The sequence below is a fragment of the Blastococcus carthaginiensis genome (assembly GCF_030731085.1).
GTDB classification, from domain to species: Bacteria; Actinomycetota; Actinomycetes; order Mycobacteriales; family Geodermatophilaceae; genus Blastococcus; species Blastococcus carthaginiensis.
The window spans coordinates 1-57004 of record NZ_JASNFN010000033.1 but is presented as its reverse complement, the minus strand read 5'-3'; the positions used below and the strand labels follow the sequence as shown (position 1 = coordinate 57004).

The following is a 57004-nucleotide window of genomic DNA, read 5'->3' as shown; positions in this document are numbered from 1 at the left end:
GAGCCCGGCGGTGAGGGCCAACAGCAGCTCGTCCGGCCGGGTGAGGAAGGCGAACATCGCGTCGGAGAGCACCTGGAAGTCCAGCGGGTCGAGCATCCGCTGCATCCACTCCGTGAAGGCCCGGAAGAAGGTGCCGAGCACGATGCCCACCAGCAGCATGAGGTGGATCGAGCGCCGCTTGCCGCCGAAGAGCCAGGTGAACAGCGTGACGCTGAAGGCCACCATGACGACGACCTGCACCAGCCACAGGGTGAGCGCGTCCGCGGCGAGGAACGTGGCGGACCCCGCGACGAACACGATCGCGGTCGAGATCAGCAGGTAGAACGCGTCGAACCCCATGATCGCGGGGGTCAGGATGCGGTTCTGGGTGATCGTGTGGAACACGACCGTCGAGACCCCGACCGACGTCGCGACGACGAGCATCGCGGCCACCGAGAGACTGCGGATCTCCAGCGCGAAGGCCAGCGAGCCGGGGACGTCGGTGAACAGGTAGGTGGCGACCAGCACCAGGACGGCGGCGGCGAGGGCGGCCAGGCGCACCACGGGCCGCCCCCGGGAGGCGGCCCGGTGCGCATCGAGCCGGGCCCGCAGCCCGCGGCCGGACGGCGGAGGCGCCGCGGTGGCCGCGCTCGCCCCGGAGGCCGCGGTGGCGGGATCAGTGAGCACGGCTCCTCCTCCGGAGCAGCAGCCACAGGAACAGCGCGGCGCCGATGACGCCGACGATGAGCGACAGCGGGATCTCGTAGGGGAAGCGCAGGACCCGCGCGAGGATGTCGCAGGCGACCACGAAGACGGCGCCCAGGCCCGCGACCCAGGGGATCGCGCGGCGCACGTTGTCCCCGACGAGGAGGCTGACGACGTTGGGGACGACGAGGCCGAGGAACGGGATCATGCCCGCCGTGACGAGCACCGCCGCCGTGATGACGGCGACGACCACCATCCCGATCGCGACCACGCGCCGGTAGTCCAGCCCCAGGTTGGTGGCGAACTCCTCGCCGAGGCCGATGACGCTGAACCGGTCGGCGGCGACCCAGGCGACGACGACCATGAGCCCCGCGATCCAGACCAGCTCGTAGCGCCCCTGCATGACGCTGGCGAAGCTGCCCTGCGACCACTGCTGGAGCGACTGCAGCAGGTCCAGCCGGTAGGCGAAGAAGGTCGTGACGGAGGCGACGACACCGCCGAGCATGAGCCCGACCAGCGGGACGAGCACCAGCTGGCGCACCGGGACGACGCGGACCACCCGGAGGAAGACCCAGGTGCCGACGAGGCCGAACACCGCGGCCACGCCCATCTTGCCCAGGACGGCCATGCCCGGGAAGAAGATCATGGTCACCAGGGCACCGAGGGCCGCGAACTCGGTGACCCCGGTCGTGCTGGGCTCCACGAACTTGTTGCGCACCAGCATCTGCAGGATGAGCCCCGCGATGCCCAGGGAGGCGCCGACCAGCACCACGGCGACCGTCCGCGGGATGCGGCTCGCCACCAGCAGGAAGGCCGCGTCGCTCTCGGCCCCGCCGGCGAGCAGCGACGCCGGGGTGACGTCGGAGACCCCGACGAACAGGCTCGTCGCCGCGAGGAGCACGAGCAGGACGCCGACGAGCACCCCCACCCACGCGCGGCGGCTGGGCCACACCCGGGCGGGGGTGCTCGTCGGTGCCGGGGCGAGCGCTGTCACGGGTGGCAGGCGCGCTGCGCGGCGTGGTCCCGGTCGGTCACTCGGCGATCTGCAGGACGTCGTCGATCATGATCTGCGTCGTGTCGAGACCGCCGAACACGATGTACCAGGCCATGGGGTCGAGGTAGACGATCTGGTCCTCCTGGGCGGCGGTCGTCTGCCGGACGATCTCGTTGTCGAGCACCGCCGCGGCCGGCTGCGTGCCCGCCTCCCCGGTGGCGGCGTCGCGGTCGACGACCCAGAGGGTGTCGGGGTCGGTCTCCAGCAGGAACTCGAACGAGACCGGCTCGCCGTGGGTCGCGGCCTCGACGTCCTCGACCGCGGGCTCCACCCCGAACACGTCGTAGATCAGGCCGCCGCGGACGGCGGGGCCGACCGCGTCCGCGCCCGCGGGCGCCAGCGCGCTGAGCTCGCCACCCGAGACCATGAGCCCCAGGCCCGTGCCGGCGTCGGCGGTCGCGGCGCGCGCCTCCTCGATGCCGGCGTCGATCTCCTCCAGCGCGGCGGCGGCCTCGTCCTCGGCGCCGAGCACCTCGCCGAGGAACGTGGCGGTGCGCTCCAGGTTCTCGGTGTAGGAGCCGCGCAGGCTCAGGTCGACGGTCGGGGCGATCTCGCTGAGGTCCTCGTACAGCGCTGCGGAGCGGTTGGCGACCACGATCAGGTCGGGCTGCTGCGCCTCGATCTCGACGAGGTCGGCCTCGAACAGGGTGCCGGCGTTGAACGCGTCCTCGGCCAGGTACTCCTGGAGGTAGTCCGGCACGGACTCCAGCGGGGCACCGGCGACCTCGCCGCCCAGCGCGCCGATGGTGTCGAGGCTGGCGATGTCGAAGGTGACGATCTTCTCGGGGTTCTTCGGGACCTCGACCGTGGTCTCCTCGTAGCGCGGGTCCTCGTCCTCGCCGGCGACGTTGCGGTCCCAGGTGAAGGTGACCATCTCGGTCTCGCTGATGGCGGCGGTCTCCGCATCGGCGTCGCCGCCGCACCCGGAGAGCACGAGGACGGCGGTGACGGGAAGGGCGAGGGCCGCGAGCGGCCGGGCGGTGGTGCGCATCGTGCTCCTGTCGGGAACTGAGGATAGGTAGTCCTAACTAAGGCACGCCTAACCTGCCATACCGGTCCTGGCGGGTCTCCACCGGGTCCCGGCGGAGCACCGCCGGAGGTGCGTTCCACGGCCGACCCCCCGGCCGCCCGCGCACCCGGGAGCGGGATCATGGCGGCGTGCTCGTCCCCGTCCCGTCCGCGCGGCGCCCGTGAGCCTCGCCCTCGTCGTCGCGATCACCGCGGTCGCGGCCCTGGTGGTGCTCGCGGGGCTGGCCTCCACGGTCGCGCGCCGCCGGACCGGCCTGGTGCACCTCGCCGGCGCCGGCCTGCTGGAGGCGCTGCTGGTGGTCCAGGCGGTGCTGGCGTTCGCGCGGATGGGCGACGGCACGCCCGCCGACACCCCTACGTTCCTGGGCTACCTGTTCGGCGTGCTGCTGATCCCGGTCGCGGGGGTGCTGTGGGCGCAGGCGGAGCGGACCCGCTGGGCGGGCACCGTCCTGGCGGTCGCGGCGGCCGCCGTCGGCGTCATGGTCTGGCGGCTGCTGCAGCTGTGGGAGGCGACCGGTGCGTGACCGCGGGCTGGGCCGCCCCGCCGAGGCGGCGGCGCCGGGCTCCGCCGGACCGGCGCGCGTGCTGGTGCTCCTCTACGGCATCTTCGCCCTCGCGGCGGGCGCCCGCGCCGGCGTCCAGCTGGCCACCCGGTTCCAGGAGGCCCCGCTGGCCTACCTGCTGTCGGCCTTCGCGGCGGCCGTGTACGTGGTGGCGACGGTCGCGCTGGCCCGTGGTGGCCGCGGGGGACGGCGCACCGCGCTGGCCGCCATCCTGGTCGAGCTGGCCGGCGTGCTGGTCGTCGGCACGCTGTCGCTGGCCGACCCGGCGGCGTTCCCGGACGAGACCGTCTGGTCGGGCTACGGCCGGGGCTACGGGTACGTGCCGCTCGTGCTGCCCGTGCTCGGCCTGCTGCTGCTCACGCGCCGGCGCGGCGCCTAGAAGTCCCCGCCGCCGAAGCCGCCGCCGAAGTCCCCGCCCCCGAAGTCCCCGCCGCCGAAGCCGCCGCCGGGATCGCCGCCGGCACCGTCTTCGTAGCCCGCCGCGGAGGCCTCCTCGTCGCCCCCGCCGAACATGCCGCCGTCGCCGGGGCCGGTGTCGAACAGCGCATCGGCGACCGCCGTGCCGACGACCAGGCCACCGATGGTGCCCAGCATGCTGCCGCCGATCACGCTGCCCATCCCGGGACCGCCGCGGCCGGCGCCCCCGAAGGTGCGCTCCATGAAGCCCGGCTGCCGCAGCTCGGCGCGGGTGGCGGCGCGGGCCAGCGCCCGCGGGTCGTCGCCGGCCGGCCGCTCGGCTGCGGGCACCGACTCGCTCAGCCGGCCCAGCACCTGGGTGCGCTGCTCGGGGGTGAGCTGGGCGAACGCCTCGGCGTGCGCCTGCTCGACCTGGTCGGGCGGGGCCGTGCGGAGCAGGTAGCGGTAGCGCTCGATCGCCTGCTCGTCGGCCGCCTGCGGAGGCGGCTGGCCGTAGCCCGGGCCGGGCACCTGGCCGTGACCCTGCTGGTACCCCGCGTAGCGCTGGTCGTCGTGGTGGCGCTTGCGGCCGAACAGCCGGTCGAGCAGTCCCATGGGAGTCCCTCCTCGCGTCGGGGCGCGCAGCCCGGTCTCGGGGGTGCCCGGATACGGCAGGAGGAACCCCGCCGGACGGGCTCACGCTCGGATTGTGTGCGCTGCCGCCCAGTTCCAGCGACGAAAACCGGGCCTCAGCGCACTTCGTCGGCGGCCCGGAGACCCGCAGACCCGGCGGCCCGCAGACCCGGCGGCCCGGAGACCCGCAGACCCGGCGGCCCGCAGACCCGGCGGCCCGGAGACCCGGAGACCCGGCGACCCGGAGACCCGGCGGCCCGGTGGCCCGGAGACCCGGCGGCCCGGCGGCCCGGTGGCCCGGTGGCAGCGCACGTCATCGGCGGGCGACAGGCCTGCGGGGACCGCGCTCAGTCCTCGCCGTCGCGCAGGAGGCCGTAGGCGCCCCGGTGGAAGAGGAGCGGCCGCCGGTCGGGGACGGCCCCCAGGTCGAGCACTCGGGCGACGACGATCGTGTGGTCACCGCCGTCGTACTCGGCCCACAGCTCGCCGTCGATCCAGGCGACGACGTCGTCGAGCACGGGGGAGCCGTGCGGGCTGGGGCGCCAGGGGACCCCGGCGAACTTGTCGGTGCCGGACCGCGCGAAGTTCTGCGAGACGGCGTCCTGGCCCTCGGCGAGGACGTTCACGCAGAACCGGCCGATCTCGCGCAGCCGGGCCCACGTGCGCGACGACCGGGCGGGGGCCAGTGCGACCAGCGGGGGGTCCAGCGACAGCGAGCTGAAGGACTGGCAGGTGAAGCCGATCGGGCCCTCGGGGGTGCCGGCGGTGACCACGGTGACCCCGGAGGCGAAGTGCCCGAGGACGTCGCGCATCAACCGGGGGTCGACCAGCCGGGGCGGCTCGGAGACGGCGTCGGCGCCCATCAGCGCCCGCCCGCGGAGCGGGGCACCGACCGGCCACCGGCGCGGTACAGCGAGCTCGGCAGCTCGTGGCCGACGGCCTGCTCGGTCACCCGGGCCGCCGCCAGCAGCGCGTCGAGGTCCAGCCCGGTGCGCACCCCGGACTCCTCGAGCATGTAGACCAGCTCCTCGGTGGCGATGTTGCCGCTCGCGCCGGGGGCGAACGGGCAGCCGCCCAGCCCGCCGACCGACGCGTCGAGCTGGGTGACCCCGGCCTGCACGGCGGCGAGGGCGTTGGCCTGCCCGGTGCCGCGGGTGTCGTGGAAGTGCACCCCCACCGCGATGCCCGGGCAGGCGCGGCGGACCGCGTCGACGAGGGTCACCACGCGCAGCGGCGTCGTCGTCCCGATGGTGTCGCCGAGGCAGAGCTGGTCGGCGCCGGCCGTGACCGCCGCCCGCGCCACGTCGACGGTGCGGGCCACCGGGGTGCGGCCGTCGAAGGGGCAGTCCCACGCGGTCGCGATGATCACCTCCAGGGAGCCACCGGCACCGTGGGCCAGCGCGGCGATCTCCCCGACCGCGGCGACGGCCTCGGCGGTGCTGCGGCCGGCGTTGGCGCGGCTGTGCCCGTCGGAGGCGGAGACGACGTACTCCAGGTCGGCCATCCCGCAGTCCACGGCGCGGACGGCGCCCCGCGGGTTGGCGACCAGTGCGGACCAGTGCACCTCCGGCCACCGCTGCAGCTCGGCGGCGAGCTGGTCGGCGTCGGCGAGGGCGGGCACGGCCCTGGGCGAGACGAACGACGTCGCCTCGATCCGGCGCACGCCGGTGGCCACCAGCGCCTCGAGCATCTCCAGCTTGGCCTCCAGCGGTACCGGCGCCTCCAGCTGCAGGCCGTCGCGCATGCCCACCTCGCGGACGTCGACCGAGCTGGGCAGCACCAGGTCGAACTCGTTCATCTGCGTCTCCTCGGCGCCGGCGTCGGTTGCTCCCCGCATCCTCCCCCTCCCGCGCCGGGTTCCCCCGATCAGGTGTCACGGAACCGCGGTGGGCCGCCCAGCCAGCGGTTCGTCGTCCACGTCCGACAAGATGGACCCGGCACAGGAGGTGGAGGGTGATCGAGGTGGCGGGCGCGCTGCCCCCGGCGGATCGGCGGAGCGTCTTCGCCAACGCGCCGATGGGGATCGCGTTGACGACGCCCGCGGGCCTGCTCGTCGACGTCAACCCCGCGCTCGCGGCGATGGTCGGCCGCTCCGCCGAGGAGCTCCACGGGCGCTCGGTGATCGACCTGGTGCACCCGGAGGGGGTCCTCGCCGCGCAGGAGGCGCACGCCACCCTGACCGCCCAGCCCGACCGCCCGATGCGGCACGAGACCCGCCTGCGGCGCGCGGACGGCGTCGACCTCCCCGTCCAGATCACCGCCTCGTGGGTGGCCCAGAGCGACGAGGGGCAGGCCGCCCACCTCGTCCTCATCATCGAGGACATCACCGAGCGCAAGGCGCTCGAGGGCCAGCTGGTGCACCGCTCGCTGCACGACCCGCTCACCGGGCTGCCCAACCGGCTGCTGTTCCACGACCGGCTCCGGCACGCGCTCGACCGGGGCCGGCGCGAGGACACGCCCACCTGCGTGCTGATCATCGACCTGGACGGGTTCAAGGCGATCAACGACGAGCTCGGGCACCCGATGGGCGACCTGGCTCTGGTGTCCTTCGCCGAGCGGCTGCGCTCCGTGCTCCGGGCCAGCGACACCGCGGCCCGCCTGGGCGGCGACGAGTTCAGCATCGTCTGCGAGAACACCGAGCGGGCCGACGCCCAGGCGCTCGCCGACCGGCTGCGCACGGCGGTCACCGAGCCGCTCGAGCTCGGCGGCACCCGGGTGCCGGTGGGGATCAGCATCGGCATCGGCACGGCACGGGGCGGCGAGCAGCCCGAGGAGGTCTACGAGCGGGTCGTGCGGGCGGCCGACGACGACATGTACGCCGACAAGGCGCGCCGCCGCACGGCACCGCGCCGCTGACCCGGCGGGCACGGCACGGCACGGCACGGCACGTGCGGCGGTCACCCGGTGGCGCCGGCACCGCCCGGGACCAGGACCACGGCCTCCCCGGGGCCGAGGGAACCGGTCCAGGCGCCGCCCTCCCCGCGTGCGGACGACGAGATGCCGACGGTCGCGGGCTCGCCCAGCGGGAGACCGACCGGCGCCTCGGTGAAGTTGACCGCGACGATCCGCCGGTCGTCCCCCGCCTGCCGGGTGTAGGCGAGGACGCCGTCGGGAGCCGGCGCGGCGGCCCAGGTGCCGGTGGCCAGGGCGGGCGAGCCGCGCCGGGCGGCGAGGCGCCGGCGGCCGAGGTGCCGGCCGGGGGGGGGGGCCTCGCGCGGGGCGGCCGCGCGGCGCGGGGCGGCGTCCGGGGGGAACGGCAGCCACGGCTCGGGCGGCCACCCGTGGCCCGCGTCCGCCGTCCACGGCAGCGGCGCCCGGCAGCCGTCGCGGCCGCCCGGGTCGACCTGCCGGTCCGGCGGGACGACGGCGTCCTCGAGCCCCAGCTCCTCGCCCGCGTACAGGAACGGCGTGCCGGGAAGAGTCAGCAGCAGCACCGCGGCCGCACGGGCCCGGGCCTCCGACCCCCCGTAGCGGGTGCGGTGGCGGGGGTTGTCGTGGTTGGAGAGCACCCAGGTCGGCCAGGCCCCGCCGGGCCCCAGCGCTGCCAGCGTCTCCTCGACCACCGAGCGCCAGAAGCCCGCGTCCCACGGACCGGACAGGGGCACGAAGTTGAAGGCGAGGTGCAGTTCGTCGCCCGCGCCGTAGTACGGGGCGATGAGGGCGGGGGAGCGCAGGTTGACCTCGCCGACCATGGCCCGGTCGCCCGGGAACTCGTCGAGCACCGCGCGGATGCCGCGCAGCAGCTCGTGGGTCACCGGGAGGTCGTGGGTGTGCACGACGTTCGTACCGACCAGCTCCGGCGGGTGGTCGGGCAGGTCCGGGTCCTTGCCGATCAGGTGGACGACGTCGGCGCGGAAGCCGTCCACCCCGCGACGCAGCCAGAACCGGAGGACCTCGTGCATCGCCTCCCGCACCGCGGGCTCGGCCCAGTCGAGGTCGGGCTGCTCGGGAAGAAAGAGGTGCAGGTACCACTGGGCGGTGCGCTCGTCCCAGGTCCAGGCCGGGCCGCCGGTGAACTGCGCCAGCCAGTTGTTCGGCGGGGTGCGCGGGTCGCCGTCGCGCCACAGGTACCAGTTCCGGCGGGGCGAGCTGCGGGAGGCGCGGGAGTCGCGGAACCACGGGTGCTGGTCGCTGGTGTGGTTGGGCACCCAGTCCAGCATCAGCCGCATGCCGCGGTCGTGGACGTCGGCCAGCAGCCGGTCGAACGCCGCCAGGTCGCCGAACAGGGGATCGATGTCGCAGTGGTCGGCGATGTCGTAGCCGGCGTCGGCCATGGGGGAGCGGTAGATCGGCGAGAGCCACAGGACGTCGACGCCGAGCCAGCTCAGGTGGTCCAGCCGGCTCCGGATGCCCTCCAGGTCGCCGACCCCGTCACCGGAGGAGTCGGCGAAGGAGCGGGGGTAGACCTGGTAGACCACCCCGCTGCGCCACCACGGGGACTCCGTCCCGGGCGGGACGCGCGGGCCCGTCACGGCGTCAGCCCGCTGCCCGGCCGCCGGCCGCGGAGCCACCGGTAGCCGTAGGGCCCGAGGGAGACGCGGGGGTCGTCGGGGTCCAGCGGCTCGAACCGGTCGTTGCCGAAGATGTCGATGACCTCCTCGAACTCCTCCTCCCGGGCCGGCTCGAGCCGCGTCTCGACGTGGTCTCCGGACAGGTTGTGGACGGCGATGACCGTGCCCTCGAGCCAGTCGCACCGGTGGGCGAGGACCCGCGGATCCCCGGAGTCCAGGACCGTCCAGGCTCCCCAGCCGAACTCCGGGGACTCCTTGCGCACCCGGATCGCCCGCTCCACCCGGTTGAGCAGGGAGTCCTCGCGCCGCCGCTGCTCGGCCACGTTGACCTCCTGGTAGCGGAACGGGCCGTCGTCGACGACGGGGGCGACGAGATCGCTGCCGCTGGAGAAGCCGCCGTTGGGCCCCTCGGTCCACTGCATCACCGTGCGGACGCTCTTGCGCCCCTCGATCGCCAGGTCGTCGCCCATCCCGATCTCCTCCCCGTAGAGGAGCACCGGGGTCCCGGGGAGGGTCAGCAGCAGGCTGAAGGCCAGCTCGATGCGCCGGCGGTCCCCACCGAGCATCGGCGGCAGCCGCCGCCGGATGCCGCGGCCGTAGATCCGCATGTCCTCGTCCGGCGCGAAGGCGGCCATGACGTCGTCCTTCTCGTCGTCCGGCAGCCGGGAGAGGTTCAGTTCGTCGTGGTTGCGCAGGAAGTTCAGCCACTGGGAGGTGCGGGGCGGGGTCGGCGTCCGCCGCAGGTGCTCGGCCAGTGGGGTCGCCTCGCCGCGGGCGAGCGCGGTGAACACGGAGCCGGACAGGATGAAGTTGAACATCCCCGTCATCTCGTCGCCGTCGTCACCGAAGAAGGTCTCGCGGTCGCCGGGGTCGAGGTTGACCTCGCCGAACAGCACGGCGTCCCCGCGCCGGCGGGAGAGGAATCCGCGCATGTCCTGAAGGATCAGGTGCGGATCCTGCGGCATCCGGTCCTCGATGCCGGTGTCGCCGATCAGGTACGGCGCGGCGTCCACCCGGAAGCCGGAGACCCCGAGCTCCAGCCAGAACCCCATGATGCGGTGGATCTCGTCGCGGACGTCGGGGTTGGCGGTGTTGAGGTCGGGCTCCGACGAGTAGAAGCGGTGGAGGTAGTACTGACCGGCCTCCTCGTCCCAGGCCCAGTTGCTCTCCTCCTGGTCCGGGAAGATGACCGTGGCCTCGTCCTCGGGCCGCTCGTCCGCCCAGACGTACCAGTCCCGGTAGCGGGAGTCGCGGTCCCGGCGCGCCGACTGGAACCAGGGGTGCTGGTCGGAGGTGTGGTTCACGACCAGGTCGATCACCACCCGGATCCCCAGGTCCCGGGCCGTGCGCACGAACTCGACGAACTCACCGAGCGTGCCGAACCGCGGCTCCACGGTGTAGTAGTCGCTGACGTCGTAGCCGTCGTCGGTGTTCGGGCTGGGGTAGAAGGGCAGCAGCCACAGGCAGGTCACACCCAGGCCGGAGAGGTAGGGCAGGCGGCGGGTCAGGCCGCGGAAGTCGCCGATGCCGTCGCCGTCGGAATCCATGAACGTCTCGACGTCCACGGAGTAGACGACGGCGTTCTTCCACCACTGGTCGCTGACTGCCGGATCGAACATGGGACCGCCCTACCCCGGTCCGCGCCCGCCGACCCGGCCGGGCTCAGCCCAGCGCGCGACCGACCGCGACGGCGCGCGTGTCCGGCGCCGCCACCCGCGCGGCGTCGGCCTCCTGGTCCCCCGGCTCGGTCTGCGAGCGGCGCTCGGCCTCCACCCGCGCGCTGTAGCTGGCCACCTCGTTGGCGATCCGCTGCTCGTCCCAGCCGAGCACGTCGGCGACCGCGCGGGCGACCGGCTCGGCGCACTCCACGCCGCGGTGCGTGGTCTCGATGGAGATCCGGGTGCGGCGGGCCAGCAGGTCGTCGAGGTGCAGCGCCGCCTCGTGCCCGGCGGCCCAGACCATCTCGGCCATGAGGTACTCCTCGGCCCCGGGCACCGGGTCCAGCAGCTCCGGCCGGTCCTCGGCCAGCGCCAGGAGGTCCGGGGTGAGCGAGCCGAACCGGTTCAGCAGGTGCTCGGCGCGGAAGCGGGGGATGCCCCAGCGCCGGGAGAGGCCGTCGAGGGAGTTCAGCATCGCCGCGTACCCCTCGGCGCCCACGAGCGGGATGTTGTCCGTGACGCTCGGGGGCACCCGGCGGCTGACGTCCTGCGCCACGGCGTCCACCGCGTCCGCCGCCATGGGGCGGTAGGTCGTGTACTTGCCGCCGGCCACGGCGATGACCCCCGGCATCGGCCGGGCGACGGCGTGCTCCCGGGAGAGCTGGCTGGTCGACTCGCTCTCCCCGGACAGCAGCGGGCGCAGCCCGGCGTACACCCCCGTGATGTCGTCGTGGGTCAGCGGGACCGACAGCACCCGGTTGACGTGGTGGAGGATGTAGTCGATGTCGGCCTTGCTGGCCGCCGGGTGCGCCTTGTCCAGCTCCCAGTCGGTGTCCGTGGTACCGACGATCCAGTGGCTGCCCCACGGGATGACGAACAGCACCGACTTCTCGGTGCGCAGGATCAGCCCGGCCTCGCCGTTGATCCGGTCGCGGGGGACGACGATGTGCACGCCCTTGCTGGCCCGCACGTGGAACCTGCCGCGCCCGCCGACCAGCGTCTGGACGTCGTCGGTCCACACCCCGGTGGCGTTGACGACGACCTCGCTGCGGACGTCGACCTCGTCGCCGGTCTCCACGTCGCGGACCCGCGCGCCGACCACCCGGCCGCCGGCGTGCTCGAAGGCGACGACCTCGGCGGAGTTGAGCACGGTCGCCCCGTAGGCCGCGGCGGTGCGGGCCACGGTCAGGGTGTGCCGGGCGTCGTCGGCCTGGGCGTCGTAGTAGCGGACGGCGCCGACGAGCGCATCGGGCTTGAGCGCCGGGAACACCCGGCGGGCACCGGTGCGGGTCAGGTGCTTCTGCGCGGGCATCGGCTCGGACAGCGCGCCGAGCCGGGCCAGCCCGTCGTACAGCGCGAGCCCGGCGGTCACGTACGGCCGCTCCCAGCCGCGGTGGGTGAGCGGGTAGAGGAACGGCACCGGCTTGACCAGGTGCGGGGCGAGCCGGTTGACCGACAGGTCGCGCTCGTGCAGCGCCTCCCGGACCAGGCCGAAGTCGAACTGCTCCAGGTAGCGCAGCCCCCCGTGGAAGAGCTTCGAGGAGCGGGACGAGGTCCCGCTGGCGAAGTCGCGTGCCTCGACCAGCGCGGTGCGCAGACCCCGGGTCGCGGCGTCCAGCGCCACCCCCGCCCCGGTCACGCCGCCGCCGACGACGAGCACCTCGAAGTCACCCTCGGCGAGGTCGGCCCAGGCCTGCGCTCGCTGCTCCGGTCCGAGCGGGCGTACTGCCGTCATCTGCACTCCCCGGGATGCCCGCCCACCGGGCGGGACGCACTGGTGAGGTGCCCCGGTAGCGGCGCACCTCCGTGTCACTGCCCTCGGCCGCGGGGGAGGCGTGCTGCCCCGCCCCCGGCTGAGCCCACGGTAGGTCGGCCCCGGGCGCGGCGTCGACGCACGGCGTCCGACATCGTCGTACCGACGGGAGACCGGGCGGTTCGCCGATGCCCTAGCGTCGCGCCATGCCGGGCACCGTGCAATCCGTCGAACGAGCGGCGGCGATCCTCCACGTCGTCGCAGGAGCGCGTGGTGCGCTCGGCGTCACCGACATCGCCGAGGCCGTCGGTCTGGCCAAGACGACCACCCACGGCCTGCTGCGCACGCTGCTGCACGTGGGGTTCGTGGAGCAGGACCGGGAGACCGGCCGGTACACCGTCGGCCCCGGCCTGCGGCGGCTGGGCAGCCCGCTCGACGTCAACGAGGTGCGGTCGCGCGCCTCTAACTGGGCCGATGCGCTCGCCGCCCGCAGCGGGCACACGGTGCGGCTGGCCACCCTCGCCGGTGAGGAGGAGGTGGTCGTCGTCCACCACGTCTTCCGGCCCGACGACTCGGCGCAGGAGCTGGAGGTGGGGGTCGCGCTGCCCGCCCGGACGACGGGGCTCGGCAAGGTCCTACTGGCGCACTCGCCCGAGCCCCGGACGTCGCGGAACGCGCCCGACGGGCGGGCCACCGAGCTGGCCGAGGTGCGGGCCCGGGGCTGGGCGGCCGAGCGGGGCGAGCACGAGCCCGGGCGCGGGTGCATCGCCGCGCCCGTCCGCGGGCCCGGCGGCCCGGTCGTGGCCGCGCTCGGGGTCAGCGGCCCGGTGACCTCGCTGTTCGACGGCCGCGGTGCACCGCGCGGCCTGCTGCTGGGCATGGTCACCGACGCGGCCGCCGCCGTCTCCCGCGAGCTGGGGTACGGCGGTGCCTGACCGCTACGTGCTCGCCGTCGACCAGGGGACGACGTCGACCCGGTCGCTCGTCTTCGACCGCGGTGGCCGCATGGTCGCCGTCCGGCAGCGCGAGCACCGCCAGCACTTCCCCCGGCCGGGCTGGGTCGAGCACGACCCGATGGAGATCTGGGCGAACACCCGGTGGACGGCCGACCAGGTGCTGGCCGACGTCGGCGCGGCGGGCGGTGTGGTCGCCCTGGGCATCGCCAACCAGCGGGAGACCACCGTCGTCTGGGACCGGGCGACGGGCCGGCCCGTGCTCCGCGCCCTGGTCTGGCAGGACACGCGCACCGCGGAGCTGGTGTCCGAGCTCTGCGCGCGCCCGGACGCCGACCTGGTTCCCGAGCGCAGCGGCATGGCCATCGCCGGCTACTTCTCCGGGCCGCGGCTGCGCTGGATCCTCGAGCACGTGCCCCGCGCCCGGGAGCGGGCCGAACGCGGGGAGCTGCTGTTCGGGACGATGGAGACCTGGCTGATCTGGAACCTCACCGGCGGCCCGGAGGGCGGCCGGCACGTCACCGACGTGACGAACGCCAGCCGCACCCTGCTGATGGACGTGCGCCTCTGCCGCTGGGACCCCGATCTGCTGGCCTTCTTCGGGATCCCCGCGGCGATGCTGCCCGAGATCCGTCCCTCGGTCGGCATGCTGGGCACCGCCACCGCGCTCGCCCAGCCGCTGCCCATCACCGGGGCGCTCGGGGACCAGCAGGCCGCGCTGTTCGGGCAGGCCTGCTTCGCGCCGGGGGAGGCCAAGTGCACCTACGGCACCGGGAGCTTCCTGCTGCAGAACACCGGCACCGAGCTGGTGCGCACGCGCTCGGGCTCGATCAGCACGGTCGCCTACCAGCTGGCGGGGGAGCCGGTGCGGTACGCCCTCGAGGGCTCGGTCGCGGTCGCCGGCGCCCTGGTGCAGTGGCTCCGCGACGGGCTGGGGCTGATCGGCACGGCCCCTGAGGTGGAGACGCTGGCCCGCACGGTGGCGGACAACGGCGGCTGCTACGTCGTCCCCGCGTTCTCCGGCCTGCTGGCCCCGCACTGGCGGGGCGAGGCCCGGGGGCTGGTGGCCGGGCTGACCTCCTACGTCACCAAAGGGCACCTGGCCCGGGCGGTGCTGGAGGCCACCGGCTGGCAGACCCGGGACGTCGTCCGGGCGATGGCGGCCGACTCCGGGTTGTCGCTGCCCGCGCTCCGGGTGGACGGCGGGATGACCACCAACAACCTGCTGATGCAGTTCATCGCCGACGCGCTGGATACCCCGGTGGTCCGCCCGATGGTGGGGGAGACGGTGTCGCTGGGGGCCGCGTACGCCGCCGGGCTGGCGGTCGGCGTCTGGTCCGACGTCGAGGCGCTGCGCCGCAACTGGCACCGCGCGGCGCAGTGGACGCCCTCGCCCGAGGCGGCCCGGGCGCTGACCGCCGAGTACCCGCGCTGGGAGCGGGCGGTGCAGCTCAGCATCGCGTGGGGGACGCCGTGAAGGGAGCTGTCCGATGATGTCGAACCGGCGCTGTTGTCCGCGTCACAGTGGCGCTCCTACGGTCCGCGGGACGGCTCCGGCGGAGTGATCTCCCGGGGTCCGACGACATCCGCGACCCGCGATGCTGCGGGCCCACCTCGAGGAGCGCCTGAACGTGGACACCACGAGCCTCTGGACGGTCTTCGGCAGCGAAGTGCTCGGCACCGGGATCCTGCTGCTGCTCGGCGTCGGGGTGGTCGCCAACGTCGCGCTGCCCAAGACGTTCGGCAACGGCGGCGGCTGGATCGTCGTCATCTTCGGCTGGGGGCTCGCGGTCTTCGCCGGCGTCTTCGCGGGTGCGGCGTCCGGAGCGCACATCAACCCGGCCGTCACCGTCGGCCTGTGGGTGAGCGGGACCGCGGAGTACGCCCCCGGCGTCCCGGTCACCGTGGCCGCCACCCTGGTCTACTTCGCCGGCCAGCTGGTCGGTGCCTTCCTCGGCGCGGTCCTCGCCTACCTGGCCTACTACGGGCACTACAACGACCCGGAGGCCGCCGGGACGCAGCTGGGCACCTTCGCCACCGGGCCGGCGATCGGCACGGTCAAGGACAACGTCGTCACCGAGGTCATCGGCACCTTCGTGCTGGTGTACGTGATCCTCCGGTTCGGCGACACGCCCACGCAGCTCGGCCCGCTGGCCGTCGCCCTGCTCGTCGTCGGCATCGGCGCCTCGCTCGGTGGCCCCACCGGCTACGCCATCAACCCCGCCCGCGACCTCGGCCCGCGCCTCGCCCACGCCGTCCTGCCCATCCGGGGCAAGGGCGGCAGCAACTGGGGGTACGCCTGGGTCCCGATCGTGGGTCCGCTCGTCGGTGCCGTCCTCGCGGGCGGCCTGTCGCACGTCCCGTTCTGACCGCCCGACCGAGAGGAACAGCCATGCCGCAGTACGTCGCAGCCATCGACCAGGGCACCACGAGCACCCGCTGCATGATCTTCGACCACGACGGCGCGGTGGTGTCGGTCGGGCAGAAGGAGCACGAGCAGATCTTCCCGCGGGCCGGGTGGGTCGAGCACGACGCGATGGAGATCTGGCGCAACACCCGCGAGGTGGTCGGCCAGGCCATCGCCCGCAGCGACGCCGGCCCCGCCGACATCGTCGCCGTGGGCATCACCAACCAGCGCGAGACCGCCGTCGTCTGGGACCGGGCGACCGGCGAGCCGGTCTACAACGCCATCGTCTGGCAGGACACCCGCACCACGAAGATCATCGAGGAGCTCGGCGCGCTGGGCGGCGGGGCCGACCGGTACAAGGACCGGGTCGGCCTGCCGCTGGCCACCTACTTCGCCGGGCCCAAGGTCCGCTGGATCCTGGACAACGTCGAGGGCGCCCGCGCGCGGGCCGAGCGCGGCGAGCTGCTCATGGGCACCATCGACTCCTGGCTCATGTGGAACATGACCGGCGGTGCCGACGGCGGCCAGCACCTCACCGACGTCTCCAACGCCTCACGCACGATGCTCATGGACTACCGGACGCTGGCCTGGGACGAGTCCATCGCCGAGGAGATGGGCATCCCGGTGTCGATGCTGCCGGAGATCCGGTCCAACTCGGAGGAGTACGGCAAGGGGCGCAAGGCCGGATTCCTCGCCGGGGTGCCGATCTCGGGATCGCTGGGCGACCAGCAGGCGGCGACGTTCGGGCAGGTCTGCTTCGAGCGGGGGATGGCCAAGAACACCTACGGCACCGGCAACTTCATGCTGCTGAACACCGGCGAGGAGGCCGTGCCGTCGCAGAACGGCCTGCTCACGACGCTGTGCTACCAGCTCGGCGACGCGAAGCCCGTGTACGCGCTGGAGGGGTCGATCGCGGTCACCGGGTCGCTGGTGCAGTGGGTGCGCGACAACCTCGGCATGATCAGGAGCGCCCCGGAGATCGAGGACCTGGCCCGCTCGGTCGACGACAACGGCGGCTCCTACTTCGTCCCGGCGTTCTCCGGGCTGTTCGCCCCGCACTGGCGGTCCGACGCCCGCGGGGCCGTCGTCGGGCTGACCCGGTACGTGAACAAGGGTCACCTCGCCCGGGCGGTGCTGGAGGCGACCGCCTACCAGACCCGCGAGGTGCTCGATGCGATGAACGCCGACTCCGGCGTCGACCTGACCGAGCTGCGGGTGGACGGCGGGATGGTCGGCAACGAGCTGCTCATGCAGTTCCAGGCCGACCTGCTCGACGTGCCGGTGATCCGGCCGGAGATCGCCGAGACGACGGCGCTGGGTGCCGCCTACGCGGCCGGGCTCGCGGTGGGCTTCTGGTCCGACCTCGACGAGCTGACCGCCAAGTGGGCCGAGGACAAGCGCTGGGAGCCGCAGATGGCGGCCGAGGAGCGCGAGCGGAACTACCGCAACTGGCAGAAGGCGGTGACGAAGTCCCTGGACTGGGTCGACGAGGACACCGTGTGACCTGTCGTCCTCCCGTACCCCGGCGGTCCTCGACCGGCCCGCCGGGGTACGGCATCACCTCCCGAGGGCCGCCGTCACGACGGCCTTGGCCTCCTCCTGCACCTGGGCGAGGTGCTCGGGGCCGCGGAAGGACTCCGCGTAGATCTTGTAGACGTCCTCGGTGCCCGACGGGCGGGCGGCGAACCAGGCGTTCTCCGTGGTCACCTTGAGGCCGCCGATCGGGGCGTCGTTGCCCGCGGCGCGGGTGAGCTTGGCGGTGATCGGCTCGCCGGCCAGCTCGGTCGCGGCGACGTCCTCGGGGGAGAGCTTGCCCAGGGCCGCCTTCTCCGCGCGGCTCGCCGGGGCGTCGATGCGGGCGTAGGCCGACTCCCCGAAGTGGTCGGTGAGCTGCTCGTGCAGCTTCGAGGGGGACCGGCCGGTGACGGCCTGGATCTCGGCGGCCAGCAGCGCGAGCAGGATGCCGTCCTTGTCCGTCGTCCAGACGCCGCCGTCGCGGCGCAGGAAGGAGGCGCCGGCGGACTCCTCGCCGCCGAAGGCGACCGAGCCGTCGAGCAGGCCCGGGACGAACCACTTGAAGCCGACGGGCACCTCGACCAGCCGGCGGTCCAGGTCGGCCACCACCCGGTCGATGAGCGAGCTGGACACCAGGGTCTTGCCGACGGCGACCTCCTTGGCCCAGCCGGGGCGGTGGCTGAGCAGGTACGCGATCGCGACGGCGAGGAAGTGGTTGGGGTTCATCAGCCCGCCGTCGGGGGTGACGATGCCGTGCCGGTCGGCGTCGGCGTCGTTGCCGGTGGCGATCTGGAACTCGTGCCGGCGGTCGACCAGCGACGCCATCGCGGAGGGGGAGGAGCAGTCCATCCGGATCTTGCCGTCCCAGTCCAGCGTCATGAACCGCCAGGTGGGGTCGACGAGCGGGTTGACGACGGTGAGGTCGAGCCGGTGCCGTTCGGCGATGGCCGACCAGTAGTCGACGCTGGCGCCGCCGAGCGGGTCGGCGCCGATGCGGACGCCCGCCTCCCGGATCGCGTCGAGGTCGACGACCTGGGGCAGGTCGTCGACGTAGGTGCCGAGGAAGTCGTAGGCCTGCGCCGCGGAGCGCGCCTGCTCGACCGGCACCCGGCGGACCCCGCTGAGCCCGGCCCGGAGCAGGTCGTTGGCCCGGCCGGCGATCCAGCCCGTGGCGTCGGTGTCGGCGGGCCCGCCGCTGGGCGGGTTGTACTTGAAGCCGCCGTCGCGCGGCGGGTTGTGCGACGGCGTCACCACGATGCCGTCGGCCAGCCCCTGCCCCTTGCCCTGGTTGGCCCGCAGGATCGCGTGGCTGATCGCCGGCGTCGGGGTGTACCGGCCGCCGGCGTCGACCAGCACGGGAACGTCGTTGGCGGCCAGCACCTCCAGCGCCGTCGCCCAGGCCGGCTCGGAGAGCGCGTGGGTGTCCCGGCCGAGGAAGAGCGGCCCGTCGAAGCCCTGCTCGGCCCGGTACTCGCAGATCGCCTGCGTGGTCGCGAGGATGTGCGCCTCGTTGAACGCCGCGTCGAGCGACGACCCGCGGTGCCCGGACGTGCCGAACGCGACCTGCTGGGCGGGCTCGGCCGGGTCGGGCTCGACGGTGTAGTACGCGCTGACCACCGAGGCCACGTCGATCAGGTCGGCGGGCTGGGCGGGCTGTCCGGCGCGGGCGTCGCTCATGCCGTTGATCTTGGCGCCCGCGCCGGTCCGGCGCGAGCTCAGGCGCCCCGGCGGGGCTCGCCCCGGTACGTGCCGAACTGCCACAGGTTGCCCTCGGGATCTCGGGCGGCGAAGTCCCGGGAGCCGTGGTCGGTGTCGTACGGCGGCCGGACGATCTCGGCGCCGGCGGCGACCGCGCGGGCGTGCACGGCGTCCGGGTCGGCCGTGACCACGTAGCAGCCGGTGGACTCCACCGGCCACTGCCCGCCGTCGTCGCACACCGAGCCGAGCATGACGCCGCCGCCCTCGGGCCAGTCGAGCTGGGCGTGGTCCACCCGCCCACCCTCGCCGTAGGTGACCGTCTCCTCGAAGCCGAACGCGTCGACGAGGAAGCGGATGAGCGCCCGGGCGTCGCGGGCGCGGAAGGCGGGCCACACCTGCGGCGGCGGGGCCTGGCCCGCGCCGGATGCCTCTGCGGTGGTCATCGGGTTCGTCATGCCCCCGAGAGTGCCGAGTCCAGCGCGGAGGTGTCTTGCACGTATCCGAACTCCGCGGCCAGCCAGCGGGTCGGCGCCAGCCCCGAGAACGCCGTCCACTCCCGGGTCAGGTGCGCCTGGTCGCTGAACCCGGCGGCGACGGCGAGGCCGGCGAGGTCCGGCGGCAGACCACGGGAGACGCGGGCGGCGAGCGCGCGGCGAGCCGCGTCGAACCGCACCACGCGGGCCGCCTCCTTCGGGCCCAGCCCCGTCTCGGCGCGGAACCGCCGCTCGAGGTACCGGGTGGACCAGCCGACCCGGGCGGCCACCTGGGCGACGCGCAGCCGGCCGCCGCCCGCCGTCGTCAGCCGCCAGGCCTCGGCCACCTCCGCCGGGACGCCGTCGTCGTCCCGCAGCCGGCGCAGCAGCCCGTGGTCGAGCGCGGCGAACCGGGCCGGCCAGCCGTCGGCGGCGCGGACCCGGGCGAGCAGCTCCCCGCCCGCCGGGCCCAGCAGGTCCTCCAGCGCGACGTCCGCCGAGGCCAGCTCGCCGGCGGGCACGCCGAGCAGCGCCCGCGCACCCAGCGGCGTGAGGGAGAGCTGGATGCCGGCCTGCCGGCCGGGGTGGACGATCCGCGCCGGGCGGGTGTGCAGCCCGCCCACCAGGGCGTCGAACCGGCCGGGCGACTGTGCCGGGTCGGGATGCGCCGCCATCTCCAGCGGGTCGTCCAGGGTGAGGACGACGGTCAGCCAGGGGGAGGGGAGGCCCAGGTGCTCGCCGGGCGGGAAGCCCTCGTGCCGGTAGCCGAGCGCGGCGGCGAGGTAGGGGCGCAGCACCGGGTGCGGGCGGTGCACCACCGACTCCTGCCGCACCCGGCCAGGATGGCAGCGGGAGACCCGGTGCTCCAGGGGTCGCGCGCGACGGCGGACCAAGCCGTCCGCGCGGACGGTGGTCCGTGGACCCGTGAGAACTCAGTAGCCGGCGGTGGACGCGACCCCGAAGAGGACGAAGAGGGTGAAGAACCCCACGCCGATCCAGCCGAGCACGATCCCCGCCGTCGCCATGCCACCGCCGGCCTCGCCGCGCTCCTGGATCTGCCGCTTGGCGACGTAGCCGAAGACCAGCGCCAGGATGCTGCCGATCCAGTACAGCCAGAGGATGCCCAAGACCATCGAGGCGATGGCCATGCCGTTGGTGCGCTGCGGCGGCGCGTACGGGTAGCCGCCGTACGGCGGCTGGCCGTAGGGGCCGGGGTACGGCTGCCCGTAGGGACCAGGGTGACCGCCCGGCGGCGGAGGCGGCGGGCCCTGGTAGCCGCCGGGCTGCGCAGGACCGCCGTAGGGCGCCGGCTGCTGACCCCAGGCCGCCGGGGCCGGCCGGTACGGGTCGTCGGCGCCGGGGTGGTTCGGACCGGGGTACGTCATCTGCTCGCTCCTGGGCTGCGGCGCCGGGAGCACGTCCCCGGCGGTCGCACCATCGTGACGGCACGTGGTGGCCGCACGGACGCGGCGCGCGGCCACCGACCACCCCGACTGGGGAGCCGATGCGCGGACGCGGATCCCGGCACCGCGTCGGGCGTCGGACCAGGAGGCCGACCGGATCCTTCGTCCGACCGGCCGGGATCGGATCACTCGACCGCCCGGATGACCTGCGGTTTTTGTCGTACCCCGCCTCTACTGTCGGTGTGTCGGTCGAGGTCCCGCGGGAGGGAGGCAGCAGGTGTCCGAGCTGCGCTCCGCCCTCGATGAGCTGGCCGCGATCGACCTGACCGATCTGTCGGACGACACGTTGCTCGACCTCGTCGGCGAGCTGAGCACCACCGCGAACCGGGTCGCCGCGGCACTCACCACCGCGGTACGGGCGGCCGACCGCCGGGAGGCCTACCGCCGTGACGGCGCCGTCTCCATGCAGGCCTGGTTGCGCGGCAGCTGCCGCATGGCGCCCGAGCAGACGACGGCCACGGTGTCGACCGGCCGGAGGCTGGAACAGCTTCCGGAGACCGCGGCGGCTTTCGCCGCCGGGGCGATCAGCGCCGCGCACGCCCGGGTCATCACGAAGGCCATGACGCCCGGCCGGATCGCCAAGGCGGCCGAGATGGGGATCGACCTCGGCGAGACCGACGGCATCCTGGCCGACCTTGCCCGGGCCACAGCCCCGCACGAAACCGCTCGGGGCGTGAAGGAGTGGGTCGCCGGGGTCGACCCCGACGGAACCTTGGACGACGCTGCCGATGTCCGCCGACGTTTCAGCATGGCGTCCGGCCTTGACGGGCGCGTCCACCTGCGCGGCGAGCTGGATGCCGCCGGCGGCGAGTACCTGCACAGCGCGCTGGGCGCTCTCATGAACGGCGACCGCCCTGCTGGTGACACCCGCTCACACGCCGAGCGGCAGGCCGATGCGCTGGTCGCCCTGGCTCGTGGGGCTCTCGACGGGGGCTCCCTCCCCGACGTCCGCGGTGAGCGGCCGCACGTGCGGGTGACGATCGACTGGTTCGCCCTGTGCGCCGCGCGAGGAGCCCCCGGCGTGGCCGGCGGATCCCTGGGCTGGGCCGGTCCCATCAACCCCGAGACGGCACGCCGGCTGGCCTGCGATGCCAGCGTCGCCCGCGTCATCACCGGCCCGGATGGGCTGCCACTGGACGTCGGCCGCGCTCAGCGGACCTCGTCAACGGCGATCCGCCGGGCCATCGAGGTCCGTGACGCGCACTGCGTCTTCGCGGGCTGCGACGCCCCGCCGGAGTGGTGCGACGTCCACCACGTCGTGCACTGGGCGCACGGCGGGCCGACGAGCTGCGACAACGGCGCACTCCTCTGCGAGCGGCACCACACGAGCTGTCACGAAGGCGGGTTCACCATCCGGCGAGATCCCGGCACCGGCCGCTGGCACACCTACCGGCCGGACGGAACCGAGATCCTCAGCCGCGCCGGCCCCTGACCCGCCGGCGGCACCGCCGTCCGCTACGCGCCGCGCGGGGCGTACATGATCACCGCGACGCCGACGAGGCAGATCAGCGCGCCGGCGACGTCGTACCGGTCGGGCCGGAACCCGTCGACGGCCATGCCCCAGGCCAGGGACCCCGCGACGAAGACACCGCCGTAGGCGGCGAGGATCCGGCCGAAGTTCGCGTCGGGCTGCAGCGTGGCCACGAAGCCGTACAACCCGAGCGCGATCACCCCGGCACCGATCCAGACCCAGCCGCGGTGCTCGCGCACCCCCTGCCAGACCAGCCAGGCACCCCCGATCTCGGCCAGCGCCGCCAGCGCGAAGAGCACCAGGGAGCGGACGACGGTCACCGCTCCACCGCGCCCGGGCCCTGCGACTCCTCCTCGACTCCGTCGAGACCCTGCGCCTCCTCCTCGACTCCGTCGAGAAAGCGCCGCAGCGTCGCCAGGAAGACATCCGGCTGCTCGGAGTGCACCCAGTGGCCGGCGTTCTTCACCTTGACCAGCCGCGTGGAGGGGAACAGGGCGTCCATCTGCGGCCGGTCCTCGGGCAGCACGTAGTGGGAGTTCGCCCCCGCGATCCACAGCACCGGGCCGTCGAACACCGCACCCGGCGGCGGGTCGGGGAAGCCGCGCAGCTCGCCGAGGTCCCGCTCGAGGAGCTCGAGGTTCAGCCGCCAGTGCCAGCCGTCGCCCTCCTCCTCCCGGCTCAGGCTCTGCAGCAGGAAGCTGCGGACCATCCGGCTGGGGACGGCGGTGCGCAGGGCGGCGTCGGCATCGGACCGGGACTCCAGCGCCCCCAGGTCGATCGCCCGCATCGCGGCGATGAAGGCGGCGAACGGGGAGGCCTCCTCGTCGGGATCCTCGGTCCGGCCACCCTTCAGCGGGTACTCGACCGGGGCGATGTCGACGACGACGAGCGCGCGCAGGAGCTCGGGCCGGCGCAGCGCCAGCTGCATCGCGACCTTGCCGCCCATGGAGTGGCCGACGAGCGTGGCCGGTTCCCCGAAGGACTCCAGCTCCGCGGCGACCAGTTCGGCCATGTCCACGTAGTCGACCCGCTCGGTCCACGGGGAGTGTCCGTGGTTGGGCAGGTCCAGCAGCGTCACCCGGTGGTCGCCGGCCAGACCCTTGGCGATCGTCGTCCAGTTCTTCCCCTGGCCGAACAGGCCGTGCACGAAGACGACGCGCGGGCCGGCCTCACCCAGCGTCCGGGCGTGCAGGGCTTCCTCGGCGTTCTCCGTCACCGGGCGATTCCACCAGAGCGCGCGGATCCGCGCGGCCCCGCGGTCAGTCCAGCACGACCTCCGTCTCGCCGGTGGCGGCGTCCAGCGTGATGTGCCCCCGCTGGAAGTCGACGCGGCTGCCGCCCTCGACGGCCTGGACGCCGCTCGTCGGGTAGCCCAGCGGCCCCAGCTCCCAGCCGGTCTGGCCCCAGCGCGACCAGATGGGCCCGTACACCTCGTGCGCGCCCGTGCTCGGCGAGAAGTAGATCGAGGCGCCACCGGGCCGGGAGAAGTTCTGGTACCGCCCGACGCCGTCCGGCGAACCGCGCTCGCCGGTGATCGGGTAGCCCAGCGGCCCGAGCTCGTAGGCCAACGACCCGTAGTGCCCGCGGATGGCCCCGTAGATCTCGTGCGCCCCCGTCGCCGGCGTGAAGTAGATCGTCCCCGGACGGGAGAAGTTCTGGTACCGCCCCACCCCGTCCGGCGAACCGCGCTCCCCGGTCGTCGGGTAGCCCAGCAGGCCCAGCTCGTAGCCCAGCGACCCGTAGTGCCCGCGGATGGCCCCGTAGATCTCGTGCGCCCCGGTCGCCGGGCTCCAGTAGATCGTCGCCGGGCGGGCGAAGTTCTGGTAGGCGCCGGCACCGTCCGGCGAGCGCTGCTCCCAGTCCACCGGCACCCCGAGGATGCCGCCGCCCTGCCCCAGCGCGCGGTACCGGGCCTCGATCCCCGACCAGGTGACCGGGACGCCCATGCGCGAGCCCGCCTGCTCCCGCTCGGCGATGACCGGCCACACGTTGGCCCGGCAGCCCTGCAGCGAGATCGACTGCTGCTGCATCACCCAGGCGGTGCGGCCCGCGGTCGGGCAGTCGGTGTGCGGGATCCCGATCCAGTGCCCGACCTCGTGCAGGATCACGTACCGCTGGTACAGCGCCAGGTCGTGCGGCCACGCGGCGGTGCCGAACCGCCAGCGATCGTCGTTGATGTAGACCGAGCGCCCGACCCGGCAACTCCACTGGGCGCTGCACCCCGGCGAGGCCGCCGCGATCACCGACGGCGAGGCCAGGATCAGATCGAAGTCGCTGCCCGAGCCGACCTGCTGAAAGGCCAGGGTCCCGCCCAGGCTCCAGCCGCGCGGATCGGTGAGCGCGTCGCGCGCGACGTCCGTGAAGTACCCGAGGTCGCCGGCGACCGCCCCGCGGGTGGAGACCGTGTAGGTCACCGTCCGCTCCGCGGCGGAGGCGCCGGTGGGCTGCAGGAGCACCGCCGCCACGGCGACGAGGGCGGCGAGGAGGAGGCGCAGGGTTCTAGTCATGAGGTCCTCCGGCGCGGGCAGCGGTGCCCGTGCGTCGCATCCGGGCCGGCGGACGGCGGGGACCGATCGAGCGCCGGCTGCTGTCGCCGACCGGTCTACCGCATCGGGGCCCCCGGTTGGCATGTCGGTCGCGTGACGATCCGACGACGGCGCGCTCGGCTCCTGCCCGGAGACGTCGTCCCCGGCCTCTACCGTGCCGGAGGACCGACGAGGGGATGCAGATGCCAGGACGACGCCGGAGCGCGGGCAGCGGCCGCAGCACGGGCAGCAGCACGCGCACCCGCCGGACGACGGCGGCGACGACGCGGAAGACGACCCCACGGAAGACGACCGCGCGGAAGCCGGCACCGGGGAAGGCCGCCCCTGAGCTGCCCGCCGCCGGCCCGGGGGAGCGGGTGTGGGTGCTGGCCGTGCCCTTCCGCGCTCCCGCGCCGGGCGCCGTCTGGCACCCCGGGCTGCAGGCCCACGTCTGGGTCGGCGCGGTACTGCCCCCGGAGCTCGCCCCCTACGACCCGCCGGCGTACAGCCTGGAGCGCTTCCTCGAGGACGAGCTCAACGAGACGCCGCGCCCGCTCCCGGTGATCCCCGCGCTGGTGCCGCGCCCCCAGCAGGAGGAGGGCGCCGCGGTCGTGGCCGCGCACGCCGCCGCGGGGGGCCGGGTCTTCCTGCTCGGCGACGACCCCGGGGTGGGCAAGACCGGGACGGCGATCCTGGCGGTGCACGAGATCGCCGCGCAGCGGCCGGTGCGCACCGTCCTGGTCATCGCCGACCGGCCGGCCGCGATCACCATCCCGCACTGGGCGCGCTCGATCGCCGGCTTCGGCGACGGCGGTCTGCGCTGGTGCGTCACCACGTGGGACCGGCTGGGCAAGGTGGCGAAGCTGCGCTTCGACGTCGTCGTGGCCGACGAGGCCCACATGGTGCGGCACACGACGACGCAGCGGTGGAAGCACTGGAAGGCCGTCTCCGGCGCCGCGCGCGTCAAGGACATTCCGTACGTGCTGGCCGCGACCGCGACGCCGGCGCACACGCCTCTGGAGCTGCCCTACCTGGCGCCCGAGCTCGCCGCCCGGCACGGCGAGTCCATCAAGGAGTGGGCCGACCTCCCCGAGGCGCTCGCGCGGCACACGTTCCACGTGGAACGTGGCCGCTACGGCTGGCAGTGGACCGAGCACGCCGACGAGCGCCGGGCGGACCTCGCCCGCCTGCAGTCCTGGCTCGCCGACGCCGACCCGCCCGCCACGCTGCACCGCCCGGCGCCCTGGGGGCCGGTGTCGGTCACGGGCACGCCGGTGCTGCTCACCCCGGCCGAGCGGGCGCAGTACGAGGCCGGGTGGTCGGAGTTCCGCGCGGAGATGCAGCTGGCCCGGCGCGGCCGGCAGACCGCCCGGGGTCGCGCGGCGCTGCTGCGGTTCCGGCAGAAGGCCGGGCTGATCCGCGTGCAGGCCACCGTCGACTGGATCAAGGCGCAGGTGGAAGCCGAGCGGCAGGTCGCGGTGTCGGTGGAGTTCGTGGAGACGGCGGCCGACCCGATCCGTGAGGCGCTGCTCGACGCCGGCATCCCGGTGGCGTCGATCTACGGCCGCGACCGCTTCGACGTCGAGGCCGAGCGGCTGCGCTTCCAGCGCGGGGACGCCGCGGTCTGCGTCTTCACCGTCACCGCGTCGATCAGCCTGCACGCCGGTGAGCTGCTGCCCGGCGGCTCCACGGCGTCGGAGATCCCGCGGGTGGGGCTGTTCCACCAGCCGCGCTTCTCCGGCATCCAGGCGCGGCAGGTCACCGGGCGCACCCACCGCGACGGGCGCTCCTCGCCGTGGCGGGTCGCCTTCGCCGCCGACACGGTGGAGGAGCAGGTGGCGCGGGTGATGGTCGAGCGGCTGGCCGTCAGCGGCTCCACCGCCGGGGCGGACACCTCCTCCCTGCAGGAGATCGCCGAGCTGCTCGACGCCGACTGGCTGCCCGCGGCCGCGCTCACCGAGGGCTGAGCCGGGGTCAGCGGCGGCGGAGGGCGCGGCCGTCCGGCAGCGTGCGCCCGGCCAGCAGCGCGACGAGCCGGCCGCTGTCCGTGCGGACGGCCTCGCCATCGCCCCGGGTCCAGCCGGCGTCGGTGGCCTCGAGGCGGACACCGGTCAGATCGAGGCCGAAGAGCCCGCCATCCGCTGCGGCGAGGTGATCGAGGACGGCGAGCACCCGCCAGGAGCTCGGCCGCCGGCAGGGTGGCGTCGCGGCCCGCCACCGTGTCCGAGACCAGGGTGAAGTCCCCACCCGCGGCAGCCAGCTCGGCGCCGAACTGCCCGGGGGTCAGCCGCGCCGGCATGGTCACGTGCGCCACCACGTGCCGGGCCCGCCAGCCCGCGCACAGCGATGCTCCGTCCCACGTCCCCGGCTCGGCGTCCAGCAGGTCGGCGAGGCCGCCGTACGTCCTCGCCACCCAGGCCCGAACCTCGTCCGGGTCCGCGTCGCCCGCTCCGGTCATCCCCATCCCCTCTCGTCGGCCGGTGGGCCACGGAGCCGACCGGTCCTCCCTGCACACGACCTCCAGGGGCGCCGGTCCCCGCGGGCAGTGCTCAGCCGAGCAGGGCCGGCAGGTCCAGCACCGCGGCGGGGACGAGCCACAGCGCCACCGACGTCCACCACCAGGGACGTGCCGGCAGCCGGGCCCAGCGCCGGGCGAGCATCGTCAGCGGCCCGGCGATGGCCGCGAAGAACAACCACAGCCCGGTGATGAACACGAAGTAGATCGAGATCCCGTCGTCCACCATGGTCGGGTCCACCGCTGCCCAGCCGGCCTCCATGGCCACCACCCACCCGGTCAGCCAGGTGTTGATGAGCGGGAAGCGGCACAGCCAGCCCAGCGCCAGCCCGAGGACCACGCACAGCGCCCAGCCGAGCAGGGTCGGCAGGCGGCGACGCACGCCCCCGGCGGGATCCGTTCCGGGAGCAGCGGTCATCGCGGCGTGGCCGGCTCGAGCCGGACGTGCGCCCCCGCACCGACGATCGTCATGCCGTCACCGTCCACGGCCACCGCGGTTCCGTCGGCCAGCCCGAACACCGGGTGCGCCAGGTCGCGAGCGGCCGCCCGCAACGCCTCCTCCGAGGCGTTCGGGAAGTACGGCGAACCCAGGTGCGGCAGCACCAGGAAGTCCACCAGGCCCAGGCCGACGGAGTCCTCCGGCTGCGGCTTCGCCGAGGCGCTCAGGCAGAGGTCCGGGCCCAGCACCATGCTCCCCGCGCTGATCCCGACGAGCAGCCGCGAGGCGAGCAGCCCGGGCAGCCGGTCGGCCAGCCCGGAACGCCGCAGCCACCGCAGCAGGTGCGTGGTGTCCCCACCGGTGAGCACCAGGACGTCGGCCGCCTCCAGCCGGGGCCCCCAGATGTCGGCCTCCAGCGCGGAGACGTCCACGATGTCGACCTCGGCGAACCCGGCGCGCTGCAGGTTCACGTAGTCGGCGATCAGCCAGCCCTTGTCGCCCGCGATGACGTTGGCCGCCGTGGGCACGACAGCGGCCCGGAGCCCGGACAGCGGGCGGCCGACCAGCTCCCCGGCGGCCGCCACGAGGGAGGGATCGCAGAGGCCGGCAGAGGTCAGCAGCAGCTTCACGCGGGGCAGAGCCAGTCGTCCGACGACGGCGCCTGGACGTCCTCCAGCGGCGGGAAGTGGGTGCGGAAGGCGAACGCCTCGGGCGTGGGGCCGTGCGCCCGCAGGTGGCGGATGCGGGCCTCGGCGTCGTCGGTCGTGGGCAGGGTGCCGGCAGGGACCCACCAGAGCGCCGTGGTGGCCTCCGCGGCGCGGTGGAAGCACTCCCGGCGCCGCCGCATGACCTGCACGTGCCGGCCGCCGAACACGTAGCCGGCCAGGGACTCGACGTCGCGCCAGACGGTGAGGTTCACGATCACGCCGTGGCTGCCCGCGGCGTCCCACCCGAAGGCCTGCACCGAGGTGGCGTTGCCGTCCTCGGTCTGCAGCCGCCAGACGAAGCCCGGTGCACGGTCGGCCTCGGCGTTGACCTCGTCGAGGGCGGCCATGAAGTCGGCCAGCACCGGGCTGCCCAGCGGCGCGAGCAGCCGGGAGACGTTGACCTGCGCGAGGTGGTCGGCCACGCGCCGGAACCTAGGGGATCCGCACCCGTGTAGGCCAGCGTCCCCCACCCGGCGGGACACCGGCCGCCTGCTGCGCTAGGTTCGGCCCCGTACGTGGCACGGGGTGTCCCGCCCGGGACTGAGATCACACCCGCCGAACCTGCTCCAGTTCGCACTGGCGAAGGGATGTCACCGGCATGTCCGATGCTGTGGAAGTCGTCGACCTGCGCGCTGCCCGCACGGCGCTGCGTGAGCACGCACCGCTCGTCCACTGCCTGACCAACACGGTCGTGCAGACGCTCACCGCCAACGCGCTGCTCGCGGTGGGCGCCGCCCCGGCGATGGTCGACGCACCGCAGGAGGCCGGCGACTTCGCCGCCATCGCCTCCGCCGTCCTGGTCAACGTCGGCACGGTCAACGCGCGCACCGCCGAGGCGATGCGGCTGGCCGCCCGATCGGCCGGGGCCGCCGGCACCCCGTGGGTGCTCGACCCGGTGGCCGTCGGCGGCCTGGCCTACCGGACGGCGCTGGCCGGCGAGCTGGTGGCGCTCGCGCCCGCCGTCGTCCGGGGCAACCCCTCCGAGATCATGGCGCTGACCGGGGCCGGCTCCGGTGGGCGCGGGGTGGACAGCACCGCGGGCGCCGATGACGCCGCCTCCGCCGCCGCGGGGCTCGCCGGGCGCACCGGGGGTGTGGTCGCCGTCAGCGGTGAGGTGGACCTGATCACCGACGGCGCGCGCACCGTCCGCGTCGGCGGCGGCTCACCGCTGCTCACCCGCACCACCGGCGCCGGGTGCGCGCTCGGGGCGCTGGTCGCCGCCTACGTCGCCGCAACCCGCGACCCCCTGACCGGTGCGGTGGCCGCGCACGCGCACGTCGCCCTCGCCGCGGAGCGGGCCGCGGCGACCGCCGCCGGACCCGGCACCTTCGCGGCGGCGTGGCTCGACGCCCTCGACGCCGTCGGCCCCGACGACCTCGCGGGCGCGGACGTGCGGAGCGCCTGATGCGCCCGTCGTTCGACCCGACGCTCTACCTGGTCACCGACACGCAGCTGTGCCGGCCGCGACCGGTGGCCGACGTCGTGCGGGCCGCGGTCGCCGGTGGCGTCACCGCCGTCCAGGTGCGCGACAAGGAGGCCTCCCGCCGGGAGCTGCTGGCGCTGACCCGCTCGGTCCAGGCCGCGCTCGCCGACCGGCCGGACGTGGCGGTGGTGGTGAACGACGCCCTGGACGTGGCTCTGCTGGCCGGCGCCTCGGGCGTGCACGTCGGGCAGGAGGACCTGCCGGTCGCCGAGGTGCGGGCGGCGCTCGGGCGCGACCGGCTGGTGGGCCTCTCCGTGGAGAGCACCGACGACCTCACCGCCGCGCTCCGCCTCCCGGACGGCACCGTCGACCTCGTGGGGCTGAGCCCGGTGTGGGCGACGCCGACCAAGCCCGAGGCGGGTCCGGGGCTCGGCCTGGCCGCCGTCCGGGAGCTGGCCGCCACCGCGCGGGCCGCGGGGCTGCTCGCCGTGGCAATCGGCGGCATCGACGCCACCCGGGCAGCCGACGTGGCCGCGACGGGCGTGGACGGCGTGTGCGTGGTGTCGGCGATCTGCACGGCGGCCGACCCGCGGGCCGCGGCGGCGGCGCTGCGCGCGGAGCTGACCCCGGTGGCTGCGCGATGACGCCGACCGCGCTCACCGTGGCCGGCAGCGACCCCAGCGGCGGCGCGGGCGTCCAGGCCGACCTGAAGACCTTCAGCGCCCTCGGCACCTACGGGACGGCGGTGCTCACCGCACTCACCGCGCAGAGCACCCGCGGCGTCACCGGCGTCCACCCCGTGCCCGCGCAGTTCGTCACCGAGCAGCTGCACACCCTGCTCGACGACGTCGCGGTGCACGCCACCAAGCTCGGCATGCTGGGCAGCGCGGACGTGGTGCGGGCGGTGGCCGCCGTGCTGGCCGAGCGGCGCCCCGGCCCGGTCGTCTGCGACCCGGTGATGGTGGCCACCAGCGGCCACCGGCTGATCGACGACGACGCGGTGGCCGCGGTCCGCACCGAGCTGCTGCCGGTGGCCGACCTCATCACGCCCAACGTGCCGGAGGCCGCCGCGCTGCTGGACGCCGCACCGGCGGCCGACGTCGCCGCGCTGCACGAGCAGGCGCGGGCGCTGCTGGCCCTCGGACCCCGCGCCGTGCTGCTGAAGGGCGGCCACCTGGGCGGCCCCGAGAGCGTCGACGTCCTCGCCACCGCCACCGCCACCACGGAGAGCCGGCGACCCCGCATCGACACGACGGCGACGCACGGCACCGGGTGCACGCTCTCCTCGGCGCTGGCCGCGCTCGCCGCCCGCGCCGGCGGGACCCCCGACTGGGCGGCCCTGGTGGAGCCCGCCCGCGACTACCTGCAGCGGGCGCTCGCCGCGGGCGCCGGGCTGCGGATCGGCTCCGGCTCCGGCCCGGTGCACCACTTCGCCGGGATCTGGCCGGCGTGACCGGCTTCTCCGACCGGGCCTGGGCGGCGACGGCCGACCTCCGCCGGGCGATCGACGTGCTGCCCTTCCTCGCCGAGCTGGCGGACGGCACCCTCGCCCCGGCGGCGTTCCGCCACTACCTGGAGCAGGACGCGCTCTACCTCGGCGGCTACGCCCGGGCGCTCGCGCTGCTGGCGGCCCGGTCCCCCGATGCGCCGGCGGCCGCGTTCTGGGCCGGCTCGGCGCAGAACTGCGCGGCGGTGGAGACCCAGCTGCACGCCGACCTGCTCGGCACCGACCTGCTGGGGGCACCGGGCGGCGCGCCGGTCGCGTCGCCGACCTGCCTGGCGTACACGTCCTATTTGGTGGCGATGGCGGCGACCGCGCCCTACCCGGTCGCTGCCGCAGCCGTCCTGCCCTGCTACTGGGTGTACGCCCACGTCGGAAGCCGCCTGGCCCCGGTGGCGCGGGCGGCCGCCGACCACCCCTACCGCCGGTGGGTCGCCACCTACGACGCCGCCCCGTTCCAGGAGGCCACGGCCACCGCCCGCCGGCTGACCGACGCCGCGGCGCGTTCGGCCCCTGACCAGGAGGCCGCGATGCTCACCGCGTTCGCCGTCGCCACCCGGTACGAGCTCGAGTTCTGGCGTGCCGCCCACGCCCGCGAGAGCTGGGCCGTCCCGGTCTGACCGCGGGCCGCACGCCCCCGCCGGGCCGGGACGGGCGATCATCGGGGGCATGAGGCGGGAGGCGAGCATCCTGCACCTGGACCTCGACGCCTTCTTCGCCGCGGTCGAGCAGCGCGACAAGCCCTCGCTGCGCGGCCGGCCGGTGGTCGTCGGCGGCGTGGGTGGCCGCGGCGTCGTCGCCACCGCGTCCTACGAGGCGCGGGCCTACGGGGCGCGGTCGGCGATGTCCACCGCGGAGGCGCGCCGGCGGTGCCCGGCGGGCACGGCGTTCCTCGGTGGCCGGTTCGCCGCCTACCGCCGCACCTCCGACGTCGTCATGGACCTGCTGCGCGAGCTCTCCCCGCTCGTGGAGCCCATCTCGATCGACGAGGCCTACGTCGACCTCGCCGCCGGCCCCGGCCATGACCTCTCGATTTCCGGTGTGACAGAACTGGCCGAGGGGCTCAAGGGGCGGATCGCAAGCGCCACCGGAGGGGTCACCGGGTCGGTCGGCGTCGGCAGCTCGAAGCTGATGGCCAAGATCGCCTCCGACCTGCAGAAGCCCGACGGCCTCGTCGTCGTCCCGCCGGGCGGCGAGCTCGACCTGCTGCACCCGTTGCCGGTCACCCGGCTCGGCGGTGTCGGGCCGGCGACGGCGGAGCGGCTGCACCAGGTCGGGGTGCGAACCGTCGGGGACCTGGCCGCCAAGTCGCTGCCCGACCTGGTGGCGCTGGCCGGCCGCGCGCACGGCGCGGGGCTGCACGCCCTGGCCCGCGCCGAGGACGACCGCGCCGTCGTCCCCGACCGGGAGGTGAAGTCGGTGTCGCACGAGGAGACGTTCGAGCGGGACCTCACCGACCTCGTCGTGCTGAACCGGGAGATCGACTCGATGGCGGCCCGGGTCGGGGCGAGGCTGCGCACCTCCGCGATCTCGGGCCGCACCGTCACGCTCAAGCTGCGCCGCTACGACTTCACGACGATCACCCGCTCCCAGACGCTGCCGCAGCCCACCGACGACCCCCGGCTGATCGCCGCCACGGCCCGCCGGCTGCTCACCGAGGCGGGCACGGGCGGGGGGTTGCGCCTGCTGGGGGTCGGGGTCTCCGGGCTCTCGCTCTACGCGCAGGGCGACCTCTTCACCACCGACGACGACGAGCCCGACGAGACCGCGGCGCCCGAGCCGGAGGCGACCGCGGAGCCGCCGCAGCCGGTGGAGAAGCGCTGGTGGCCGGGGCAGGACGTGCGGCACGAGGAGCACGGGCCGGGCTGGGTGTGGGGCCGCGGGCTCGGCCGGGTGACCGTGCGTTTCGAGGGCCCGTTGACGCCGCCCGGACCGGTGCGCACGCTGGCCGCCGACGACCCGGCGCTGCAGCCCGGCGACCCACCCGACTGGAGGACCCCTTCATGACCACCACGGCGACGCGCTCCTGGTGGGGCTGGGGGACGACCGACCAGGCACTCCCCGACGACGAGTGCGCCGGGCTCGCGGGGCTCCTCCCGGGGCTGCCCGCGCGCCCGCGGCCGGTGCCGGACGTGCGGGACCTCGTGCTCCCGCCGACCCGGATCGCCCCGCCGTCGACCCTGCCGGTGACCACCGACCCGGCGGCGCGCGCCGCCCGCGCCTTCGGCAAGGCCTACCGCGACGTCGTCCGGGCGCTGTCGGGTGACCTCGCAGGCGCCCCGGACGCCGTCGCCCGGCCGGCTACCGAGGCCGAGGTCGTCGACCTGCTCGACTGGGCCGCCGCCTCGGACGTCGTCGTGGTCCCCGTGGGTGGCGGCAGCTCGGTGGTGGGCGGGGTGGAGTACCGCGGCGACCGACCCTGGCTCGCGCTGGAGCTGACCGCGCTGGACCGCGTGCTGGAGGTCGACCCGGTGAGCCGGGCCGCGCGGATCCAGGGCGGTGCGCTGGGGCCGGTGCTCGAGGCGCAGCTGCGGCCGCACGGCCTCACGCTGCGGCACTTCCCGCAGAGCTTCGAGTTCTCCACGCTCGGCGGCTGGCTGGCCACCCGGGCCGGCGGCCACTACGCGACCCTGCACACCCACGTCGACGACCTGGTGGAGTCGCTGCGGGTGGTCACGCCGGTGGGGGTCAACGAGTCGTGGCGGCTGCCCGGCTCCGGTGCCGGCCCCTCGCCCGACCGGCTCTTCCTCGGTTCGGAGGGCATCCTCGGCGTCCTCACCGAGGCCTGGATGCGGCTGCAGGACCGGCCCCGGTGGAAGGCCTCGGCGTCGGCGACGTTCACCGGGGCCACGGCCGCGTTCGACGCCGTCCGCGCGATCGCGCAGGCCGGGCTGCACCCGGCGAACTGCCGGCTGCTGGACCCCGGCGAGGCGGCGCTGGCCGGCGCGTCGTCGGGGGAGTGGGTGCTGGTGCTCGGCGTGGAATCTGCGGTGCACCCCGTGGCGGGCCGGCTGGCCGAGCTGACCGACCTGGCGCGCGCGCACGGGGGCCGGGTCGCCGACGCCCCGGGGGCGGGCGATGCGGCCGCGGATGCCTGGCGCAGCAGCTTCCTGCGCATGCCGTACGTCCGCGACGGGCTGGCCCGCATGAGCGCACTCGTGGAGACCTTCGAGACGGCGTGCACCTGGGACCGCCTCGAGGAGCTGTACGCCACCGTGCGTGCCGAGGTGGGGGACGCCGTGGCGCGGGTGACCGGCGCACCCGGCCTGGTCAACTGCCGGCTCACCCACGTCTACCCCGACGGCGCCGCGCCGTACTTCACCGTGCTCGCCGCCGGGCGTCCCGGCGCGGAGGTGGCGATGTGGGACGAGGTGAAGGCGGCGGCCTCCGAGGTGCTGGGGCGCCTCGGGGCGACGATCACCCACCACCACGCGGTCGGCCGGGACCACCGCCCCGGGTACGACCGGCAGCGCCCGGAGCCCTTCGCCGTCGCGCTGCGCGCGACCAAGTCCGCGCTCGACCCGGCCGGGGTGCTCAACCCCGGGGTGCTGCTCGACGAACTGCCTGCCGGCCGCTGAGCGCACCGGGCCGTCCGCCCTGTAGAACGGCTGCATGGCCGAACGCCCCGAACCCAGCGCCTGGACCCGCATGACGCAGGAGGACCCCGAGCACTCGGCCGCCTACGTGCAGCGGTTCCGCACGCTCGCGGAGCAGGGGATGGACCTGGTGGGGGAGGCGCGGCTGGTCGACGCGATGCTGCCGCGCGGATCGCGGGTGCTGGACGCCGGCTGCGGGCCCGGCCGGGTCGGCGCCCACCTGCACGAGGTCGGTCACCGGGTGGTGGGCGTCGACGTCGACCCGGTGCTGATCGCGGCGGCCGAGGAGGACCACCCCGGCCCGCGGTGGCTGGTCGGGGACCTCGCCGAGCTGGACCTCCCGGCGCGGGACATCGACGAGCCCTTCGACGCGATCGTCAGCGCCGGCAACGTGATGGCGTTCCTCGCACCCTCCACCCGGGGCGCCGTGCTGCGCCGGCTGCGCGCCCACATCGCGTCGGACGGCCGGGCGGTCATCGGTTTCGGCGCCGGCCGCGGCTACGACTTCGACGAGTTCCTGGACGACGCGCGCGCGGCGGGCTGGGCCCCGGACCTGCTGCTCTCCACCTGGGACCTGCGGCCGCTCACCCCCGGCGCGGACTTCCTGGTGGCGGTGCTGCGCCCCGCCTGAGCAGCCCAGAGCACCGTGCGGCCCGCCAGGGTCATCGGCGGACCGCACGGCACGCCCGGCATTCGGATCCCGAGTGCTCCGCGGATGGGCGCTCAGAGGCGGCCGTTGGCGCGCAGCAGGAGCAGCGCCTGCACCGTCCGGTGGCCGCGCCACTCGAGCGCGGCCGCCGGGGACCAGCTGTCGAAGTCGACCGTCCAGCCGCCGTCGGCCTGCTGGCCCGCGGCGAGCCGGTCGAGCTCGGCGACCACGACCGCCGGGGCGAACAGGGACCTGGCCGGCCCGCCGGGCAGCGGCGCGAGGTCGAGCGGGCGCATGTGCTCGTCCGGCGCACCCCCGGCCACGTGCAGCAACCCGTCCTCCGGCACGTGCGGCCGCAGGCGCTCCACCAGGTCCGCGGCGTCGGGCCGGACCACGGCGGCGGCGTCGAGGAACCGCACCGCGAACGCCAGCTCCATGGCGTGCGCGCTGCCGTCGAGCGCACTGATGGCGTCCAGGCAGTAGCCGGTCGCCCGGTCCAGCCACGGGTGCCCGGCCACGGCGGGGTCGGCGGCGGCGACCAGGTGTGCCGTGGCGGCGACGACGGCGGTGATCTGCAGCGAGGACCGGGTGGGGTCGGCCCCGGCCCAGAACGGGGCGCACGCGGCCGGGTCGGGCACCGGCAGCGCGAAGGGCAGGCCGCCGTCGGGCAGGGTCGCCGCCGCCAGCCAGTCGCAGAGCTCGAGGGCGCGGCCCGTCGTGGCGGGAGCGACGTCGGCGAACACCTCCAGCGCGTGCAGCGCCCCACCCGGCTGGCTGGTGGCCGAGCGCAGGTCGGGCTCCAGCCCCCACCCGTAGCCGCCGTCGGCGTTCCGGTAGCCGTCGACGGCGGCGAGCACCGGTTCCGGCGTCCCCCCGCTGAACAGCAGCTCGAAGCGGCGGCGGTCGAGGACGCGCCCGGCCGTGGCGAGGAAGTCGGCGGCAGCGGTGAGGTCGACGGTCACCGCGCCAGCCTCCCCCACCGTGCCGACCGTGTCAGCGGGGCAGCCACCGGGGTCGGGTGCCCGGCGGCAGCAGCGCCCCGGTCGCCCACGGGGGTGCGCCCGGCGGGCCGACGACGGTCACCGGCCCGGCCGGGGACGGCAGCTCGACCAGCCACGGGCCGGGATCGGGCGGGTTGCCCGGCGGCTCGCGCCCGGGTCCGGTCCCCAGCAGCCAGTGCGCGGTGGCGGCGAGCGAGAGCTCCGCGCACCAGCCGCCGCCCTCGTCCCGCTGGCGACCGATCAGCCCCAGGACGGCGGCCGCCGCCAGGTGACCGGTCGCGTGGTCGAGTGCCTGCACCGGCAGCACGCCGGGGGCCTCGTCGCCCCCGTACAACGCGGCGATGCCGGTCGCCGCCTGCACCAGCGAGTCGAACCCCCGGCGGCTCCCCCACGGGCCGCGGGTGCCCCACGCCGACAGCCGGGCCACCACCAGGTGCGGGTACCGCTCGGCCAGCGAGCCGGGGTCCAGGCCGTGGGCGTCCAGCGCGCCGGGCCGGTAGCCCTGGACGACGACGTCGGCCGCGGCCACCAGCTCCTCCACCTGCGCGCGGTCGTGCCGGTCGGCCAGGTCGAGCAGCACGTGCCGCTTCCCTGCGCCGGTGTCGCGCAGCAGGGCAGGGTCGTCGGGCGCCTGCGGGGCGTCGATCCGCAGGACGTCGGCCCCGTGCGCCGCGAGCGCCCGGGTGGCCACCGGGCCGGCGATGACCCGGGTCAGGTCGAGCACCCGGAGCCCGCGCAGCCCGACCCTGCGCCCCGGGTGCGCGGCGGTGCGGGCCACGGCCACGAGGGGGCGCTCGCGCACCGCCGCGGCCTGGGGGTGCGCCGCCCAGGCGGCGGCGCCGCGGACGGCCGCCGCCGCCCCGCCGGCCGCGACGACCGCCGTCTCCAGCTCCTCGGCGCGCCACCCGAGCGCCGCCGACGCGACGTCCTCCCCCAGCACCGCCGTCGCGGCGGCGCGGTGCCGCGGGTAGTTGCCGTGCAGCCGGACCCAGCCGTCGGCGGTGCGCCAGAACCGCGACAGCGGGGCGAACCCGCCGCCGGCTGGTTTCCCGTGAAACCTCACGTGCCGCTCACCGGCGAAGGACGCGGCCACGTGCGCGGCATCGAGGGAGAGCGGCCCGGGCGCAGCGTCCTCGAGCGCCCGGGCCGCGAGCAGCTGCGCGGCGACCGCGCCGACCGCCAGCCCCGGGACGTCGAGGGCGCCGCCCAGCCCCGTCCGCCCGCGCAGCACCGGCGCACCGACGTCCCAGGTGGCGCCGACCGCCGTCCGCACCTCGTCGACCAGCCGGGCCGCACCCGGGGGGAGCGTCACGCCGGCCCGGCAGGCTGCGGGCGGGGCGCGACACCGAGCGCGATGGTCAGCTCCAGCACTGCCTGCGGGTCCTCCAGTCCGGGGCCGTAGAGCTCGCGCAGCTGGGTCATCCGGTAGCGCACCGTCTGGGGGTGCACGTACAGGGCGGCGGCCACCTGGTCGCGCCGGCCGTGGTGGAGCAGCCAGCAGCGCAGCGTCTCGGTGAGCTTCTCGCGCGCGGTCTCCCCCACCTCCTGCAGCGGGGCCAGCACCCGGGCCCGCAGGTCGGCCAGCGCCTCCTCGTCGGCGCGCAGGACCAGCTCCGCCAGCCGCGCATCGGTGTCCAACGGGGCGTCGTCCTCCTCGGCGACGCCCAGCCGCAGCGCCCGGAGCGCCCGGCCGTACGAGGCCTGCACCCCCCACCAGGCCCGGGCGGGCCCCACCACGGCGCGGCGACCCGCCAGCCCGCGCAGCAGCGCGCCGCGGGCGGCCCCGTCGGCGTCCGGCACCAGCAGCACCGCCAGCTCCCCCGGCGCGTCCAGCCCCGGCAGGTCCTCCGTCGCGACCAGGGTGCGCGGGTCCAGCGAGACCAGCGCGCCGCGCACCCTGCCCTCGGGCAGCAGCACGGCGGTCAGCGTGCGCGGCGGGGCCCACTCCGCCCGCTGCGCCATCTCGGCGAGCTCGGTGTGCGGGCTCCCGGTGAGCAGGCCGCGCGCCAGCCGCTCGAGCAGCCGCTGGCGCGCCCGGCCGCTGGAGGCCAGCTCGTCGGCGTGCCCGGCGACGCTCGCCGCGGAGAGCCGGTCGATGTAGGCGAACACCAGCTCGGCGAACCGGGCCAGCGACATGGGGTCCAGGCCCGCGCGGACGGCGGTGGCGCTCATGTCCCGCCACGACACCCGCGCGCCGACCCGGTAGGCGGCCAGCAGGGCGTCCATCGACCGGCCGCTGCGCGCCTCGCCGCGGCCCAGGGCGTAGGCGGCCTCGACGACGGGGCCGCCCGGGGTGCCGGCGTCCACGTTGCCCCCGTCGGCGGCCACCTGCAGGAACCCCCGGAGCGCCAGCTCGACCGCGGTGGAGATCTTCCGCCCCATCGGGCCGAGGAACGCGTCGGCGTAGCTCGGGACGCCCACGATGATCTCCTCGACGGCCCGCTCGGCCACCGCCGGCAGGTCGGCGCGCATCGCCTCCGCCACCGCCTCTGGGAACGGTGCAGGGTCCACCGGCATCGCGCCTCCTTGTTCTCCGGGAACAGAACCTACCGCCCGATTCACGTCCCGGGCACAGGTATTTGGTCGCTGGCCTGGGAAAGCTCTAGAGCATGACCGCAACAGCTCCGCGCCCCGCCGCGGCCCGCCCGCCGGCACGGAAGGCGCTGCGCGACCGCGTGCTCAGGTTCGCCGAGCTGGTGACCACCCCGCTGCTCCCGGTCGACTACCTCGACCTCTTCGACCCGCTCCGCTCCGGGGCGGCGCTGCGCGGCCGGATCGAGGCCGTCCACCGGGAGACCCGGGACGCCGCCTCGATCGTGATCCGTCCCGGCCGCGACTGGCTGCCGCACGTCCCCGGCCAGTACGTGCGCATCGGCATCGACATCGACGGGGTGCGCCAGTGGCGGGCCTACTCGATCACCTCGGTGCTCGACCGCCCCGATGGCTGCTTCACGATCACCGTGAAGGCCATCCCCGACGGCAAGGTCAGCAACCACCTGGTGCACCGGGTGAAGCCCGGCACGATCATCCAGCTCGACCAGGCCACCGGTGAGTTCTGCCTGCCCGAGCAGGTGCCAGCGAAGGCGCTGTTCGTCACCGCCGGCTCCGGCATCACGCCGGTCATGGGCATCCTGCGCAACTCCGTCGGCCAGCTGGCCGACACCGTCCTGGTGCACTCCGCGCCCACTGCCGACGACGTCGTCTTCGGCGAGGAGCTCCGGCGCATGGCGGCCGAGGGCCGGATCCGGTTGATCGAGCAGCACACCGACAGCGCCGGGATGCTCGACGCCCGCTCCATCGCCGAGCTGGTGCCCGACCTGCACGAGCGCGCCACCTGGGCGTGCGGCCCGGTCGGCATGCTCGAGGCGCTCGAGGAGCACTGGGCGTCGGTGGGGATCGCCGACCGGCTGCACACCGAGCGCTTCCGGCCGCGGGTCCTGGTCACCGGCGAGGGCGGCACGGTCGCCTTCACGAAGAACGGCACGACCGTCGAGGCCGATGGCGCCACGCCGATCCTCGACGCCGCCGAGGAGGCCGGGGTCCTCATGCCCAGCGGCTGCCGGATGGGCATCTGCTACGGCTGCGTGCTGCCCTTGCGCGAGGGCGCCGTCCGCGACCTGCGCAACGGCGAGATCACCACCGCCGAGGACGTCGGCGACGGCGTCCTCATCCAGACCTGCGTCAGCGCCGCCGCCGGCGCCTGCGCCATCGACCACTGATCCAGCCCCCAGACAGAGGAGCGCCGAGATGACCGTCCTGCAGAAGAAGCCCGACAACCCGATCGAGCACCTGTCCCCCGAGGACATCGAGCTCATCGGCAAGGAGCTCGACACCATCCGCCAGGAGGTGCGCGACAGCCTCGGCGAGGACGACGCGAAGTACATCCGCACCGTCATCGACGTGCAGCGCAAGCTCGAGCTCGGCAGCCGCGCCGTCCTGCTGTTCTCCAAGTTCCCGCCCGCGTGGGTGCTGGGCACCGCCGGTCTGTCGGTCGCCAAGATCCTCGAGAACATGGAGATCGGGCACAACATCCTGCACGGCCAGTGGGACTGGATGCGCGACCCGAAGATCCACTCCACGACGTGGGAGTGGGACATGGCCAGCCCGGCCGAGCAGTGGAAGCACTCGCACAACGAGCTGCACCACACGTACACGAACGTGATCGGCAAGGACAACGACCTCGGCTACGGCATCATGCGCGTCGACGAGGACCAGAAGTGGCACCCGCTGTACCTGGCGCAGCCGCTGTGGAACTTCATCAACGCCTGCTTCTTCGAGTACGGGATCGCCGCCTACGACCTGGAGCTCGGCAAGAACCTGGCCACCAGGAAGCGCCGCAATGACCCGAAGTTCAAGGCCGCCACCAAGCAGGTGCTGAAGAAGATCCGCAACCAGGCGGCCAAGGACTACGTCGTCCACCCGCTGCTGTCCGGCCCGTCGTTCCTGCCGACCCTGGCCGCGAACTTCACCGCCAACGTGGTGCGCAACCTCTGGTCGCACTCGGTGATCATGTGCGGCCACTTCCCCGAGGGCGTCGAGACGTTCGAGAAGACGTCCATCGACGGCGAGACCCGCGGTGAGTGGTACGTCCGCCAGATGCTGGGCTCGGCCAACATCTCCGGTAGCAAGGCGATGCACCTGATGACCGGGAACCTGTCGCACCAGGTGGAGCACCACCTGTTCCCCGACATCCCGAGCAACCGGTACGCCGAGATCGCCCCGAAGGTGAAGGACATCTTCGACCGGTACGGCCTGACCTACCACTCTGCGCCGCTGTACAAGCAGGTCGGCAGCGCGTGGCACAAGGTCATCCGGCTCTCGCTGCCCAACGGCTGGCTGGCCGAGACGACGCCGAAGAACGCCCCGGCGCAGCTGGCCAAGCTGTACAAGATGACCACCGGCGGGCCCAAGGTCCGCCGCGCGCTGCAGCAGAAGGCCGCCGCGTAAGCGCACCTTTGCACGACAGAGGCCCGGAACCGTCACGGTTCCGGGCCTCTGGCATTCAATGGGTGGTCAGCAGCGACACCAGCCGGACGGGTCCACCCGGATGCCGCATGCCGCGCAGAGATCCGGGGGCGGCGTCACGGGCTTGTGGACCTGCGGCCGGTAGGTCGTCGCCGGCCTCGGCACTTCCGCGGGAGCGGGAGGCCGACCCAACCGCAGGCCGAGGCGCCGCAGCGGTTCCAGGCGGTCACCTGTCGGAACGGAGTGGCTGCCAGGTGGTGACGCACCCTCACCGGGTTGCCTTGCCATGGATTGCTCCTCGCCTTCGTGCCGAAGGGGCAGAGCATCACGCGAGCGACGTAGCTTCAAGATCATGCGAGCCTCGTTCCACGGCTCCTCGCGGCAGTCATGGGCAGGCGCCACAGGAGCAACACCGGGTCGAGCCGGTCCGGATCGAAAAGCCCGCCCCGGTTAACCTCGGACGGTGCTGACCGGTTCGCTCAAAGGCCAGATCGACCGCGTCTGGGACGCCTTCTGGTCGGGCGGCATCGCGAACCCGCTCGAGGTGATCGAGCAGATCACCTACCTGCTGTTCGTCCGAAGGCTCGACGACATCCAGACCCGCGCCGAGAGCAAGGCGCGCTTCACCGGCACGCCGCTCGAGCGGCGGATCTTCCCCGAGGACGGCGGCGACGTACTGCGCTGGTCGAACTTCAAGGACGCCGAGCCGGGTGAGATGTACGAGACCGTCAGCAACGGCGTCTTCCCGTTCCTACGGACGCTCGGCGCCGAGGACTCGACCTACTCGCACCACATGAAGGACGCCCGGTTCACCATCCCGACGCCGGCGCTGCTGTCGCGGGTGGTCGACATGCTCGACAAGGTGCCCATGGACAACCGGGACACCAACGGCGACCTGTACGAGTACATGCTGTCGAAGATCGCGACGGCCGGGCACAACGGTCAGTTCCGCACGCCGCGGCACATCATCCAGCTGATGGTCGAGATGACCGCGCCTACACCGAAGGACGAGCTCTGCGACCCGGCCTGCGGCACCGCCGGATTCCTCGTCTCCGCGGGGGAGTACGTGCGCGACCGGCACCCCGAGGCGCTCGTCGACCGGGAGCAGAACCGGCACTTCAACGAGAGCATGTTCCATGGGTACGACTTCGACTCGACCATGCTCCGGATCGGCAGCATGAACATGCTGCTGCACGGCGTCGAGCAGCCCGACATCCGCTACCGCGACTCGCTGTCGGACGGCGCGAGCGATGAGGCGGAGCTCTACTCGCTGATCCTCGCCAACCCGCCGTTCGCCGGGTCGCTGGACCACGAGTCGGTGGCCCGTGATCTTCAGCAGGTCGTGAAGACGAAGAAGACCGAGCTGCTGTTCCTGGCCCTCTTCCTGCGGCTGCTGAAGGTCGGCGGGCGGGCCGCGGTCATCGTGCCGGACGGCGTGCTGTTCGGGTCGACGAAGGCGCACAAGGAGCTGCGCCAGACGCTGGTCGAGGAGCACAAGCTCGACGGCATCGTGAAGCTGCCCAGCGGGGTGTTCAAGCCGTACGCGGGTGTCTCCACCGCGATCCTGCTGTTCACCAAGACCGGAGTCGGCGGCACCGACGACGTCTGGTTCTACGAGGTGACGGCGGACGGCTGGTCGCTGGACGACAAGCGGGCGCCGCTGCTTTCCGAGGACAAGCTCGGGCCGCGCCCCGCTGCGCCGCTGTCCAAGGACGAGCACGCGAAGAACAACCTGCCCGACGCACTGGCCCGCTGGTTAGACCGGGACGGCGACGAGCGGAAGCGCGAGCGGACCGAGCAGAGCTTCTGCGTGGCCAAGGCCGACATCGTTGCGGGCGGTTACGACCTCTCGCTCAACCGCTACAAGGAAGTCGTGCACGAGGAGGCCGAGCACCGCCCGCCGCTCGAGATCATCGCCGAACTGGAGCAGCTCGAGGGAGAGATCACCCAGGGCCTCGCCGAGCTCAGGGCCATGCTGCAGTGAACGACGTCCACCTCGGGGACATCGCGCAGATCAACCCTCGCCCGGCCACCCGACCGGGCAGCGACGATGTCGTGTCCTTCCTCGGGATGGCCGACATCGATCAGGACCGCGGAACGACCACTACGGGACACCCGCGCAGGTACGAGGAAGTGTCGCAGGGTTACACGCCCTTCGAGGACGGCGACCTCCTCGTCGCCAAGATCACGCCCTGTTTCGAGAACGGGAAGATCGCGCAGGCCCGACTCGACTATCCCCTCGGTATGGGATCCACCGAGTTCCACATCGTGCGACCGGACCCATCCCTCTTGAACGCCAGGTACGCGCTTCACCTACTGCGAAGCCCTGAGGTCCGACTCGCCGGGGAGCGGCGCATGACCGGGAGTGCCGGGCAGAAGCGCGTTCCCGCCAACTTTCTGCAAGGGCTCTCGGTCCGACTTCCCACGATGGACAGGCAACGGCGGATCGCTGACGTCCTTGACCGAGCCGCAGGACTTCGCGCCAAGCGCCACCGTTCCGTCTCGTCCCTGGACACACTGAGATGGTCGCTCTTCCGGTCCTCGTTTGGCGACCTCCTGTCCAACGATCGCTCGTGGACCACAGCGCCCCTCAGCGAACTCATCGCAGGTTTCGAGAGCGGCAAGAACGTCGTCGCCAAGGACTCAGGGGACAGTTCGTCGCGGTATCGCGTGCTCAAGATCAGTGCCGTGACGTCACTTCGCTTTCGACCCGAGGAAAGCAAACCGGCACCCGCCGACCACCAGCCAGCTTCTCATCATTTCATCAGAGCCGGAGACCTACTCTTCAGTCGCGCGAACACCACCGACCTCATCGGTGCCACGGCCTTGGTGCAGACAAATCACGACAATCTTCTGTTGCCCGACAAGCTTTGGCGACTCGTGTGGCGCGAGCCGGACGAAGCCACCCCGTATTTCGTTCGGCAACTGTTCCAGCAACCGGCGTTCCGGCGCGAGATTGGGCGCAGAGCCTCGGGTTCGAGTGGATCCATGCAGAACATCTCACAAGCTAAGGTCCTGAACATATCGGTCGGACTACCGCCGCTGGCTCTTCGTCAGGTTTTCGATGAGAAGGTCTCACAGCTCGAACACAGTCGCACGCGGCTCGCGCGTCACGCAGCCGGCTTGGATGTGCTGGTGGCCGGACTGCACCACCGCGCCTTTCGAGGGGAAATGTGACCGTGCCTGTGGAGATGCCCGTGTGGGAAGGGTTCCTCGTCCCCGTTCTGCAGGTCCTGTCCGACGGGGTGGAGCGCGGGCGGCGGGAGATGTTCCACCTCACCGCGGCACGGGCCGGGCTCACCGACGAGCAGCTCGCCGAGGTGCTCGACTCTTGCCAGACGAAGGCGAACAACCGCATCGGCTGGGCCCTTTCCGCGCTGGCGCTCTCTGAGGCGATCGACCGCCCCCGCCGCGGGCGGTACGTCATCACCGACCGCGGCCGCACCCTGCTGGCGCAGCATCCCGGAGCTCTGTCCGAGCGCATCCTCTTCCCGGACGGCCGGCGTCGCTGGCGAGCCACCACACCGACCCAGGAAGCAGTGGAGGACACCGACTCCGATCTCGACCCCCTGGAGCAGATTGACCAGGGCGTCACCCGCTACAACGCCGATGTCGCCGTCCAGCTGCTGGACCGGCTCCGCGCCCAGGAGCCGGCTTTCCTCGAGCAGGCAGTGCTCGACCTGCTCGTCGCCATGGGCTACGGCGGGGCGGAGAAGCAGGTCCGCCGGCTGGGCGGCTCCGGCGATGGCGGGGTCGACGGGGTCATCGACCAGGACGCACTCGGCCTCGACCGGGTCTACGTGCAGGCCAAGCGGTACGCCGCGGACAACGTCGTCGGCCGGGAGACGATCCAGGCCTTCGTAGGTGCCCTGCACGGCCGGCACGCCAGTCGCGGCATCTTCATCACCACCAGCCGGTTCACCCAGCACGCGGTCGACTACGCGGCCACGATCAACGCCCGCGTCATCCTCATCGATGGTGAGCGACTGGCCCGGCTGATGATTCAGTACGGCGTCGGCGTGCAGACCCGGCACACCTACCGCCTGGTCGAGCTCGACGAGGACTTCTTCGAGTAGCGCCCGAAGCGAGATGTCAGCACGCACCGGCAAGCTCAGCGCATGACCCGACCGGACGACGAGCAGCAGAACATCGCCGCGAGTGTCGAGCTGGTAACCGTCCCCGACGACGACAGCACTTTCGACGAAGCAGCTATCCGTCGCGCCCTGGCTGACGAGTCCTACGGGCGCCACCGCACGAGAAGTGGCGACGAGTGCATGCGGTGATCCGTGGGCCCGGCTGCTGGACGGGTGTGCCTGCCGGCAGTCAGGGCAGCAGGGAGAACGCCGGGACATGGTCTGGGCGTACGACGCTGAAGTGGCGGCGATCCACCGTGGCGATCTCCTGGATGCCGAGGCGCTCAGCGGCGGCCACCACCGACGCGTCGACCGTGCCCAGCGGCAGGTCGCGGTACCGCGCGACCAGGGTGGCGATGCGCAACCAGTCCGCCGCCGCGACCGGCTCCACGACGAAGGCGCCGCTGGCGAGGTCACCGAGGAACCGCACCTCGGGCTCGACGCCCAGCCGTGTCGCCAGCAGGTAGGCGACCTCCGTGACGACAAGGGTCGGCACGATGAGCGGCCCCGGGTGGGTCTGCAGCAGATCGAGCGAGGCGGCGTGGTGCCGATCGTCGGCGTCGACGTAGGCGTACAGCGGTCCCGCGTCGACCAGCAGCGGCGTTATCGTCCGACCTCCGCGGCCAGGATCTCCTCGATCCGCTCGGAGATGTCCTCCCGACCGCTTCGGCCGGCTCCGGCGGCGCCGAGACGGCGTCGGCCGGCCGGCGCATCCAGGTAAGCCTCCAACGCCGCACGGCTGACCTCCGAGATGGTCACCCCCCGCCGGGCGGCCTCGTGCCGCAAGCGTGCATCGAGTGCCTCCGGGATCTTGACCGTCGTGCGCTTCACGTATGCCAGCATACCGATTGTGGGCAGCGCATGCCCCCGCAGAGGGACGCCGGGAGGACAACCGAGCGTTACTGTGTCGTCTCGGTTAGCTGACGCTGGAGCGCGGAGGAACGGGTGACGGGAAACTTCGCCTTCCTGCGTGCCGAATGGCCGCAGCTGGCCGAGGAGGCCGCCCGCGCCGAGCACAACACCTTCGGCGATCCCCGCGCGGCCTGCTTCTACGCCCGCCGAGCCCTCGAGCTCGCCGTCCACTGGCTCTACGACGCCGACGCCCGCCTCCGCCGTCCGTACAAGGACGACCTGTCCGCGCTGCTGTTCGAGCCCACGCTGCGCACCCTCGTCGGCCCAGGCCTGCACACGAAGATGGACGTCGTCCGCAGGCAGGGCAACGCCGCTGTCCACCGCACCAAGCCGGTCACGCCGGCGGAGTCCCTGCCGGTCGTGCGTGAGCTCTTCCACGTGCTCTTCTGGCTGGCCGACCGGTACAGCCGGCAGTCCGCCGACCGGCCGGGCCGGCTGGCCTTCGACGCCGATGCCATCCCGCGTCCCGTCCCGGCGAGCGTGCGGATCAAGCGCCAGGAGGAGCTGAGGGCGCAGGCCGAGCGCTACGCCGCGCAGGACGCCGAACTCGCCCGCGAACGGGAGCGCAACGCCGGGCTGGAGGTGCAGATCGCGGCGCTGCAGGCGCAAGTCGCGGCCGCGGTGGCCGCCAACGAGGCACGGCCGGTCGCACACGACTACGACGAGGCCACGACCCGAGACCTGTTCATCGACCTCCTGCTGCGGGAGGCCGGTTGGCCGCTCACCGAGGAGCGGGACCGCGAGTTCCCCGTGACCGGCATGCCGAGCGCCCAGGGCACCGGCTACGTCGACTACGTCCTCTGGGGAGACGACGGGCGCCCCCTGGGCCTGGTGGAGGCCAAGCGCACCCGCACCGGCCCCACCGTCGGCCAGCAGCAGGCCAAGCTGTACGCCGACCGCCTCGAGGCGGCCTACGGCACCCGGCCGGTGATCTTCTGCAGCAACGGCTACGAGCACTGGATCTGGGACGACGTCTCCGCGCCGCCACGTCCCGTGCAGGGCTTCTACACGCGCGACGAGCTCGCGCTCCTCATCGCGCGGCGCACCACGCGACGCACGCTGGCCGACACGGTCATCGACTCCCGCATCGTCGAGCGGCATTACCAGGTCGAGGCGATCCGGAGGGTGGCCGAGACGTTCGAGGTCGACCGGCAGCGCCAGGCCCTCGTCGTCATGGCCACCGGCGCCGGCAAGACCCGCACCGTCATCGCGCTCGCCGACCTGCTCATGCGGGCCAACTGGGCCAAGCGGGTGCTCTTCCTCGCCGACCGCGTCGCGCTGGTCAACCAGGCGGTCAACGCCTTCAAGGCGCACCTGCCCTCGGCCACGACGGTCAACCTGGTCACCGACAAGACCACCGACGGGCGGGTGTACGTCTCCACCTACCCGACCGTCATGGGGTTGATCAACCAGGTGGACGCCGACGGCCGCCGCCGGTTCGGCCCCGGACACTTCGACCTGATCGTGGTGGACGAGGCCCACCGCTCGATCTACCAGAAGTACCGCGCCATCTTCGAGTACTTCGACGGCCTCCTCGTTGGGCTCACCGCCACGCCCAAGGACGAGATCGACCGGAACACCTACCGGCTGTTCTCGCTCGAGGACGGCGTCCCCACCGCGCACTACAACCTGGACGACGCCGTCGCCGAAGGTTTCCTGGTGCCGCCGCGCGCGGTGTCGGTGCCACTGCGGTTCCTCCGCCAGGGCATCCGGTACGACGAGCTGCCCGAGGCGGAGAAGGTGGCGTGGGACCTCGCCGAGTGGGACGACGACGGTCCGGCGCCCACCGCGGTGGAGGCGGCTGCGCTCAACTCCTGGCTGTTCAACGCCGACACCGTCGACAAGGCCCTCGCCACGCTGATGAGCCAGGGGCACCGGGTGGCCGGCGGCGACCGCCTCGGCAAGACGATCGTGTTCGCCAAGAACCACGAGCACGCGGTCTTCATCGAGAAGCGCTTCGACGCCCAGTACCCGCAGTACAACGGCGAGTTCGCACGCGTGATCACGTATCAGACGACGTACGCCCAGAGCCTGATCGATGCCTTCTCGACCACGGACAGAGCTCCGCACATCGCGATCTCCGTCGACATGCTGGATACCGGGGTCGATGTCCCGGACGTCGTCAACCTGGTCTTCTTCAAGCCGGTGCGGTCCAAGGCGAAGTACTGGCAGATGATCGGCCGCGGCACGCGCCTGCGGCCGGATCTCTATGGCCCCGGCCAGCACAAGGCCGACTTCTTCCTGTTCGACTTCTGCCAGAACATCGAGTACTTCAACCAGGCCGTCGTCCCGGCGGCCGGGGCTGTCAGCCCGTCGCTGGTGGAGCGCCTCTTCGCTGCCCGGGTCGAGCTGCTCACCCAGCTCCGCGGTCGTACGACCGGCGATGCGTCAACCGCTGACGACGGCACCACCAGCGAGGCCGGCCTCCGCCGCGACCTCTCGTTCCTGCTGACCGAACGGGTCAGCGGCATGAGCGTCGAGAACGTGCTCGTCCGCCCGCACCGCCGGATGGTGGAGCGGTACTCGCAGTCGGACGCCTGGGAGACCTTGGACGCCGGCGCAGCCCACGAGGTCACCGCGGAGCTGGCCGGGCTGCCCAGCGCCGTCCAGGACGACGACGAGCAGGCCAAGCGGTTCGACCTGATCCTCCTGCGTCTGCAGCTTGCGGCGCTCGACGGCGATGCGGTGTTCGACCGGCTCCGCAGCCAGGTGCAGCAGATCGCCGCCGCACTGCTCGAGCAGACCCAGATCCCCGCCGTACGGGAGCAGGTGGTGCTGCTCGACGACATCGCCGGCGACGACTGGTGGACCGACGTCACCGTTCCGCTGCTGGAACTCGTGCGGCGACGGGTGCGTGGGTTGGTGCAGTTGATCGACAAGGCCCGACGCAGCGTCGTCTACACCGACTTCGCCGACCAGCTCGGCACCGCGACGGAGATCCCCCTTGTCGGCCTTCCCGTGGGCGACGACTTCGAGCGATTCCTCGCCAAGGCCCGCTCCTACCTCCGAGCCCACGAGGACCACGTGGCGCTGCAGAAGCTGCGCCGGAATCTCCCGCTGACGCCGACCGACATCGCAGAGCTCGAGCGCATGCTGACCGACGCCGGCGTGGCCACGGAGGCCGATCTGGCCCGGGCCCGCGAGCAGTCACAGGGACTGGGACTGTTCCTGCGCGGCCTCGTGGGGCTGGAGCGCAGCGCGGCGTTGCAGGCGATGGACTCCTTCATCGCCGGGCGGACCCTGACCGCCAGCCAGCTCGACTTCATCAATCTCGTCGTCGCCGAGCTGACCGCGCACGGGGCGATGGACGCCGGGCTGCTGTGGGAGTCACCGTTCACCGGGCTCGCTCCACAGGGACCGGATTCGCTATTCAGCGACGCGGACGTGCGGTCCCTCGTCACCGTGCTGGAAGGGGTCCGCTCCACTGCGGTCCCCAGCTCGGACGTCGTCGCCTGAACGATCCACGTGGAACACCGGCCCGCGCTCCGCGCCGCACCGGACGACTCTGGTCCGCACCGCTGAACGGGCTGAACGGCAGAGGCCCAGAACCATGACGGTTCTGGGCCTCTGCGTTTCGGCGGTCGATCAGGGCCGCAGTGCCGGCGCCTCGTAATTCAGGTCGAGCAGCTGGGCCGGGTCGCTGATCGGCACCTCCCACACCGGGCTGGTCAGGTCGGGGTCGATGACCTGACCCCGGCCGAGGAAGGCCGCCACCTGAGTTTGCCCCTGCAGCGCTGCGGCGGTGAACTGGGCCAGATTCAGCAGGAACCCGTGCGGGTTGGTGGTCTTCTGCGGGGTGAGGTCGTTGCGGTACAGGCTCGTCCGCGACCACAGGTCACCGGCGTCGATCACCGTGTAGGACGTCGGGTTGGGCACGGTCTGGTCCCCGAAGGCGATCTGGAAGATCACCCGCTCCGGCTCGATGAGCGGGGCGAAGGTCTCCGGACTGCCCGGGCGTGACAGCCAGGTGGATCGCGCCAGGAACTCCTGGATCTCCACGGCCCCGGGCGCGGTGACCGTCACGGGACCCTCACCGCGCAGCGGCATCTGCTCCTGGAAGAAGTTGCGGGTCGGGTCGTCGCTGTTGAGCAGACCCGCCGCCTGCAGCGATGCGGTGGTGAGCGGGCGGAAGGCCGGCGAGAGCCGGGCGATCTCGGTGATCGGCCCGCCGGGGACGTTGAGCACCGACCGGGCGATCGCCGGGTCCGCGCCAGTGACCATCGTCCCGTAGATGCCGCCGAAGCTCTGCCCGAAGTAGGTCACCTCGTCGCCGGAGAGATCGACCGTGCCGTTGTCGTCGACATCGGTGCCGCCGAGGGAGCGGACCAGGGTCATGACATCGGCGGCAGTCTGCCGGAGGGCGTCTCGCGAGGACTGGGCGGCGGCAGCGCCGGTGGCCGACGAGCCCTCGGTGCTGGCAATGGCGCCGTTGCCGTCCTGGTCCACGCCGCGGCCGTAGGCCGGGATGGTGGTGGCCGGCTGGCCGAGGGGCGTGACCTGCCAGGCGCTGTCCGGGCCGAAGCCGTGACCGACGACGGTCGTGGCGATGGTGGCGATCCCGCTGCGAGCGTTGACGGTGGCGGCGAGGAAGACGTCGGACGCCGACCGGGTGAACCCGTGACCGTAGACCGCGGTCGGCCACCCGCCGTCCGGCATCATCCCAGAGGGCAGGACGGCGACGAACGGCAGTCGGTCCGCGTCGACCGGCCGGGGGCCGTCGTCGGCGGTGGGCGTCTGCTCGATCGTGACGTCGGGACCGAGCCAGGACGGCGCCTCGAACGAACCGAAGACGAGGGTCCCGCCCGTCGCGGCCTGCGGGACCGGCACGTCCGCCGTGGTGTCGTCGCCGGTGGTCGAGGTGTCCTGGACGAGCTGGACAGTCGTGCCGGCGGCCGGGAACACGCCCTCGATCCGGAGGCCGGGAGCGATGCCGGTGCTGGCGAAGGCCGCGCCGCTGTCGATCTGCTGACGCATGTCGAGCAATCCGTCGGTCGCGCTCATCGTCGTGAACGTCGTCTGACGGCCCTTGTTGGCCGGGCCGGCCGCGACCTCCAGGGAGTAGGTGGTCCCTGGAGCCAACTGCTCGGCCGGATGGGCGAAGAGGGTGTTCGTGGCAGGATCCCAGACCACGCGGTCGACCCCGGTGCTCCAGCCTCCATGTGCCTGCCGCACCGTGATGCGAGACGCCGCGTCGACCGGGTCCACGGCCGAGTTGAAGCGCACGGCGATCCTCGGATCCAGATCGAAGCCGTCCAGCTCGTTCAGCTCGGCCACCAGGCCGCAGCTGATCGGTTCACCGCAGTTGGCCCGCGGCAGGTTCACCCGGCGCCCGGTCAGCTGGGCCTTGTCCTTCACCGTGAGGGTGTCGGTGGGGAACAGGGACACGGGGTTGGCCTTCGGCGGCGCGGCCAGGGAAGGGGAGGCGGTGGCCGTGATGGCGAACGTCATGGCCAGGGCGCTGACGACCGCGGCGGTCGTCCGGCGCCGGGAGCGGTGGGTCACGGGCTCTCCAAGGGCTCGGGGGTCCTCTTCCTAGCCCACGGGTGACTCGCGCCACAATGGTTGGCCCCTGCATCGCTGCAGGTCGTAGCGCAGCGCTGAACGGACGGGTCCGTCCACGGTGCTCGGCGCCCAGCCCGGACCGCGGAACGGAACGGCGCCGGTACGCCGCGGGGCCCGGGACCGTCCGGTCCCGGGCCCCGCGAACCCCGGTGGCTGCTCCACTCTCAGTTCGCCATGTCGACGAAGCGGCTGTAGTGGCCCTGGAAGGCGACGGTGACGTTGGCGGTCGGGCCGTTGCGGTGCTTGACCAGCATGATGTCGGCCTCACCGGCCCGCGGGGACTCCTTCTCGTACATGTCCTCGCGGTGGATCATCATCACCATGTCGGCGTCCTGCTCGATCGAATTGTGGACGACGATGCCCTCGGCCACGAAGTTGTGGCCGCCGAGCACCGTGGCGTCGTAGACCTCCTCCACGACGCTCTGCTCGATCGAGACGACCTCGTCCCAGAGGAGGTCGTTCACCGCCTGCATCTCCAGTTCCGCGTCGCCGAGGATCTCGGCGACCCGCCCTAGGCGCTCCCGACTCGGGGCGTGCTTCCACATCGTGCTGCCGCAGAAAGCGCTACCCATGGCCGCCGCGAACGCCCGGTGACTCATGCCTCGTTCGGCCAGCACTTCCCGGACCCGCTCCCACACCTGCGTGGGGATCGTGTCCACGTTCGTGTTACCGGACAGCCCGCGCACGATCTCCAGGAGGCGCTCAGCAGCCTCGCCGCGCTCGCCGTGGACACCGATCTCCCCGAGAAAGCGCCGCTGGTCGTCGCAGCCGCTGATGTCGAGCGTCCAGCCATCGCGGTAGCCGCTCTTCCGGACCCGCCGGATGCGGCTCGAGATGCCGAACCGCAGCAGTAGGCGAGAGACGTCGTCGACGAGCTGGCGACTGGTCGACGCGTAGTACACACGGCCGCCGCGGCCGTTCTTGTTCACGGTGACGGAACCGTCGGTGGCCCACAGGTGCCGCAAGAACAGCGAGATCTGCTTCTTGGGCAGGGAGGAGACCGGCTCGGGGACGAACTTCTCGTGGCTGCGCAGCCCGAACAGCCCCAGTTCGTCGAGCCAGGCAGCGATCGGGTTCCGCTTGCCGTGCGTCAGCGGGAAAGGCGCACGTAGTCGCAGACTGGTACAGCACGCGGCCGCATGCTCGTCGCGCACCGCCACGACACCGAAGTGCAGGGCCGCCGTCGTGACCGCCCGCAGGTTCGCCTCGTCGATCGAGGCGTAGCGCAGCGGTTGACGCTTGACGAAGCTGCCGTCCCCGATCAGGTGAGCCAGCAGGGTGACCTTCTCGTCCTCCCAGACGGTCATCCGGTCGGGTGCCGGGACGTGCCGTGGCACCGCGATCCGATCGCCGGGGGCGAGGTCCCCCAGCGGCCGGAAGCCGTCGTAGGTGAGGAACGGGTGGTTGGCCGTCGCCCGCACGGTCTTGCCCGAGGACGTCGTCAGCTGGAAGACCTGCTTCCGGCCGGTCGAGAAGACGTGGGTCAGGTGCCGGCGGACGTAGCGCAGATTGTCGTCGAGCGACCACACCGGTACATCGGTCGCACCGCTCTCGAACAACTCGCCCATCGTGGTCTCCGCGCCGGTGTCGGCGCGCAGGATGCGCGTGTCGGCCGTCAGGCAGCCCGACTCACGGAGGTCCGACAGCATCGGCTTCTTGTCCTGCCGCTGCTCCGAGCCTCGGTTCAGCTGTGACATCGCGATGACCGGGACCTCGAGCTCCTTGGCCAGCAGCTTCAGCGCACGAGAGAACTCTGAGACCTCCTGCTGGCGGCTCTCGACGCGCTTGCCCGAGGTCATCAGCTGGAGGTAGTCGATGACGACTAGCTTGAGGTCGTTGCGCTGCTTGAGGCGCCGCGCCTTGGCCCGGATCTCCATCATCGTCATGTTCGGCGAGTCGTCGATGTACAGCGGGGCGTCGGCCACCTCGCCCATCCGGCGGGCGAGCTTCGCCCAGTCCTCGTCGGAGAGCGTGCCGGCGCGCATGTGGTGCAGCGGCACCTTCGCCTCGGCCGAGAGCAGACGCATGGTGATCTCGTGCTTGCTCATCTCGAGCGAGAAGATCACCGCGGGCATCTGGTGCTTCACGGTGGCCGAGCGCGCGATGTCCAAGCCCAGGGTCGAGTTGTGCGTCGGGATGAAGCTGCGGCCCGCGAGGAAGAGGGAGTCCGCAGCGTCGACCTGGATGCACCGCACGGGCACGCTGGCCACCGGCCGGACGTCGGTGATGAAACGGACACCCCGGGCGGTGAACGTGCGTGCGCCCCGCTCCTTGTGCAGGAGCTTCTTCCGTTCGAGCGCGAACACTTCGTCGTCGGTGCTGAAGGTCAGCGTGTAGCAGGTCGACGACGCCTCGGACCGACCGCGCACCCGCTTGGTGCTGAGCTTCACCCGGTGGCCGAGGCCCGCGATGAGTTCACGGGCGTCCTCGGCCAACCGCCGGTTGGTGACGGCGAACTGGACGGCCCCGCTCGGTGTGACGGTGCCGTCGGTGTCGAGCAGGCCGGCCAGCAGCGCCCGCCGCTGGGGGACGGACGCCCGGAGGTACGACGTCGGGATGTGCTTGTCGCCGAGCACGCCCAGGGTGCGCAGGAGGCCCTTCACGGTGCCGTGCTCGTCGCGGCAGCCCTGGCACTGCGCCAGGCCGCTCGAGGGGCCACCGCAGTCGGGACACGTGGCCTGGATGCCCACGCCGCCGCTGCCGCGCAGTCGACCGCCGCACGTCTTGCCGCAGGTCTGCACCTGCGACGTGCGCGGCAGGAAGAGCTCGCCGCACATCGGGCAGCTCCGCATCTCTGCGGAGACCCGCGCCGGCAGCCGCAACGAGTCCCGACGGTCAGCCCCGGTCGGCTGGGCCACGAGCCCCTCGGCCTCGATGTAGACGGCGATCTCCGGGTCGGCGCTGGTGAACTGCGCTGCCGCGGAGGTGCCGTCTCCCAGCCACACGCCGAGGGCGTACGGCGGGATGGGGAGATCGGCCGGCGACAGGTCCAGGGGCCGGCAGTTGCGCACCGAGTGGTTGAGACGGGCGTCCTTCGTCGCGCACCGGACGGTGCGCGCGATCTCCTCGGTCGTCCGCACCTCCGCGAACGTGCGCTGATTGCGGTACCGGTTGTAGCCGGTCGCCGCCGCCTGGGCCGACTTCCGGCTGGCCCGGGTGTCGGTGAGCCACTGATGCTCGGCGTCGGCCACGATCGCCGAGCCGTCGGAGAAGTGGACCTCGTAGCAGGGGCGCCCGTCCATGACCCCGGTCGCCGCGACGACCGTCGTCGGGCGCCCGTCGGACCCCATGACCTGGTCGCCGACGCGGACCTCGCCCATGGTGGTCCACCCCGACGGCGTGGCGATCGGGGTGTCGAGCGCCAGAGCCTTGCCCACACCGGGCCGCGCGGCGATGACGACCATCTGACCGGCCTGCAGGCCGTTGGTCAGCTCGTCGAGGTCGCGGATCCCGGTGGGGACGCCGCGGGCGGTGCCACCGCGGGAGGCGATCGCGTCCAGCTCGTCCATCGTCGGCTGGAGCACGTCCTCGAGGCGCGAGTAGTCCTCGCTCATGCGCTTCTCGGTGACGTCGTAGATCTCCTGCTGGGCGCGGTCGACGATGTCGTCGACGTCGCCCTTGCCGCCGGCCGCTCCGTAGCCCAGCTGCACCACCCGGGTGCCGGCCTCCACCAGGCGCCGCAGCACCGCCTGCTCGGCGACGATCGCGGCGTAGTAGCCCGCGTTGGCCGCCGTGGGCGTGGACTGGATGAGCGTGTGCAGGTAGACCGCGCCGCCCATCTTGGACAGCTGGTCGGTCCGGTTGAGCTCCGCGGCGACGGTGATCGCGTCCGCCGGCTCACCCCGCCCGTAGAGGTCCAGGATGCAGTCGAAGATCACCTGGTGCGCCGGCCGGTAGAAGTCGTTGCCGTGCAAGACCTCCACGACGTCGGCGATCGCGTCCTTGCTCAGCAGCATGCCGCCGAGCACCGACTGCTCCGCCGCGACGTCCTGAGGCGGCTGCCGGTCGTACTCCGGCGCCGTCACGGACGGTCGGCTGAACTCGTCGGCCACCGCCACGGGGGTACCTCCATCTCCTTGCGGGCGCGCCCGCATCACCACCGCGCGCAGGGGAAGTACGCGAGCTCGGCGGACGGCGCCTTGCCGAACACCTGTTCGGCTCCTGCCTACCGGAGGGGACCGACATTCGCGTCGTCTGCTCGGTGGCGGAGAGGACGTTAGGAAGCTCAGCGGGCCGCGTCCACCACCGGTGTGCACACCGATCTGCACAACTTGTGGACAAGTCGGTGGACGGAGGCGTGTCGACATGTGGACGAGTCGGGGGACAGCCACCGCACGTCGCGCGGACCACCGCGGCTGACCTGCACGGACTCCTCCCACCGGGTGTGGACGGAGAAAACTCCGGAAGAAACTTCCGGGCGACGCACCACGAGTCACAGCGGTCCGCCGTCGGTCGCCGACGGTGGTGCGTCGGCGGAGTGGAGGCCGCGATCGGGCAGCCCGACGGGTCGGCGTCACGCGGTCGCGCATGGAGACCGCGGGGCGCGGCACGGCCCCTGAGCGGGCCTGGGCGACGCGGGGAGTGCTGCACCATCTCCCGGGGGCCCGGCACCGCCCGCACGGCGGCAGGAGGAACCACGAGGCGCAGCGGCCGACCTGGGGCAGGGGGAGCGACAGGGCCCAGCGGCCCCTGACTTGGCTCACTGCAGCGTGATCGTTCCGACTGCTCGGCGCTGACCTGCGACTACGCGTCGTCTTGGTGCGTGGTTCACGCACTAACGGGGTCGGCCTAGGGTCGTGGTGTGGCGTTCATCCG

50 protein-coding genes, 1 pseudogene and 1 riboswitch (1 of these 52 cut by a window edge) are annotated in these 57004 nt (G+C 73.4%); of the genes and pseudogenes, 23 read left to right on the top strand and 28 right to left on the bottom strand.

The window, feature by feature from the left end; translation table 11 throughout:
• The 3 genes in view from QOZ88_RS20090 to QOZ88_RS20080 are tightly spaced (at most 37 nt apart) and all read right to left on the bottom strand, a layout consistent with a single transcriptional unit that may run on beyond the window.
• Window positions 1–666: the 5' portion of an iron chelate uptake ABC transporter family permease subunit gene (locus QOZ88_RS20090; RefSeq protein ID WP_306001478.1), read on the bottom strand. The gene continues 396 nt to the left of window position 1, outside the view; only the first 666 of its 1062 coding nucleotides appear in the window; it begins with the start codon at window positions 664–666; its stop codon lies off the left edge, out of view.
• Complete coding sequence (locus QOZ88_RS20085; RefSeq protein ID WP_306001477.1) at window positions 656–1678, bottom strand: ABC transporter permease; 1023 nt, start codon at window positions 1676–1678, stop codon at window positions 656–658. Before QOZ88_RS20085 ends, QOZ88_RS20090 begins: the two co-directional genes overlap by 11 nt.
• Window positions 1679–1715: 37 nt before the next feature.
• Window positions 1716–2729 (bottom strand): siderophore ABC transporter substrate-binding protein, encoded by a 1014-nt coding sequence (locus QOZ88_RS20080; protein WP_306001476.1) that lies wholly within the window; start codon window positions 2727–2729, stop codon window positions 1716–1718.
• A 199-nt stretch (window positions 2730–2928) separates the two neighbouring features.
• Between QOZ88_RS20080 and QOZ88_RS20075 the strand changes: the two genes are divergently transcribed.
• Both QOZ88_RS20075 and QOZ88_RS20070 read left to right on the top strand, forming a co-directional pair.
• A complete protein-coding gene (locus QOZ88_RS20075) occupies window positions 2929–3291 on the top strand; it encodes a hypothetical protein (RefSeq protein ID WP_306001475.1) in 363 nt (120 codons plus the stop codon).
• On the top strand, window positions 3284–3709 hold the full coding sequence (locus QOZ88_RS20070) for a hypothetical protein (protein WP_306001474.1): 426 nt from the start codon (window positions 3284–3286) through the stop codon (window positions 3707–3709). The genes QOZ88_RS20075 and QOZ88_RS20070 overlap by 8 nt, the downstream gene beginning before the upstream one ends.
• Here QOZ88_RS20070 and QOZ88_RS20065 read toward each other — a convergent pair.
• The 3 genes from QOZ88_RS20065 to QOZ88_RS20055 all read right to left on the bottom strand — a co-directional run bounded on the left by QOZ88_RS20065 (window position 3706) and on the right by QOZ88_RS20055 (window position 6196).
• Entirely contained in the window at window positions 3706–4341 is a 636-nt protein-coding gene (locus QOZ88_RS20065) for a hypothetical protein (RefSeq protein WP_306001473.1), read from the bottom strand. The genes QOZ88_RS20070 and QOZ88_RS20065 overlap by 4 nt on opposite strands.
• Before the next feature lie 365 nt (window positions 4342–4706).
• Window positions 4707–5222 (bottom strand): flavin reductase family protein, encoded by a 516-nt coding sequence (locus QOZ88_RS20060; RefSeq protein ID WP_306001472.1) that lies wholly within the window; start codon window positions 5220–5222, stop codon window positions 4707–4709.
• Window positions 5222–6196 carry a hydroxymethylglutaryl-CoA lyase gene (locus tag QOZ88_RS20055; protein ID WP_306001471.1) on the bottom strand — a complete coding sequence of 325 codons (975 nt, stop codon included), beginning with the start codon at window positions 6194–6196 and terminating at the stop codon, window positions 5222–5224. Before QOZ88_RS20055 ends, QOZ88_RS20060 begins: the two co-directional genes overlap by 1 nt.
• 116 nt (window positions 6197–6312) lie before the next feature.
• Between QOZ88_RS20055 and QOZ88_RS20050 the strand changes: the two genes are divergently transcribed.
• On the top strand, window positions 6313–7215 hold the full coding sequence (locus tag QOZ88_RS20050; RefSeq protein WP_306001470.1) for a GGDEF domain-containing protein: 903 nt from the start codon (window positions 6313–6315) through the stop codon (window positions 7213–7215).
• A 41-nt stretch (window positions 7216–7256) separates the two neighbouring features.
• Here the strand turns inward: QOZ88_RS20050 and QOZ88_RS20045 are convergent, their stop codons facing one another.
• Genes QOZ88_RS20045 through QOZ88_RS20035 form a run of 3 tightly spaced genes read right to left on the bottom strand, consistent with a single transcriptional unit; the run spans window position 7257 to window position 12263 of the window.
• Window positions 7257–8831, bottom strand: a complete 1575-nt coding sequence (locus QOZ88_RS20045) for an alpha-amylase family glycosyl hydrolase (RefSeq protein ID WP_306001469.1) — start codon at window positions 8829–8831, stop codon at window positions 7257–7259.
• Window positions 8828–10489, bottom strand: a complete 1662-nt coding sequence (locus tag QOZ88_RS20040; protein WP_306001468.1) for an alpha-amylase family protein — start codon at window positions 10487–10489, stop codon at window positions 8828–8830. The genes QOZ88_RS20045 and QOZ88_RS20040 overlap by 4 nt, the downstream gene beginning before the upstream one ends.
• A gap of 43 nt (window positions 10490–10532) precedes the next feature.
• Window positions 10533–12263, bottom strand: a complete 1731-nt coding sequence (locus QOZ88_RS20035; RefSeq protein WP_306001467.1) for a glycerol-3-phosphate dehydrogenase/oxidase — start codon at window positions 12261–12263, stop codon at window positions 10533–10535.
• Window positions 12264–12487: 224 nt separating this feature from the next.
• Between QOZ88_RS20035 and QOZ88_RS20030 the strand changes: the two genes are divergently transcribed.
• The 4 genes from QOZ88_RS20030 (at window position 12488) to glpK (QOZ88_RS20015) (ending at window position 17144) form a co-directional block, all read left to right on the top strand.
• On the top strand, window positions 12488–13216 hold the full coding sequence (locus QOZ88_RS20030) for an IclR family transcriptional regulator (protein WP_306001466.1): 729 nt from the start codon (window positions 12488–12490) through the stop codon (window positions 13214–13216).
• Window positions 13209–14711 (top strand): glycerol kinase GlpK, encoded by a 1503-nt coding sequence (glpK, locus tag QOZ88_RS20025; protein ID WP_306001465.1) that lies wholly within the window; start codon window positions 13209–13211, stop codon window positions 14709–14711. The genes QOZ88_RS20030 and glpK (QOZ88_RS20025) overlap by 8 nt, the downstream gene beginning before the upstream one ends.
• A gap of 154 nt (window positions 14712–14865) precedes the next feature.
• A complete protein-coding gene (locus QOZ88_RS20020; RefSeq protein WP_306001464.1) occupies window positions 14866–15603 on the top strand; it encodes an MIP/aquaporin family protein in 738 nt (245 codons plus the stop codon).
• Window positions 15604–15626: 23 nt separating this feature from the next.
• Window positions 15627–17144, top strand: coding sequence for a glycerol kinase GlpK (gene glpK, locus QOZ88_RS20015; protein ID WP_306001463.1), 1518 nt, complete (start codon window positions 15627–15629; stop codon window positions 17142–17144).
• A gap of 54 nt (window positions 17145–17198) precedes the next feature.
• On the opposite strand, the gene pgm is transcribed toward glpK (QOZ88_RS20015), so the two are convergent.
• The 4 genes from pgm to QOZ88_RS19995 all read right to left on the bottom strand — a co-directional run bounded on the left by pgm (window position 17199) and on the right by QOZ88_RS19995 (window position 20712).
• The gene (gene pgm, locus QOZ88_RS20010) at window positions 17199–18833 is read right to left on the bottom strand and encodes a phosphoglucomutase (alpha-D-glucose-1,6-bisphosphate-dependent) (protein ID WP_306001462.1); all 1635 of its coding nucleotides are present in this window, start codon (window positions 18831–18833) and stop codon (window positions 17199–17201) included.
• 38 nt (window positions 18834–18871) lie between these two features.
• Window positions 18872–19309, bottom strand: a complete 438-nt coding sequence (locus QOZ88_RS20005; RefSeq protein ID WP_306001461.1) for a VOC family protein — start codon at window positions 19307–19309, stop codon at window positions 18872–18874.
• Window positions 19306–20160 (bottom strand): AraC family transcriptional regulator, encoded by an 855-nt coding sequence (locus tag QOZ88_RS20000; protein WP_306001460.1) that lies wholly within the window; start codon window positions 20158–20160, stop codon window positions 19306–19308. Before QOZ88_RS20000 ends, QOZ88_RS20005 begins: the two co-directional genes overlap by 4 nt.
• A 99-nt stretch (window positions 20161–20259) precedes the next feature.
• Complete coding sequence (locus tag QOZ88_RS19995) at window positions 20260–20712, bottom strand: DUF4190 domain-containing protein (protein WP_306001459.1); 453 nt, start codon at window positions 20710–20712, stop codon at window positions 20260–20262.
• 295 nt (window positions 20713–21007) lie between these two features.
• On the opposite strand from QOZ88_RS19995, the gene QOZ88_RS19990 reads away from it, so the two are divergent.
• Window positions 21008–22222: an HNH endonuclease signature motif containing protein gene (locus QOZ88_RS19990; RefSeq protein ID WP_306001458.1), complete on the top strand. Its 1215-nt coding sequence runs from the start codon at window positions 21008–21010 to the stop codon at window positions 22220–22222.
• 23 nt (window positions 22223–22245) lie between these two features.
• Here QOZ88_RS19990 and QOZ88_RS19985 read toward each other — a convergent pair whose 3' ends face one another.
• From QOZ88_RS19985 to QOZ88_RS19975, 3 genes are read right to left on the bottom strand one after another with little or no spacing between them, the layout of a single operon-like run.
• Window positions 22246–22581: a YnfA family protein gene (locus tag QOZ88_RS19985; protein ID WP_306001457.1), complete on the bottom strand. Its 336-nt coding sequence runs from the start codon at window positions 22579–22581 to the stop codon at window positions 22246–22248.
• Window positions 22578–23477, bottom strand: a complete 900-nt coding sequence (locus QOZ88_RS19980) for an alpha/beta fold hydrolase (RefSeq protein ID WP_306001456.1) — start codon at window positions 23475–23477, stop codon at window positions 22578–22580. Before QOZ88_RS19980 ends, QOZ88_RS19985 begins: the two co-directional genes overlap by 4 nt.
• A 43-nt stretch (window positions 23478–23520) precedes the next feature.
• A complete protein-coding gene (locus QOZ88_RS19975; RefSeq protein WP_306001455.1) occupies window positions 23521–24768 on the bottom strand; it encodes a DUF3152 domain-containing protein in 1248 nt (415 codons plus the stop codon).
• Window positions 24769–24989: 221 nt separating this feature from the next.
• On the opposite strand from QOZ88_RS19975, the gene QOZ88_RS19970 reads away from it, so the two are divergent.
• Window positions 24990–26753, top strand: coding sequence for a DEAD/DEAH box helicase (locus tag QOZ88_RS19970; protein ID WP_306001454.1), 1764 nt, complete (start codon window positions 24990–24992; stop codon window positions 26751–26753).
• 7 nt (window positions 26754–26760) lie between these two features.
• Here the strand turns inward: QOZ88_RS19970 and QOZ88_RS19965 are convergent, their stop codons facing one another.
• The 5 genes and pseudogenes from QOZ88_RS19965 to QOZ88_RS19950 form a co-directional block, all read right to left on the bottom strand.
• Window positions 26761–26958 carry a hypothetical protein gene (locus QOZ88_RS19965; RefSeq protein WP_306001453.1) on the bottom strand — a complete coding sequence of 66 codons (198 nt, stop codon included), beginning with the start codon at window positions 26956–26958 and terminating at the stop codon, window positions 26761–26763.
• A pseudogene (locus tag QOZ88_RS23230) lies at window positions 26939–27244 on the bottom strand (maleylpyruvate isomerase N-terminal domain-containing protein); the annotation flags it as partial. The pseudogene QOZ88_RS23230 and the gene QOZ88_RS19965, both read right to left, overlap by 20 nt.
• Before the next feature lie 91 nt (window positions 27245–27335).
• Window positions 27336–27683 (bottom strand): hypothetical protein, encoded by a 348-nt coding sequence (locus QOZ88_RS19960; protein ID WP_306001452.1) that lies wholly within the window; start codon window positions 27681–27683, stop codon window positions 27336–27338.
• 32 nt (window positions 27684–27715) lie between these two features.
• Window positions 27716–28369 (bottom strand): Type 1 glutamine amidotransferase-like domain-containing protein, encoded by a 654-nt coding sequence (locus QOZ88_RS19955; protein WP_306001451.1) that lies wholly within the window; start codon window positions 28367–28369, stop codon window positions 27716–27718.
• Complete coding sequence (locus tag QOZ88_RS19950; protein WP_306001450.1) at window positions 28366–28869, bottom strand: DUF3291 domain-containing protein; 504 nt, start codon at window positions 28867–28869, stop codon at window positions 28366–28368. Before QOZ88_RS19950 ends, QOZ88_RS19955 begins: the two co-directional genes overlap by 4 nt.
• Before the next feature lie 89 nt (window positions 28870–28958).
• A riboswitch (TPP riboswitch) is annotated at window positions 28959–29052 on the top strand.
• Between QOZ88_RS19950 and thiM the strand changes: the two genes are divergently transcribed.
• The 7 genes from thiM to QOZ88_RS19915 all read left to right on the top strand — a co-directional run bounded on the left by thiM (window position 29046) and on the right by QOZ88_RS19915 (window position 35598).
• Entirely contained in the window at window positions 29046–29852 is an 807-nt protein-coding gene (thiM, locus tag QOZ88_RS19945; protein WP_306001449.1) for a hydroxyethylthiazole kinase, read from the top strand. It overlaps the preceding riboswitch by 7 nt.
• On the top strand, window positions 29852–30514 hold the full coding sequence (gene thiE, locus QOZ88_RS19940; RefSeq protein WP_306001448.1) for a thiamine phosphate synthase: 663 nt from the start codon (window positions 29852–29854) through the stop codon (window positions 30512–30514). Before thiM ends, thiE begins: the two co-directional genes overlap by 1 nt.
• Window positions 30511–31323: a bifunctional hydroxymethylpyrimidine kinase/phosphomethylpyrimidine kinase gene (gene thiD, locus QOZ88_RS19935; RefSeq protein ID WP_306001447.1), complete on the top strand. Its 813-nt coding sequence runs from the start codon at window positions 30511–30513 to the stop codon at window positions 31321–31323. Before thiE ends, thiD begins: the two co-directional genes overlap by 4 nt.
• Complete coding sequence (locus QOZ88_RS19930) at window positions 31320–31991, top strand: TenA family protein (RefSeq protein WP_306001446.1); 672 nt, start codon at window positions 31320–31322, stop codon at window positions 31989–31991. The genes thiD and QOZ88_RS19930 overlap by 4 nt, the downstream gene beginning before the upstream one ends.
• Window positions 31992–32040: 49 nt before the next feature.
• A complete protein-coding gene (locus QOZ88_RS19925; RefSeq protein WP_306001445.1) occupies window positions 32041–33378 on the top strand; it encodes a DNA polymerase IV in 1338 nt (445 codons plus the stop codon).
• Window positions 33375–34949 carry an FAD-binding oxidoreductase gene (locus QOZ88_RS19920; RefSeq protein ID WP_306001444.1) on the top strand — a complete coding sequence of 525 codons (1575 nt, stop codon included), beginning with the start codon at window positions 33375–33377 and terminating at the stop codon, window positions 34947–34949. The genes QOZ88_RS19925 and QOZ88_RS19920 overlap by 4 nt, the downstream gene beginning before the upstream one ends.
• Before the next feature lie 34 nt (window positions 34950–34983).
• A complete protein-coding gene (locus QOZ88_RS19915) occupies window positions 34984–35598 on the top strand; it encodes a class I SAM-dependent methyltransferase (protein ID WP_306001443.1) in 615 nt (204 codons plus the stop codon).
• Between the two features lie 92 nt (window positions 35599–35690).
• Here QOZ88_RS19915 and QOZ88_RS19910 read toward each other — a convergent pair whose 3' ends face one another.
• From QOZ88_RS19910 to QOZ88_RS19900, 3 genes are read right to left on the bottom strand one after another with little or no spacing between them, the layout of a single operon-like run.
• On the bottom strand, window positions 35691–36578 hold the full coding sequence (locus tag QOZ88_RS19910; protein WP_306001442.1) for a hypothetical protein: 888 nt from the start codon (window positions 36576–36578) through the stop codon (window positions 35691–35693).
• 31 nt (window positions 36579–36609) lie between these two features.
• Window positions 36610–37929, bottom strand: a complete 1320-nt coding sequence (locus QOZ88_RS19905; RefSeq protein ID WP_306001441.1) for a CoA transferase — start codon at window positions 37927–37929, stop codon at window positions 36610–36612.
• Entirely contained in the window at window positions 37926–39134 is a 1209-nt protein-coding gene (locus QOZ88_RS19900; protein ID WP_306001440.1) for a PucR family transcriptional regulator, read from the bottom strand. Before QOZ88_RS19900 ends, QOZ88_RS19905 begins: the two co-directional genes overlap by 4 nt.
• Window positions 39135–39226: 92 nt before the next feature.
• Between QOZ88_RS19900 and QOZ88_RS19895 the strand changes: the two genes are divergently transcribed.
• The 6 genes from QOZ88_RS19895 to QOZ88_RS19870 all read left to right on the top strand — a co-directional run bounded on the left by QOZ88_RS19895 (window position 39227) and on the right by QOZ88_RS19870 (window position 45865).
• The gene (locus QOZ88_RS19895) at window positions 39227–40336 is read left to right on the top strand and encodes a ferredoxin reductase (protein ID WP_306001439.1); all 1110 of its coding nucleotides are present in this window, start codon (window positions 39227–39229) and stop codon (window positions 40334–40336) included.
• Window positions 40337–40364: 28 nt separating this feature from the next.
• Window positions 40365–41564 (top strand): fatty acid desaturase family protein, encoded by a 1200-nt coding sequence (locus QOZ88_RS19890; RefSeq protein WP_306001438.1) that lies wholly within the window; start codon window positions 40365–40367, stop codon window positions 41562–41564.
• 481 nt (window positions 41565–42045) lie between these two features.
• On the top strand, window positions 42046–43566 hold the full coding sequence (locus tag QOZ88_RS19885) for a type I restriction-modification system subunit M (protein ID WP_306001437.1): 1521 nt from the start codon (window positions 42046–42048) through the stop codon (window positions 43564–43566).
• Window positions 43563–44759 (top strand): restriction endonuclease subunit S, encoded by a 1197-nt coding sequence (locus QOZ88_RS19880; RefSeq protein ID WP_306001436.1) that lies wholly within the window; start codon window positions 43563–43565, stop codon window positions 44757–44759. The genes QOZ88_RS19885 and QOZ88_RS19880 overlap by 4 nt, the downstream gene beginning before the upstream one ends.
• A gap of 20 nt (window positions 44760–44779) precedes the next feature.
• Complete coding sequence (locus QOZ88_RS19875) at window positions 44780–45658, top strand: restriction endonuclease (RefSeq protein ID WP_306001435.1); 879 nt, start codon at window positions 44780–44782, stop codon at window positions 45656–45658.
• 42 nt (window positions 45659–45700) lie between these two features.
• On the top strand, window positions 45701–45865 hold the full coding sequence (locus tag QOZ88_RS19870; protein WP_306001434.1) for a hypothetical protein: 165 nt from the start codon (window positions 45701–45703) through the stop codon (window positions 45863–45865).
• Between the two features lie 40 nt (window positions 45866–45905).
• Here the strand turns inward: QOZ88_RS19870 and QOZ88_RS19865 are convergent, their stop codons facing one another.
• Together QOZ88_RS19865 and QOZ88_RS19860 are read right to left on the bottom strand one after the other, a co-directional pair.
• The gene (locus tag QOZ88_RS19865) at window positions 45906–46310 is read right to left on the bottom strand and encodes a type II toxin-antitoxin system VapC family toxin (RefSeq protein ID WP_306001481.1); all 405 of its coding nucleotides are present in this window, start codon (window positions 46308–46310) and stop codon (window positions 45906–45908) included.
• A gap of 8 nt (window positions 46311–46318) precedes the next feature.
• The gene (locus QOZ88_RS19860) at window positions 46319–46546 is read right to left on the bottom strand and encodes a ribbon-helix-helix domain-containing protein (RefSeq protein WP_306001433.1); all 228 of its coding nucleotides are present in this window, start codon (window positions 46544–46546) and stop codon (window positions 46319–46321) included.
• Window positions 46547–46660: 114 nt separating this feature from the next.
• On the opposite strand from QOZ88_RS19860, the gene QOZ88_RS19855 reads away from it, so the two are divergent.
• Window positions 46661–50083 carry a DEAD/DEAH box helicase family protein gene (locus QOZ88_RS19855; RefSeq protein ID WP_306001432.1) on the top strand — a complete coding sequence of 1141 codons (3423 nt, stop codon included), beginning with the start codon at window positions 46661–46663 and terminating at the stop codon, window positions 50081–50083.
• Between the two features lie 129 nt (window positions 50084–50212).
• Here the strand turns inward: QOZ88_RS19855 and QOZ88_RS19850 are convergent, their stop codons facing one another.
• Together QOZ88_RS19850 and QOZ88_RS19845 are read right to left on the bottom strand one after the other, a co-directional pair.
• Entirely contained in the window at window positions 50213–52129 is a 1917-nt protein-coding gene (locus QOZ88_RS19850; RefSeq protein WP_306001431.1) for a hypothetical protein, read from the bottom strand.
• A 224-nt stretch (window positions 52130–52353) separates the two neighbouring features.
• The gene (locus QOZ88_RS19845) at window positions 52354–56247 is read right to left on the bottom strand and encodes a replicative DNA helicase (protein ID WP_306001430.1); all 3894 of its coding nucleotides are present in this window, start codon (window positions 56245–56247) and stop codon (window positions 52354–52356) included.
• Between the last annotated feature and the right edge of the window lie 757 nt (window positions 56248–57004).

What these genes read in the sequence shown, in the direction of transcription:
- pgm (WP_306001462.1), bottom strand. Translation starts at nt 18,833, where the DNA reads ATGAGCGACGCCCGCGCCGGACAGCCCGCCCAGCCCGCCGACCTGATC.
- QOZ88_RS19925 (WP_306001445.1), top strand. Translation starts at nt 32,041, where the DNA reads ATGAGGCGGGAGGCGAGCATCCTGCACCTGGACCTCGACGCCTTCTTC.
- glpK (WP_306001463.1), top strand. Translation starts at nt 15,627, where the DNA reads ATGCCGCAGTACGTCGCAGCCATCGACCAGGGCACCACGAGCACCCGC.
- QOZ88_RS20060 (WP_306001472.1), bottom strand. Translation starts at nt 5,222, where the DNA reads ATGGGCGCCGACGCCGTCTCCGAGCCGCCCCGGCTGGTCGACCCCCGG.
- QOZ88_RS19870 (WP_306001434.1), top strand. Translation starts at nt 45,701, where the DNA reads ATGACCCGACCGGACGACGAGCAGCAGAACATCGCCGCGAGTGTCGAG.
- QOZ88_RS20035 (WP_306001467.1), bottom strand. Translation starts at nt 12,263, where the DNA reads ATGACGGCAGTACGCCCGCTCGGACCGGAGCAGCGAGCGCAGGCCTGG.
- QOZ88_RS19920 (WP_306001444.1), top strand. Translation starts at nt 33,375, where the DNA reads ATGACCACCACGGCGACGCGCTCCTGGTGGGGCTGGGGGACGACCGAC.
- QOZ88_RS19900 (WP_306001440.1), bottom strand. Translation starts at nt 39,134, where the DNA reads ATGCCGGTGGACCCTGCACCGTTCCCAGAGGCGGTGGCGGAGGCGATG.
- QOZ88_RS19995 (WP_306001459.1), bottom strand. Translation starts at nt 20,712, where the DNA reads ATGACGTACCCCGGTCCGAACCACCCCGGCGCCGACGACCCGTACCGG.
- thiD (WP_306001447.1), top strand. Translation starts at nt 30,511, where the DNA reads ATGACGCCGACCGCGCTCACCGTGGCCGGCAGCGACCCCAGCGGCGGC.
- thiM (WP_306001449.1), top strand. Translation starts at nt 29,046, where the DNA reads ATGTCCGATGCTGTGGAAGTCGTCGACCTGCGCGCTGCCCGCACGGCG.
- QOZ88_RS20065 (WP_306001473.1), bottom strand. Translation starts at nt 4,341, where the DNA reads ATGGGACTGCTCGACCGGCTGTTCGGCCGCAAGCGCCACCACGACGAC.
- QOZ88_RS20040 (WP_306001468.1), bottom strand. Translation starts at nt 10,489, where the DNA reads ATGTTCGATCCGGCAGTCAGCGACCAGTGGTGGAAGAACGCCGTCGTC.
- QOZ88_RS19890 (WP_306001438.1), top strand. Translation starts at nt 40,365, where the DNA reads ATGACCGTCCTGCAGAAGAAGCCCGACAACCCGATCGAGCACCTGTCC.
- QOZ88_RS19895 (WP_306001439.1), top strand. Translation starts at nt 39,227, where the DNA reads ATGACCGCAACAGCTCCGCGCCCCGCCGCGGCCCGCCCGCCGGCACGG.
- QOZ88_RS20005 (WP_306001461.1), bottom strand. Translation starts at nt 19,309, where the DNA reads ATGACGAACCCGATGACCACCGCAGAGGCATCCGGCGCGGGCCAGGCC.
- QOZ88_RS20055 (WP_306001471.1), bottom strand. Translation starts at nt 6,196, where the DNA reads ATGCGGGGAGCAACCGACGCCGGCGCCGAGGAGACGCAGATGAACGAG.
- QOZ88_RS19915 (WP_306001443.1), top strand. Translation starts at nt 34,984, where the DNA reads ATGGCCGAACGCCCCGAACCCAGCGCCTGGACCCGCATGACGCAGGAG.
- QOZ88_RS19975 (WP_306001455.1), bottom strand. Translation starts at nt 24,768, where the DNA reads ATGACTAGAACCCTGCGCCTCCTCCTCGCCGCCCTCGTCGCCGTGGCG.
- QOZ88_RS20030 (WP_306001466.1), top strand. Translation starts at nt 12,488, where the DNA reads ATGCCGGGCACCGTGCAATCCGTCGAACGAGCGGCGGCGATCCTCCAC.
- QOZ88_RS20080 (WP_306001476.1), bottom strand. Translation starts at nt 2,729, where the DNA reads ATGCGCACCACCGCCCGGCCGCTCGCGGCCCTCGCCCTTCCCGTCACC.
- QOZ88_RS19970 (WP_306001454.1), top strand. Translation starts at nt 24,990, where the DNA reads ATGCCAGGACGACGCCGGAGCGCGGGCAGCGGCCGCAGCACGGGCAGC.
- thiE (WP_306001448.1), top strand. Translation starts at nt 29,852, where the DNA reads ATGCGCCCGTCGTTCGACCCGACGCTCTACCTGGTCACCGACACGCAG.